Origin of the sequence: Modestobacter marinus (assembly GCF_019799945.1) — a bacterium.
Classification (GTDB): domain Bacteria; phylum Actinomycetota; class Actinomycetes; order Mycobacteriales; family Geodermatophilaceae; genus Modestobacter; species Modestobacter marinus_B.
Genome location: NZ_JABGCH010000016.1, coordinates 55,555 through 111,332, shown reverse-complemented (window position 1 = coordinate 111,332; position 55,778 = coordinate 55,555). Strand labels below are relative to the sequence as shown.

55 protein-coding genes, 1 tRNA gene and 1 other RNA gene (2 of these 57 only partly in view) are annotated in these 55,778 nt (G+C 74.1%); 33 read left to right on the top strand and 24 right to left on the bottom strand.

The features are described 5' to 3' along the window. The 5 genes from HK417_RS14490 to HK417_RS14470 form a co-directional block, all read right to left on the bottom strand. Positions 1-851: the 5' portion of a beta-ketoacyl-[acyl-carrier-protein] synthase family protein gene (locus HK417_RS14490; protein WP_222267634.1), read on the bottom strand. Its footprint begins 391 nt before the window's first position; 851 of the gene's 1,242 nt are visible here — the first part of the coding sequence; its start codon is at positions 849-851; its stop codon lies beyond the left edge, outside the window. A 58-nt stretch (positions 852-909) separates the two neighbouring features. Further along, complete coding sequence (locus HK417_RS14485; protein WP_222267633.1) at positions 910-1,155, bottom strand: acyl carrier protein; 246 nt, start codon at positions 1,153-1,155, stop codon at positions 910-912. 87 nt (positions 1,156-1,242) lie between these two features. Next, positions 1,243-2,211, bottom strand: coding sequence for a beta-ketoacyl-ACP synthase III (locus tag HK417_RS14480; protein WP_222267631.1), 969 nt, complete (start codon positions 2,209-2,211; stop codon positions 1,243-1,245). Beyond that, a complete protein-coding gene (locus tag HK417_RS14475; protein WP_308123584.1) occupies positions 2,208-3,458 on the bottom strand; it encodes an acyltransferase domain-containing protein in 1,251 nt (416 codons plus the stop codon). Before HK417_RS14475 ends, HK417_RS14480 begins: the two co-directional genes overlap by 4 nt. 96 nt (positions 3,459-3,554) lie before the next feature. After that, positions 3,555-4,727 (bottom strand): PucR family transcriptional regulator, encoded by a 1,173-nt coding sequence (locus tag HK417_RS14470; protein ID WP_308123583.1) that lies wholly within the window; start codon positions 4,725-4,727, stop codon positions 3,555-3,557. Positions 4,728-4,771: 44 nt separating this feature from the next. Here HK417_RS14470 and HK417_RS14465 point away from each other — a divergent pair, with 44 nt between their 5' ends. The 3 genes from HK417_RS14465 to HK417_RS14455 are packed head-to-tail and all read left to right on the top strand — an operon-like array spanning position 4,772 to position 7,245. Continuing rightward, on the top strand, positions 4,772-5,464 hold the full coding sequence (locus HK417_RS14465; RefSeq protein WP_222267629.1) for a phosphatase PAP2 family protein: 693 nt from the start codon (positions 4,772-4,774) through the stop codon (positions 5,462-5,464). Next, positions 5,461-5,991 (top strand): pirin family protein, encoded by a 531-nt coding sequence (locus HK417_RS14460; RefSeq protein ID WP_222267627.1) that lies wholly within the window; start codon positions 5,461-5,463, stop codon positions 5,989-5,991. Before HK417_RS14465 ends, HK417_RS14460 begins: the two co-directional genes overlap by 4 nt. A gap of 39 nt (positions 5,992-6,030) precedes the next feature. Then, complete coding sequence (locus HK417_RS14455; protein WP_222267625.1) at positions 6,031-7,245, top strand: M20 metallopeptidase family protein; 1,215 nt, start codon at positions 6,031-6,033, stop codon at positions 7,243-7,245. Between the two features lie 51 nt (positions 7,246-7,296). Here HK417_RS14455 and aceE read toward each other — a convergent pair whose 3' ends face one another. After that, complete coding sequence (gene aceE, locus HK417_RS14450; RefSeq protein ID WP_222267623.1) at positions 7,297-10,104, bottom strand: pyruvate dehydrogenase (acetyl-transferring), homodimeric type; 2,808 nt, start codon at positions 10,102-10,104, stop codon at positions 7,297-7,299. A 277-nt stretch (positions 10,105-10,381) separates the two neighbouring features. Here aceE and HK417_RS14445 point away from each other — a divergent pair, with 277 nt between their 5' ends. From HK417_RS14445 to HK417_RS14435, 3 genes are all read left to right on the top strand, one after another. Beyond that, positions 10,382-10,804, top strand: a complete 423-nt coding sequence (locus HK417_RS14445; RefSeq protein WP_222267621.1) for a DUF3052 domain-containing protein — start codon at positions 10,382-10,384, stop codon at positions 10,802-10,804. A gap of 15 nt (positions 10,805-10,819) precedes the next feature. Next, positions 10,820-11,284: a peroxiredoxin gene (locus HK417_RS14440; protein WP_222267619.1), complete on the top strand. Its 465-nt coding sequence runs from the start codon at positions 10,820-10,822 to the stop codon at positions 11,282-11,284. 43 nt (positions 11,285-11,327) lie between these two features. Beyond that, positions 11,328-11,399 (top strand) — tRNA-Val (locus HK417_RS14435). 111 nt (positions 11,400-11,510) lie between these two features. On the opposite strand, the gene HK417_RS14430 is transcribed toward HK417_RS14435, so the two are convergent. Further along, positions 11,511-12,773 carry a hypothetical protein gene (locus HK417_RS14430; protein WP_222267617.1) on the bottom strand — a complete coding sequence of 421 codons (1,263 nt, stop codon included), beginning with the start codon at positions 12,771-12,773 and terminating at the stop codon, positions 11,511-11,513. 279 nt (positions 12,774-13,052) lie between these two features. Continuing rightward, positions 13,053-15,008, bottom strand: coding sequence for an FUSC family protein (locus tag HK417_RS14425; RefSeq protein WP_222267615.1), 1,956 nt, complete (start codon positions 15,006-15,008; stop codon positions 13,053-13,055). 83 nt (positions 15,009-15,091) lie between these two features. On the opposite strand from HK417_RS14425, the gene HK417_RS14420 reads away from it, so the two are divergent. Beyond that, the gene (locus tag HK417_RS14420; RefSeq protein WP_222267613.1) at positions 15,092-18,838 is read left to right on the top strand and encodes an ABC transporter ATP-binding protein; all 3,747 of its coding nucleotides are present in this window, start codon (positions 15,092-15,094) and stop codon (positions 18,836-18,838) included. An 18-nt stretch (positions 18,839-18,856) separates the two neighbouring features. Here HK417_RS14420 and HK417_RS14415 read toward each other — a convergent pair whose 3' ends face one another. Further along, the gene (locus HK417_RS14415; RefSeq protein WP_222267611.1) at positions 18,857-19,138 is read right to left on the bottom strand and encodes a hypothetical protein; all 282 of its coding nucleotides are present in this window, start codon (positions 19,136-19,138) and stop codon (positions 18,857-18,859) included. Positions 19,139-19,293: 155 nt separating this feature from the next. On the opposite strand from HK417_RS14415, the gene HK417_RS14410 reads away from it, so the two are divergent. After that, entirely contained in the window at positions 19,294-19,818 is a 525-nt protein-coding gene (locus HK417_RS14410; protein WP_222267609.1) for a GNAT family N-acetyltransferase, read from the top strand. Between the two features lie 3 nt (positions 19,819-19,821). Here HK417_RS14410 and HK417_RS27290 read toward each other — a convergent pair whose 3' ends face one another. Further along, positions 19,822-20,232 (bottom strand): WhiB family transcriptional regulator, encoded by a 411-nt coding sequence (locus HK417_RS27290; protein WP_439957924.1) that lies wholly within the window; start codon positions 20,230-20,232, stop codon positions 19,822-19,824. Between the two features lie 417 nt (positions 20,233-20,649). Here HK417_RS27290 and HK417_RS14400 point away from each other — a divergent pair, with 417 nt between their 5' ends. From HK417_RS14400 to HK417_RS14390, 3 genes are read left to right on the top strand one after another with little or no spacing between them, the layout of a single operon-like run. Further along, positions 20,650-21,549, top strand: coding sequence for a Nif3-like dinuclear metal center hexameric protein (locus HK417_RS14400; RefSeq protein ID WP_308123582.1), 900 nt, complete (start codon positions 20,650-20,652; stop codon positions 21,547-21,549). Positions 21,550-21,593: 44 nt separating this feature from the next. Further along, positions 21,594-22,334: a zinc ribbon domain-containing protein gene (locus HK417_RS14395; protein ID WP_222267607.1), complete on the top strand. Its 741-nt coding sequence runs from the start codon at positions 21,594-21,596 to the stop codon at positions 22,332-22,334. After that, positions 22,331-23,428 carry a bifunctional RNase H/acid phosphatase gene (locus HK417_RS14390; protein WP_222267605.1) on the top strand — a complete coding sequence of 366 codons (1,098 nt, stop codon included), beginning with the start codon at positions 22,331-22,333 and terminating at the stop codon, positions 23,426-23,428. Before HK417_RS14395 ends, HK417_RS14390 begins: the two co-directional genes overlap by 4 nt. A 10-nt stretch (positions 23,429-23,438) precedes the next feature. Here the strand turns inward: HK417_RS14390 and HK417_RS14385 are convergent, their stop codons facing one another. From HK417_RS14385 to HK417_RS14370, 4 genes are all read right to left on the bottom strand, one after another. After that, the gene (locus HK417_RS14385) at positions 23,439-24,170 is read right to left on the bottom strand and encodes an amino acid ABC transporter ATP-binding protein (RefSeq protein ID WP_222267603.1); all 732 of its coding nucleotides are present in this window, start codon (positions 24,168-24,170) and stop codon (positions 23,439-23,441) included. Positions 24,171-24,274: 104 nt separating this feature from the next. After that, positions 24,275-25,180, bottom strand: a complete 906-nt coding sequence (locus tag HK417_RS14380) for an amino acid ABC transporter permease (protein ID WP_222267601.1) — start codon at positions 25,178-25,180, stop codon at positions 24,275-24,277. After that, on the bottom strand, positions 25,141-26,010 hold the full coding sequence (locus tag HK417_RS14375) for an ABC transporter substrate-binding protein (protein WP_222267599.1): 870 nt from the start codon (positions 26,008-26,010) through the stop codon (positions 25,141-25,143). The genes HK417_RS14380 and HK417_RS14375 overlap by 40 nt, the downstream gene beginning before the upstream one ends. A 114-nt stretch (positions 26,011-26,124) precedes the next feature. Beyond that, positions 26,125-26,880, bottom strand: coding sequence for a sulfite exporter TauE/SafE family protein (locus HK417_RS14370; RefSeq protein WP_222267597.1), 756 nt, complete (start codon positions 26,878-26,880; stop codon positions 26,125-26,127). 87 nt (positions 26,881-26,967) lie between these two features. On the opposite strand from HK417_RS14370, the gene HK417_RS14365 reads away from it, so the two are divergent. Together HK417_RS14365 and HK417_RS14360 are read left to right on the top strand one after the other, a co-directional pair. Then, positions 26,968-28,488, top strand: coding sequence for an MFS transporter (locus HK417_RS14365; protein ID WP_222267595.1), 1,521 nt, complete (start codon positions 26,968-26,970; stop codon positions 28,486-28,488). 20 nt (positions 28,489-28,508) lie between these two features. Continuing rightward, positions 28,509-29,228, top strand: coding sequence for a PIG-L deacetylase family protein (locus tag HK417_RS14360; RefSeq protein ID WP_222267593.1), 720 nt, complete (start codon positions 28,509-28,511; stop codon positions 29,226-29,228). Positions 29,229-29,240: 12 nt separating this feature from the next. Here the strand turns inward: HK417_RS14360 and HK417_RS14355 are convergent, their stop codons facing one another. Further along, a complete protein-coding gene (locus HK417_RS14355; protein ID WP_222267591.1) occupies positions 29,241-30,014 on the bottom strand; it encodes a maleylpyruvate isomerase family mycothiol-dependent enzyme in 774 nt (257 codons plus the stop codon). A 229-nt stretch (positions 30,015-30,243) separates the two neighbouring features. On the opposite strand from HK417_RS14355, the gene rnpB reads away from it, so the two are divergent. Continuing rightward, positions 30,244-30,645, top strand: an RNA gene (gene rnpB, locus HK417_RS14350) — RNase P RNA component class A. Between the two features lie 58 nt (positions 30,646-30,703). Here rnpB and rraA read toward each other — a convergent pair. From rraA to HK417_RS14335, 3 genes are read right to left on the bottom strand one after another with little or no spacing between them, the layout of a single operon-like run. Continuing rightward, entirely contained in the window at positions 30,704-31,195 is a 492-nt protein-coding gene (gene rraA, locus HK417_RS14345; protein ID WP_222267589.1) for a ribonuclease E activity regulator RraA, read from the bottom strand. 38 nt (positions 31,196-31,233) lie between these two features. After that, positions 31,234-32,436 (bottom strand): MFS transporter, encoded by a 1,203-nt coding sequence (locus HK417_RS14340; RefSeq protein WP_222267587.1) that lies wholly within the window; start codon positions 32,434-32,436, stop codon positions 31,234-31,236. Beyond that, on the bottom strand, positions 32,433-33,122 hold the full coding sequence (locus HK417_RS14335) for a GntR family transcriptional regulator (RefSeq protein ID WP_222267585.1): 690 nt from the start codon (positions 33,120-33,122) through the stop codon (positions 32,433-32,435). Before HK417_RS14335 ends, HK417_RS14340 begins: the two co-directional genes overlap by 4 nt. 287 nt (positions 33,123-33,409) lie before the next feature. Here HK417_RS14335 and HK417_RS14330 point away from each other — a divergent pair, with 287 nt between their 5' ends. Continuing rightward, the gene (locus HK417_RS14330) at positions 33,410-36,235 is read left to right on the top strand and encodes an aconitate hydratase (RefSeq protein ID WP_222267583.1); all 2,826 of its coding nucleotides are present in this window, start codon (positions 33,410-33,412) and stop codon (positions 36,233-36,235) included. 191 nt (positions 36,236-36,426) lie between these two features. Continuing rightward, positions 36,427-37,782, top strand: coding sequence for a dicarboxylate/amino acid:cation symporter (locus HK417_RS14325; RefSeq protein WP_222267581.1), 1,356 nt, complete (start codon positions 36,427-36,429; stop codon positions 37,780-37,782). A 70-nt stretch (positions 37,783-37,852) separates the two neighbouring features. Here HK417_RS14325 and HK417_RS26490 read toward each other — a convergent pair whose 3' ends face one another. After that, the gene (locus HK417_RS26490) at positions 37,853-40,105 is read right to left on the bottom strand and encodes a putative bifunctional diguanylate cyclase/phosphodiesterase (protein WP_222267579.1); all 2,253 of its coding nucleotides are present in this window, start codon (positions 40,103-40,105) and stop codon (positions 37,853-37,855) included. Between the two features lie 78 nt (positions 40,106-40,183). After that, entirely contained in the window at positions 40,184-40,669 is a 486-nt protein-coding gene (locus tag HK417_RS14315; protein ID WP_222267577.1) for a DUF1707 SHOCT-like domain-containing protein, read from the bottom strand. Between the two features lie 105 nt (positions 40,670-40,774). On the opposite strand from HK417_RS14315, the gene HK417_RS14310 reads away from it, so the two are divergent. The 10 genes from HK417_RS14310 to HK417_RS14265 all read left to right on the top strand — a co-directional run bounded on the left by HK417_RS14310 (position 40,775) and on the right by HK417_RS14265 (position 48,895). Next, on the top strand, positions 40,775-41,179 hold the full coding sequence (locus tag HK417_RS14310; protein ID WP_308123581.1) for a YkvA family protein: 405 nt from the start codon (positions 40,775-40,777) through the stop codon (positions 41,177-41,179). A gap of 52 nt (positions 41,180-41,231) precedes the next feature. Further along, positions 41,232-41,897 (top strand): prepilin peptidase, encoded by a 666-nt coding sequence (locus HK417_RS14305; RefSeq protein ID WP_308123580.1) that lies wholly within the window; start codon positions 41,232-41,234, stop codon positions 41,895-41,897. 184 nt (positions 41,898-42,081) lie between these two features. Further along, a complete protein-coding gene (locus HK417_RS14300) occupies positions 42,082-42,303 on the top strand; it encodes a Flp family type IVb pilin (RefSeq protein WP_308123579.1) in 222 nt (73 codons plus the stop codon). 91 nt (positions 42,304-42,394) lie between these two features. Continuing rightward, entirely contained in the window at positions 42,395-42,784 is a 390-nt protein-coding gene (locus tag HK417_RS14295; RefSeq protein WP_222267572.1) for a TadE/TadG family type IV pilus assembly protein, read from the top strand. Further along, the gene (locus HK417_RS14290) at positions 42,772-43,713 is read left to right on the top strand and encodes a pilus assembly protein TadG-related protein (RefSeq protein WP_222267570.1); all 942 of its coding nucleotides are present in this window, start codon (positions 42,772-42,774) and stop codon (positions 43,711-43,713) included. The genes HK417_RS14295 and HK417_RS14290 overlap by 13 nt, the downstream gene beginning before the upstream one ends. An 11-nt stretch (positions 43,714-43,724) precedes the next feature. Beyond that, the gene (gene cpaB / locus HK417_RS14285; protein ID WP_222267568.1) at positions 43,725-44,471 is read left to right on the top strand and encodes a Flp pilus assembly protein CpaB; all 747 of its coding nucleotides are present in this window, start codon (positions 43,725-43,727) and stop codon (positions 44,469-44,471) included. Beyond that, the gene (locus tag HK417_RS14280) at positions 44,468-45,658 is read left to right on the top strand and encodes an AAA family ATPase (RefSeq protein WP_222267566.1); all 1,191 of its coding nucleotides are present in this window, start codon (positions 44,468-44,470) and stop codon (positions 45,656-45,658) included. The genes cpaB and HK417_RS14280 overlap by 4 nt, the downstream gene beginning before the upstream one ends. Then, entirely contained in the window at positions 45,658-47,064 is a 1,407-nt protein-coding gene (locus HK417_RS14275) for a CpaF family protein (RefSeq protein WP_222267564.1), read from the top strand. The genes HK417_RS14280 and HK417_RS14275 overlap by 1 nt, the downstream gene beginning before the upstream one ends. Beyond that, positions 47,064-48,005, top strand: coding sequence for a type II secretion system F family protein (locus tag HK417_RS14270; RefSeq protein ID WP_222267562.1), 942 nt, complete (start codon positions 47,064-47,066; stop codon positions 48,003-48,005). The genes HK417_RS14275 and HK417_RS14270 overlap by 1 nt, the downstream gene beginning before the upstream one ends. Beyond that, complete coding sequence (locus HK417_RS14265; RefSeq protein WP_222267560.1) at positions 48,005-48,895, top strand: type II secretion system F family protein; 891 nt, start codon at positions 48,005-48,007, stop codon at positions 48,893-48,895. Before HK417_RS14270 ends, HK417_RS14265 begins: the two co-directional genes overlap by 1 nt. Before the next feature lie 42 nt (positions 48,896-48,937). On the opposite strand, the gene HK417_RS14260 is transcribed toward HK417_RS14265, so the two are convergent. Continuing rightward, on the bottom strand, positions 48,938-49,282 hold the full coding sequence (locus tag HK417_RS14260; protein WP_222267559.1) for a hypothetical protein: 345 nt from the start codon (positions 49,280-49,282) through the stop codon (positions 48,938-48,940). A gap of 167 nt (positions 49,283-49,449) precedes the next feature. Between HK417_RS14260 and HK417_RS14255 the strand changes: the two genes are divergently transcribed. The 4 genes from HK417_RS14255 (at position 49,450) to HK417_RS14240 (ending at position 51,633) form a co-directional block, all read left to right on the top strand. Continuing rightward, entirely contained in the window at positions 49,450-50,577 is a 1,128-nt protein-coding gene (locus HK417_RS14255; RefSeq protein WP_222267557.1) for a baeRF2 domain-containing protein, read from the top strand. Positions 50,578-50,608: 31 nt separating this feature from the next. After that, on the top strand, positions 50,609-50,866 hold the full coding sequence (locus HK417_RS14250) for a DUF2795 domain-containing protein (protein ID WP_222267555.1): 258 nt from the start codon (positions 50,609-50,611) through the stop codon (positions 50,864-50,866). 97 nt (positions 50,867-50,963) lie between these two features. Further along, complete coding sequence (locus HK417_RS14245; protein WP_261326704.1) at positions 50,964-51,185, top strand: hypothetical protein; 222 nt, start codon at positions 50,964-50,966, stop codon at positions 51,183-51,185. Between the two features lie 13 nt (positions 51,186-51,198). After that, entirely contained in the window at positions 51,199-51,633 is a 435-nt protein-coding gene (locus HK417_RS14240; RefSeq protein ID WP_222267551.1) for a ChaB family protein, read from the top strand. Between the two features lie 5 nt (positions 51,634-51,638). Here the strand turns inward: HK417_RS14240 and HK417_RS14235 are convergent, their stop codons facing one another. Then, positions 51,639-52,046, bottom strand: a complete 408-nt coding sequence (locus tag HK417_RS14235) for an ester cyclase (RefSeq protein WP_222267548.1) — start codon at positions 52,044-52,046, stop codon at positions 51,639-51,641. A gap of 150 nt (positions 52,047-52,196) precedes the next feature. Between HK417_RS14235 and HK417_RS14230 the strand changes: the two genes are divergently transcribed. Beyond that, entirely contained in the window at positions 52,197-52,511 is a 315-nt protein-coding gene (locus HK417_RS14230; RefSeq protein WP_222267547.1) for a hypothetical protein, read from the top strand. On the opposite strand, the gene HK417_RS14225 is transcribed toward HK417_RS14230, so the two are convergent. Further along, complete coding sequence (locus HK417_RS14225) at positions 52,495-53,832, bottom strand: M24 family metallopeptidase (RefSeq protein WP_222267546.1); 1,338 nt, start codon at positions 53,830-53,832, stop codon at positions 52,495-52,497. The genes HK417_RS14230 and HK417_RS14225 overlap by 17 nt on opposite strands. A gap of 49 nt (positions 53,833-53,881) precedes the next feature. Continuing rightward, positions 53,882-55,051 (bottom strand): GGDEF domain-containing protein, encoded by a 1,170-nt coding sequence (locus tag HK417_RS14220; protein ID WP_222267544.1) that lies wholly within the window; start codon positions 55,049-55,051, stop codon positions 53,882-53,884. A 165-nt stretch (positions 55,052-55,216) separates the two neighbouring features. On the opposite strand from HK417_RS14220, the gene HK417_RS14215 reads away from it, so the two are divergent. Further along, the gene (locus tag HK417_RS14215) at positions 55,217-55,405 is read left to right on the top strand and encodes a hypothetical protein (protein WP_222267542.1); all 189 of its coding nucleotides are present in this window, start codon (positions 55,217-55,219) and stop codon (positions 55,403-55,405) included. A 91-nt stretch (positions 55,406-55,496) separates the two neighbouring features. Then, a protein-coding gene (gene npdG / locus HK417_RS14210) for an NADPH-dependent F420 reductase (RefSeq protein ID WP_222267540.1) crosses the window boundary here: on the top strand, positions 55,497-55,778 show its beginning. The gene runs 414 nt beyond the window's last position; only the first 282 of its 696 coding nucleotides appear in the window; its start codon is at positions 55,497-55,499; the stop codon falls past the right edge of the window.

Here is a 55,778-nt window from a genome sequence, read left to right as displayed (position 1 = left end):
GCCCGGCCCGCGCCCTCACCCTCGGGGTGCGGGGCGACCAGGTCGTAGCCGTCGGCGGTCGCGCCGGCACCGGCCAGCCGGGCGTACACCGTCGCGCCGCGGGCGGCGGCGGCGTCGGCGCGCTCCAGCACCAGGGCGGCGGCGCCCTCAGCGAGCACGAACCCGTCCCGGCCCTTGTCGAAGGGGCGGGAGGCGCGCTCGGGCTCGTCGTTGCGGGTGCTCATGGCGCGCATCGCGGCGAACCCGGCCATCGGCAGCGGGTGGACGCACGCCTCGGCGCCGCCGACCACCACCATGTCCGCGCGGTCGAAGCGGAGCAGGTCCAGCCCCCACCGGATCGCCTCGGCGCCGGACGCGCAGGCGCTGACCGGGGCGTGCACGCCGGCCTTGGCGCCGACGGCCAGGCCGACCGCGGCCGCCGGGCCGTTGGGCATGAGCATCGGGATGGTGAAGGGGGAGACCCGCTTGGGCCCCTTCTGCTCCAGGATGTCGTCCTGGTCGAGCAGGGTCACCGCGCCGCCGATGCCGGTGCCGAAGACCACGGCGATCCGCAGCGGGTCGACTCCGGAGTCCGCGCCCTTGGCGTCCCGCCAGGCCTCCTCGGCGGCGATCACGGCGACCTGCTGGCTGCGGTCCAGCCGGCGGGCGCGGACCCGGTCCAGCTGCTGCACCGGGTCGTTGGCCAGCCGGGCGACCAGCTGGGCGGGGAACTCCTTTGCCCAGTCGTCGGTGAGCCGGCTGACCCCCGACCGGCCGGCCAGCAGTGCCTCCCAGGTGGAGGCGACGTCACCACCGAGAGGCGTGGTGGCGCCGAGCCCGGTGACGACGACGTCGGCGGTGGGCGTGCTCATGACTTCCTCCTGGGACTGACTGGCCGGACGGCCGGGGGCTGTTGCGGGTCGGGCTGGGTCAGCCCTGGTTCTTCTCGATGTAGGAGATCGCGTCCCCGACGGTCTTGATGTTGCCCAGCTCGTCGTCGGGGATGGCCACGCCGAACTTGTCCTCGACGGCGGTGGCGATCTCGACCATCGACAGGGAGTCGACGTCCAGGTCATCGGTGAACGACTTCTCCGGGGTGGCGTCGGCGGGGGTGACGCCGGCGACCTCCTCCAGGATCTCGGCGACGCCTGCCTGGATCTCCTGGGTGCTGCTCACGCGTGGGGTCCTCTCTCTCGGATGGTGGCGCGGCCGGGGACCGCACCGTCGTCCGGGACGGGTGTCCCGGCTCGGTTCAGAGGTCTATCAGGGGAGGCGGATGACCTGCCCGGCGAAGGTCAGTCCGGCGCCGTACCCGAGCACCAGGGCCAGGTCGCCGGACTTGGCCTCACCGGACTCCAGCAGCGCGGTCAGCGCCAGCGGGATCGAGGCGGCGGAGGTGTTGCCGGACTGCACGATGTCCTTGGCGACGACGACGTCGTCGCGGAACCCGAGCTTCCTGGCCATCGACTCGATGATCCGCAGGTTGGCCTGGTGCGGCGCGAACACGTCGATGTCCCTCGGGCCGACGCCGGCCTTTTCCATCGCCTCGACCAGCGTCTCGGTGAGCCGGGTGGTGGCCCAGCGGTAGACCGCCTGGCCGGCCATGCTCATCGTGGAGCGGCCGGCGGCGATCTCGATGGCGCTGTACTGGTCGCCGTCGCTGCCCCAGGCGACCGGGCCGATGCCCGGCTCGTCGGAGGCGCCGAGCACGACCGCTCCCGCGCCGTCCGCGAAGATCACCGCGGTGGACCGGTCGGTCATGTCGGTGACGTCGGTGAGCCGCTCGACCCCGACGACCAGTGCGTTCCGCGCGCTGCCGGTGCGGATGGCGTCGTTGGCGACCCCGAGGGCGTAGCAGAACCCGGCGCAGCCGGCGTTGAGGTCGAACGCGCCCGGGCGGGGGATGCCCAGGCGGTGGGCCACCTGCGGGCCGATGCCCGGGATCGGCACCCGGAGGCTGGCGCTGGCCAGCACGACCATGTCCACCTGGTCGGCGGCCAGGCCGCTGGCGGCCATCGCCTTGCCGCCGGCCGCGACGGACATCTCCACCAGCGACTCGTCCTCCGACGCCCAGCGGCGTTCGGCGATGCCGACGCGGGTGCGGATCCACTCGTCGTTGGTGTCCATCACGGTCTCGAGCTCGGCGTTGGTGACCCGCCGCCGGGGGCGGTAGCCGCCGATGCCGAGGATCTGCGCGCCGGGTGCGCCCTGGCGCAGCTGGATCGATGTCACTCCGAGACCTCCGGGTAGAGACGGGCAAGGGGATCGCCGGCGTCGACGCGGTCGCCCTCCGCGACCAGCCACTCGGCGAGGACGCCGTCGTAGCCGGCCGAGACGCGGACCTCCTCGCGGCGGCTGTGCACCGTGCCGAGCGGGGTGCCGGCCGGGAGACGGGTGCCCTCGGCGATGTCCGCCGGGCTGACGGTGCCGCGGGCGGGGGAGACGACGACCCTCCAGTCGGGCTGGTGCTCGGCCTCGGCACGGCCGCGCTCGGCGGCGATGAGCTCGCGGGCCCGGTCGAGGTCGGCAGGGCCGGCGAGGGCGAGCACCTCGATGTCGGCGCCCTTCCACTCACGCTTGGCCAGGCCGGACAGCGCGCCGGCCGGGGGCAGCTCGACGGCGGCGGTGACGCCGAGGTCGCGCAGCGTGGACAGGCAGGCGTCGAAGCGGACCGGGCTGGTGACCTGGGTGACCAGCCGGGACAGCGTCTCGGCGCCGCTGGGGACGGCGGCCCCGTCGGCGTTGGACAGCAGCAGCCGGCTCGGGTCGGCCGGGGTGATGCCGCCGACGAGGGCCTCCAGCTCCGCCCGGGCCGGGGCCATGTACGCGGTGTGGAAGGCGCCGGCCACCGACAGCGGCATGATCCGCGCCTTGGTCGGCGGCTTGGCCTTGAGCGCGGCCAGCGCGTCGAGGGAGCCGGCGGCGACGACCTGCCCGCCGCCGTTCATGTTCGCCGGGGTCAGGCCGAACCGCTCGATCGCGGCCAGCACCTCGTCGGGCTCGCCGCCGAGGACGGCGGACATCCCGGTGGGGGTGAGGGCGCAGGCGCGGGCCATCGCCCGGCCGCGGACGGCGGTCAGCGCGATCGCCGCCTCGATCGACAGCACCCCGGCCAGCGCGGCGGCGGTCAGCTCGCCGACGCTGTGCCCGGTGATGACGACGTCCCGCCCGGACTGCGGCGTGTGCGGGACGGGGCCGGGCAGGCCGCCGAGCTCCCGGGCGACGAACAGGCTCATCGCGACGACCAGCGGCTGGGTGACCGCGGTGTCCTTGATGGCCTCGGCGTCGCCGGTCGTGCCGAGCTCGAGGAGGTCGGCGTCGGCGATCGCGCCGGCCCAGCGGAAGAAGGACTCGGCGCCGGGGAGCTCCAACCAAGGGGTGAGCATCCCGGGCTTCTGGGCACCCTGTCCGGGGGCGAGGACGGCCAGCACGTGTTCACCGTGCCAGTCCGACCGCTCCGGCGCGGTGGTGGTGGCCACGAAGAACACCGACGGACTTTTGGAGGGTTCCTACAAGTTAGGGGTCTTCAGGCCCAGTTCAACCCGTGTGTCGGTGTGCAAAGCCACAAGGCGGACTCAGTGCCACAGCGAGCGGTCGCCGTCCAGCCCGGTCAGCGCGAGAGCCAGTTGCAGCGTCCAGGCCCCCCGCGGATCGGTCGCGGAGCAGCCGGTGAGCTCGGTGGCGCGCTTGAGCCGGTAGCGCACGGTGTTGGTGTGCACGAACAGCGCCCGGGCGCTGGCCTCCAGGTTGCCGCCGTTGCCCAGGACCGTGCGCACCGTCTCGACCAGCCCGCCGCCGGCGTTGTGCAGGGGCAACGCGACCTGCTCGGCGAGCGCCGCGCGGGCGACCGGGTCGCCGTCCAGTGCGCGCTCGGGGAGCAGGTCCTCGGAGTCGACCGGCCGAGGCGCGTCCGGCCAGGCGGGGGCCGCGTGCAGCCCGGCCAGCGCGGCGGTGGCCGACTCCCCGGCGTGGGCGAGCGAGTCGACCTGCGGGCCGACGACGACGGGACCCGGGCCGAACTCCCGGGACACCCGACCGGCGACCGCGCGGAGCGCGTCGACCCCGCCGAGGACGACGACGAGCTTGTCGGCGTGCACCCCCACGAGCACCTCGCTGCGCATCGAGCGGGCGGCCCGGCGGACCGCGGCGCGGGAGTCCTGCTCGCCCGGCGGTGCCGATCCCACCAGCACGATCACCGGGCCGGTCGTGGCCCAGCCCAGGGCGGCCATCCGCCCGGGGAGCTCCTCGGAGCGGTCCCCGCGCACCAGGGCGTCGACGACCAGCGCCTCCAGCCGGGCGTCCCAGGCGCCGCGGTCCTCGGCGAAGCTCGCGTACACGTGCGCGGTGGCGAAGGCGACCTCGCGGCTGAACTGCAGGACGGTCAGGCGGAGGGTGTCGGCGTCCCCCGGCTCGGCGACCTGCTCGACCCGGTCCTCCACGACCTCGACGGTCACCTTGATCAGGTCGACGGTCTGCTTGAGCGGAACGGCCCGGACCAGCTCGCGCGGGGCGGCGCCGAAGACGTCCCCGGTCAGCCTGGGCAGCCGGCCGGGGTGGCGGCACCAGTCGACCAGCGAGGCGATGCCGGCCTGGGCCACGAGGGTCACCCAGGAGCGCTGGTCGGCGGGCATCAGCCGGAACCAGGGCAGCTCGTCGTCCATCCGGGCGACGGCCTGGGTGGCCAGCGCCCCGGAGGCGCGCTCCAGCCGGCGCAGCGTCGCCTCCGACGGGCCCGTGCCGACCTCCACCTGCTCAGCGTGTCACGGGGCCGGGCGTCGGGGATGGTGGACGGGTGCGCACCACCCGAACGGGCCGCCCGGCCGCGGTCCGCCCGCTGCTCGTCGCGGCGCTGGCGGCCCTGGCGCTGGTGGCACTGCTGGGTGCGGCGGTGACCGCGGGGGTGGCCCCGGTGCTGAGCGCCGACCGGTCGCTCAGCGCCGCGCTCTACGCCGGCGACGACCGGTCCCGGCTCGTCGCGACGGTGCTGCAGGTGCTCACCGCGCCGGGAATGTCGGCGTTCCGCGCTGCAGTCCTCGTCCCGGTGCTGGTCTGGCTCGCGCTGCGCCGGGCGTGGGGGACGGCGGCCTGGGTCCTCGTCGCCGGGGCGCTGGTCGCCCCGATCACCGTGGCGCTCAAGGAGCTGACCGGCCGGCTGCGCCCGCAGTTCGCCGAGGGCGGGGCGCGGTACGAGACGCTGAGCTTCCCCAGCGGGCACTCCTCGGGGGTGGCCGCCCTGGTCACCATCGTCCTGGTGCTGGCCTGGCCGCGGCTCACCGGCGCGGCCCGGCGAGCCTGCGTCGCCGCGGGCGGGACGCTGGTGCTCGTCGTCGGGCTGACCCGGGTGCTGCTGGGGGTGCACTACCCGTCGGACGTCGTGGGCGGCTGGGCCCTGGGTCTGGGGTGGTCGCTGCTGGTCGTGCTGGCCCTCGGCGGGCTACCCGGTGGCCGCGCGGCCCTGCCGGCCCGTGAGGAGGTGGCTCCGTGAGCGGGTTGGACTCGCGGGTGCTGCTCGCGCCTGATGACGGGTCGCTCGGGCCGCTGCTGCGGCTGGCCGACGACCGGCTGGGGCCCGGCGCGGGGTACGGGCGGCACGCGCACGCCGACGTCGACGTGGTCGCGGTGCTGCTGGCCGGGTCGCTGCGGCACGCCTGGGGAGCCGAGCCGGTGCTGGCGCCCGGCGACGTGGCGGTGCTGCGGGCGGGACGCGGACTGGAGCACGACGAGGTCGCCGGGGCCGGGGGCGCGCACGTCGTCCAGGCGTACCTGCGGGCGTCCCGGCCGGGGGAGGAGCCGGCGCACGACGTCGTCGTCCGGCCCGCCGGCTGGGTCGACCTCGGCCGTCCCGACGCCCGGCTGTGGGTCGGGACGGCCGGACCGGACGTCCCGGCCGGGCTCCGGGTCGTCGCGCGGAACGGGCAGGTCACCGCGGAGCTGGGGGACGGCCCCGTCGCCGGCCCGGCGACCGTGTGCGTGTGGGAGCTGGACACCGCCCGCCCCGACTGGGCCTGGTGAGTGACCGGCGGTCCTGAGTCCTGCTACAGACTGGGCGGCATGTCCGCCGACGCATCCCTTGACACCACCCTCCTCGCCGCTGCCCGGGCCGACGCCGACCGCACCGTGGCGCTGCGCCGCCGGCTGCACCGCCGTCCGGAGATCGGCCTGCAGCTGCCCCAGACCCAGGCCGCCGTGCTGGAGGCGCTCGCCGACCTCCCGCTCGAGGTGACCACCGGTAGCAGCACCACCTCCGTGGTCGCCGTGCTGCGCGGGGCGCGGCCGGGCCCGACCTACCTGCTGCGTGCCGACATGGACGCGCTGCCGCTGCAGGAGGACACCGGCCTGCCGTTCGCCTCCGAGGTGCCCGGTGCGATGCACGCCTGCGGGCACGACACCCACGTGGCGATGCTGGTGGGGGCGGCCCGGCTGCTGGCCGAGCGTCGTGACCAGCTCGCCGGCCAGGTCGTCCTCATGGTGCAGCCGGGGGAGGAGGGCCACCACGGCGCCCGGTTCATGCTCGAGGAGGGCCTGCTCGACGTCGTCCCGGGCGCTCCGGTGAGCGGCGCTTTCGCTTTGCACATCACCACGATGTTCCCGACCGGCACGATCAACCTGCGCCCCGGCCCGATGATGGCCGCGGGCGACATCTTCAAGGTCACGCTGCGCGGCCGGGGCGGGCACGCCTCCACCCCGCACCTGGCCGCCGACCCGGTACCGGTTGCCGCCGAGGTCGTGCTCGCGCTGCAGTCGATGGTGACCCGCCGGGTCGGCGTCTTCGACCCGGCGGTGGTGACCGTCGGGCAGATCACCGCGGGGACGACGAACAACATCATCCCCGAGACCGCCTACCTGGAGGGCACCATCCGGACCCTGTCGGCGCGGCAGCGGGCCGACACCATGGACTCCGTCGAGCGGGTCGCCACCCACGTCGCCGCCGCGCACGAGCTCACCGTCGAGTTCTCCCGGGTGCCGGGCTACCCGGTGACGGTCAACGACGCCGCGGTCGCGGCGCAGGTCCGGGCCACCGCCGCGGCGCTGCTCGGCGAGCAGGCCAGCGCGCACATGGCCGAGCCCCTGATGGGCGCCGAGGACTTCTCCTACGTGCTCGAGGAGGTGCCCGGGGCGATGGCCTTCCTGGGCGCCTGCCCGCCGCAGCTCGAGCCGGGCACCGCGCCGGGCAACCACTCCAACCACGTGGTGTTCGACGAGGACGCGCTCCCGGTCGGCGTGGCGATGTACGCGCAGATGGCGCTGAACGCCCTCGCCCGCTGAACGGCCCGCCTTCCCGTGGGGGGAGACGGGCCGTTCTGCTGTCGTTCCCGGTCAGGTGGCCGGGTGGTCGTCCGTCCGCTCCTCCTTCGGCGCCTTCTGCTCGTCGCCGATCTGGTACTTCTCGACCGCCTGCCGGACGACGTCGCGCTGCACCTCGCCACGCTGGGCCAGGGCGCCCAGCGTGCGGACGACGACCGACTCGGCGTCGACCTGGAAGTGCCGGCGCAGCGCCGGGCGGGTGTCGGAGAGCCCGAACCCGTCGGTGCCGAGCGTGGCGAGCCCACCCGGCACGAACGGCGCGATGAGGTCGGGGACGGCCTTCATCCAGTCCGACACCGCGACGATCGGGCCCGGCGTGTCGGCCAGCTGCTGGGTCACGTACGGCACCTTCGGCTCCTCGGCCGGGTGGAGGAGGTTCCACTCCTCCGCCTCGACCGCCTCGCGTCGCAGCTCCGTCCAGGAGGTCACCGACCACACGTCGGCCGAGACGCCCCAGTCGTTGGCCAGCAGCTCCTGCGCCCGCAGCGCCCACGGCACCGCGACACCGGACGCCAGGATCTGCGCCTTGGTGCCGTCGGCGACCTGCGGGCCCTCCGCGAACCGGTACATGCCGGCCAGCAGGCCGCGCACGTCCAGTCCCTCGGGCTCTGCCGGCTGCACGTAGGGCTCGTTGTAGACGGTCAGGTAGTAGAAGACGTCGGAGCTCCGGTGCCCGCCGAGTGGCGCACCCGGGTCCTCGCCGTACATCCGCCGCAGGGCGTCCTGGGTGATGTGCGCGACCTCGTAGGAGAACGCGGGGTCGTAGGTCACCACGCCGGGGTTGGTGTAGGCCAGCAGCAGGGAGTGGCCGTCCTCGTGCTGCAGGCCCTCGCCGTTCAGCGTCGTCCGGCCGGCCGTGGCCCCGAGCAGGAAGCCCCGGGTCATCTGGTCGGCGGCCGCCCAGAACGAGTCGCCGGTCCGCTGGAACCCGAACATCGAGTAGAAGATGTAGATCGGGATCATCGGCTCGCCGTGCGTGGCGTACGAGGTGCCCGCCGCGATGAACGACGCCGAGGAGCCGGCCTCGTTGATCCCCTCGTGCAGGATCTGCCCCTGCGCGGACTCCTTGTAGGCCAGCATCAGCTCGCGGTCGACCGACGTGTAGTTCTGGCCGTGCGGGTTGTAGATCTTCTGGCTCGGGAAGAGCGAGTCCATCCCGAAGGTGCGGGCCTCGTCAGGGATGACCGGCACGAAGCGCGGGCCGAGCTCCTTGTCCTTGGACAGCTCCTTGTAGAGGCGGACGAACGCCATCGTCGTCGCCACCTCCTGCTTGCCGGAGCCGCGCTTGAGGACGTCGAAGGCCTTGTCGTCGGGGGCCTTGAGCGGCTTGGCCGTCACCCGGCGCTGCGGTACCGAGCCGCCGAGCTGACGGCGCCGGTCGAGCATGTACTGCATCTCGTCGGAGTCGTCGGCCGGCTTGTAGTATGGCGGCAGCGTCTTGTCCAGCTGCTCGTCGGGGATCGGGATCTGCAGCCGGTCGCGGAAGCCCACCAGGTCCTCGGCGGTCAGCTTCTTCATCTGGTGCGTGGAGTTGCGCCCCTCGAAGTGGCTGCCCAGCGTGTAGCCCTTGATGGTCTTCGCGAGGATGACCGTGGGCTGGCCCCTGTGCTCCACCGCTGCCTTGTAGGCGGCGTACACCTTGCGGTAGTCGTGCCCGCCGCGGGCGAGCTCCCAGACCTCCTTGTCGCTCATCCCCTCGACGAGCTTGCGGGTGCGCGGGTCGCGGCCGAAGAAGTGCTCGCGGACGAACGCGCCGTCCTCGGCCTTGTAGGTCTGGTAGTCACCGTCCGGCGTCTGGTTCATCAGGTTGACCAGGGCGCCGTCCCGGTCGGCGGCCAGCAGCTTGTCCCAGCCACGGCCCCAGATCACCTTGATGACGTTCCAGCCGGCGCCGCGGAAGAACGACTCCAGCTCCTGGATGATCTTCCCGTTGCCGCGCACCGGGCCGTCGAGCCGCTGCAGGTTGCAGTTGATGACGAAGGTGAGGTTGTCCAGCTCCTCCCGCGCGGCCAGGCCGATCGGGCCGAGCGACTCGGGCTCGTCGGTCTCGCCGTCACCGAGGAACGCCCACACGTGCTGGTCGGAGGTGTCGGCGATGCCGCGGTGCTGCAGGTAGCGGTTGAACCGCGCCTGGTAGATCGCGTTCATCGGGCCCAGGCCCATGGAGACGGTGGGGAACTCCCAGAACTCCGGCATCAGCCGCGGGTGCGGGTAGGACGACAGCCCGCCCCCGGGGTGGCTGACCTCCTGGCGGAACCCGTCGAGCTGGTGCTCGTCGAGCCGGCCCTCGAGGTAGGCGCGGGCGTAGATGCCGGGTGAGGCGTGGCCCTGGAAGTAGAGCTGGTCGCCGCCGCCGGGATGGTCCTTGCCGCGGAAGAAGTGGTTGAAGCCGACCTCGTACAGCGTCGCGGAGGACGCGTAGGAGGAGATGTGGCCGCCGACGCCGATCCCCGGGCGCTGCGCCCGGTGGACCATGATCGCGGCGTTCCACCGGGTGTAGGCGCGGATCCGTCGCTCGACGTCCTCGTCACCGGGGAACCACGGCTCCCGCTCCGGCGGGATCGTGTTGATGTAGTCCGTGCTCCGCAACGCCGGCACGCCGACCTGCTGCTCGCGGCTGCGCTCGAGCATCCGGAGCATCAGGTACCGCGCGCGGCCTCGACCGGCGTGGCCGACGACCGCGTCGAGCGAGTCCAGCCACTCCTGGGTCTCGTCGGGGTCGGTGTCAGGGAGTTGGCTGGGCAACCCGTCGGTGATGACCGCTCGAGGGTTGCCGGTCGTGCGGGCGGGGTCGCCGTCCGCGTGCTGCGGTGCGCTCATGACTCCATGTTCTCCTGTCCGGCATCTCCCCGTCACCCGGCGGGCGTATCTCTACCCTCTCAACCCTGCACAGACGTGGGTGTCGCCCGTTCCGAGGAGCTTGCGCCAGGTGCTCCATGGCCTACGCTCCGCTGGAACGGTGGCCCCGTCCCGGCCGGTCCGAGCAGGCACTGCGGCTGCGGACGGGGCGCGATCCGTACAGATGTGCTGTTCCCGGGGGCGTCCCGGGGGCGGACCGCACCACCCGGGCATTCGAGCACACGGAGGAACAGCAGGGATGAGCGTCGACTCGGGCACCAGCATGGCTGCCCGGCTGGGGATCAAGCCGGGCATGGTCGTGCAGGAGCTCGGCTGGGACGAGGACGCCGACGAGGACCTGCGCGACTCGATCGTCGAGCTGTCCGGCGGTGAGATGGTCGACGAGGAGTCCGACGAGGTCGCCGACGTCGTCCTGCTGTGGTGGCGGGAGGACGACGGAGACCTCTTCGACGCCCTGACCGATGCCATCGCCTCACTCGCCGAGGAAGGCGTCGTGTGGCTGCTGGTGCCCAAGTCCGGCCGTCCCGGGCACGTCTCGCCCGGTGACGTCACCGAGGTGGCCCCCACCGCGGGGCTGTCGCAGACCTCGAGCATCTCCGCGGCCAAGGACTGGTCGGGCATCCGGCTGGTCACCCCGAGGGCCGCCCGCTCCCGTCGCTGAGGCACGATCGGACGCATGAGCCTCTCCGTCGGCGACGTCGCGCCCGAGTTCAGCCTCCCCGACCAGGACAAGCAGGTCGTCTCCCTCGCGGAACTGCGGGGGGCGCCCGTGCTGGTGGTCTTCTACCCGTTCGCCTTCTCCGGCAAGTGCACCGGTGAGCTGTGCCAGCTGCGCGACGAGCTGAGCACGTACACCGACGCCGGCGTGCAGGTCGTGGCGATCTCCACCGACCCGGCGTTCAGCCTCAAGGCCTTCCGGGAGCAGGAGGGGCTGACCTTCCCGCTGCTGTCGGACTTCTGGCCGCACGGGGCGACCGCGCAGGCGTACGGCGTCTTCAACGAGAAGGCGGGCATGGCGCTGCGCGGCACGTTCCTGGTCGACGCCGATGGCCGGATCGCGTTCGCCGAGGTCAACCAGGCCGGCGACGCCCGCGAGCAGTCGGGCTGGAAGGACGCGGTCGGGCAGCTGGCTGCCGCCTGACCTCACCGCGCGGCTGGGGGCGACCCCTTACCCTCGGCCGCACGGGCGCGTAGCTCAGCGGGAGAGCTCTCGCCTTACAAGCGAGCGGTCGCAGGTTCGATCCCTGCCGCGCCCACCGTTCCGCCCCGACCCGAGGACCGGCCTCGGAAGGAGTCGTCGAGCATCGGCTGACCCGGACCACATGTCGGGCTCGCAGACGCGAGTCGGCCAGGGCGAGAAACCGGCTCTAGCCCCCGTCGTAGTGGTCGATCACGCTCTCGTAGTGCGAGAGGAGCCCTCCGGAGTAGAGGTCGTCCTCATGAGCCCAGTACATCGCCGCATAGCCGCACGAATGTGCGATACGAGCCGCCGCCTCCATCATGCCCGTGCCGTATCCGTAGCCGTTGGACTGGGCAGGGCCGGGGTTCTCTCCGGCGGCGAGCAGGCCGAACTTCTGGGCGATGAAGCCGATCCAGCGGCCTGCGCCGAATCCGTCGACCACCGGATCGCGTTCGGACAAGGACGCATCTCCCGGTTGACACGAGTCCTGTGCGCCGCCTGCTTCGGCCAGCGAACTGGTGTACACCCCGACGTTGGCCTTCTCCTTGAGTGCTCGCACCATGTACCAGCGAGCCGACCCCTGCCCGATGAACTGGTTGGCGTCCCCGAGATGGCCATCCAGATACCGTTCCACCTCGTTCACATGACAGCATGAGCCGGGCATGATGAGCCAGAACGGTCCGGTGAAGCCCCGGCGTCTGTACTCGGCGATCTGGAAGTCCTGCGCGTCGGCAAGGGCCGCCATGTACCAGTTGAACCATTCGCGGACTTGCGCCGGGGTCGTACTGACGTCTCCCGGCACCCAGTCGGGGTGGGGGCGGGGCGGGATCGTCCTCGGCAGATCTGGGCCTCCGGATGCATTGTCGTCGTACGCCCAGAAGCGATTGCCGTCCGCCGGCGGATAGCCGATCTCGCCCTGCATGGCGCCGTTCTGCACGCGGACGGCCCAGAAGTTCTCCGCGCCGAAGTCCGTCGCGACGTGCTCGATGGCACGTTTGATCCTCGCTCGAACCGTCTCGCTGAACACCATGTTCGGCGGTTGGCAGGTCGTCGTGCCGAACTGGTCCCGGAACGTGGCGCCGGGGAGCCCGCACACCCACTCCGGGGTGTAGTGCAGGGACAGGCTCAGTGTCGGTCGCATGCCGGCGTCGAGCCATGTCCGCAGTTCTCGTTGTTTGCTCGCGATGTAGTCCTGACTGAACACCCCGTCCTGCGGCTCGTACCGACTCCAGTTGATCACGAACTCGATCGTCCGTATGCCCGTGGTGAAGCTGCTCTGCGCCCGAGCACTGTGGGAGTTCAACGTCCCGAAGTAGGGAGGGGCGTCTGCATGACCCACCGACGTCTGTCGCTGGGCGCCGGGGTGCACGAGCATCGACACGGTCAGCAGGACCAGCACGAAGGCGCGTGCCGACCCGCGATGGTCCTCGTCGACATGTCTCTTGCGCATCTCAGGGCGGCTGCCTCCTCATGACTTCGCGCATCCGTTCGGCCACTGCTGCCGCTGGGTCCTACGGCGCGCGACTGGAGTGTGCGACCTCGCCGGTTCGGAGGACCGTCCGGGCATCCCGCGATTGCCCGGAGCAGTCGGCGCACAGGCGCTGTCATCACGCTACGAGCGGTCGCCCTGTGGGCGCTACGGGCTGCTGCGCGGACTCACCGGCCCCACCACTCTCAGCACCCGCCCAGCACCCGCCCGCAGCCTGACCGCTCGACTTCCGCCCCGCCGCTAGTCCTCGCCTCGGACGCCGTTCTGCCGGCCGGGCGTGGTCTCCCGCACCAGCCGGCGGGCGGCGTCCACCTCCCGGGCGACGGGCGCCAGCACCCCGTCGGCGTGGATCTCCGCGTCGTCCGGCACCCGGTGCTCCCGCAGGTCCTCCTCCAGCTCCCGCAGGCCCCTGCGCAGCACCGTGACTTGGGCCGGCTCCGGGGCGGGCGCCCCGGAACGCATCTCGATCACCGCCTCGGTGACGGCGTCCGACGCCCGCTCCAGCTGCACGATCACCGGCCACCACGCCGCCGCCCGGGTGCTGATCGGCGGCGGCTCGGCCAGCCGCCGCTGCAGCTGGGTCTGCACCTCGGTCAGCGCCCGGTAGTTCGCCCGGCGGGCCCGCCGCCGCTCGACCGGACTGCCGGTGAAGGCGGCGTCGACGAACCGGTCCAGCGCGAGTGCGGCGTCACGCAGCGCGTCGTCCAGGGGTGCGCGCCACGTCTGCGGCCACAGCAGGTAGCCGAAGACCAGGACGATGCCGCAGCCGATGAGCGTGTCGACCAGCCGCGCGCCGACGAGCTCGGCGCCGCTGGGGGTGGCCAGGTCCAGCAGCAGGATGATCAGCGGCGTCTGGAAGACCGAGAACAGCCCGAAGTTGGCGCTGCGCGCCCACGGCAGCGCGCCGGCGGCCAGCGCGAGCGGCAGCAGCACCCACGCGTCGCGGCTGAGCACGGTGAGCAGCACCGACCCGATGAGCACCCCGAGCAGCGTGCCCAGCCCGCGCTGCACCGCACGGGTGAACACCGAGCCGAAGTCCGGCTTGAGCACGATCGCGACGGTCAGCAGCACCCAGTAGGGCCGTTCGATGGGCAGCAGCTGCCGGGCGATCTCGGCGATCACCATGCACGACGTCAACCGGACCACGAACGCCCGGGAGTCCGCGTTGCCGATCGTGCGGTCCAGCAGGTCCCGGGCGCCCAGCCGCCAGTCGACATCCGGCTTGCTGGCCGCGGCCTGGGCGCGTTCCTCCGGGTCGCCGACCACGTTCCAGACCAGCCGGATGCCGTGCCGCACCGCGCGGCGCTGGCTGGGGCCCTCCTCGACCGGCGGCGGCCGCTCACCGAGCACCGGCTGCCGCGAGGTGACCGCGGTGGCCAGCGCGTGGGTCGCGCCGATGTCGCGGGAGTCGGCGGTCACGCCGGCGCGGGCGCTGGCGACGGCGGCCTCCACCAGCGGCGCCGCCGAGTTGAGCACGCCGGCCAGCTCGGCCAGCTCCTTGCTGCGCCCGGACGAGCGGCTGCGCGCGTGGATCACCCGGTCGTAGGAGTCGTTGAGCGCCTGGGTCAGCGCCCGGCGCGCCTCCTCGCTGTCGTCGGTCCCGATCGCCTCCATCAGCTCGGCGATGCGGGTGAACACCGCCGCGACCGAGGACCGGTCGGGGTCCAGCGGCTCGGTGCGCGCCTGCACCAGGACGGCGAGGGCCGCCCAGGCCGCGCCGGCGAGGAACCAGCCGACCTCCGCGGTGGCCGGCAGCGGCGTCTGCAGGCCGGAGGAGACGACCGTGTAGACGAGCAGCTGCAGGCCGCCGAGCGAGAACGCCGCGCTGATCGAGCTGATCAGCGCCGAGACGGCGGAGACCGCGGCCAGCAGAAGCACCGGCACCCACCCGCCGCCGGTCATCGCCTGCCCGATCACCAGCCCGAGCCCGCCGAGCAAGGAGGCGGCCGCGACCCGGCGCAGCCGCACCCGCAGCGGCCCGGACTGCGGCGCGAGCGTGGCGGCCAACGACCCCATCGTGCCGAAGACCCCGGCCCCGAGCGCCCCGCCGTCCAGGCCGCCGACCGCGAGGGACACCGCCAGCGGAGCGGGAACGACGACGGCGAACCGGATGACGTCGCGCCACGGCACCGGCGGCCGGCTGGTCCGCACCAGCTCCTCGAGCCAGGCCGGCGCGCGCAGGCCCCTGTCCACCACCCCGGCAGCCTGTCACCCCGATCGCGGCGCGTCGCGACGGCTCGTCGCACACTGGACGTCGTGCCGCGTCCCCCCATCGCCTCGTGACGGCCCTCGCCGACCGGGTCGCGACCGAGCAGGAGGGGACCGCGCGAGGCGGCTGGTTGCGCCGCCTGACGGGCTACTGCCTGCGCCACCGCGGGGACCTGGTCGGGGCCTTCGCCGCCGCGCTGGTCGGCTCCGTGATTGCCGCCGGGGTGCCGCTGCTGGTCCGTGCGGTCGTGGACCGGGTGGTCGCCGGGGTGCAGGACGGCGGCCCGGTCGACGTCACGCCGTTCCTGGTGGCGCTGGTGGCGGCGGGGGCGCTGCGGTTCGCGGCGGGCTTCGTGCGGCGCTTCCTGGCCGGGCGGCTGTCGCTGGACGTGCAGATGGACCTGCGCAACGACGTCCACGCGGCGCTCGGGCGGCTCGACGGGCCGGGGCAGGACCGGCTGCACACCGGGCAGACGGTCAGTCGCGCGATCAGCGACGTCACCCTCGTCCAGGGGCTGCTCGCCTTCCTGCCCAACCTGACCGGCAACGCGCTGCTGTTCCTCGTCTCCCTCGGCGTCATGGCCTGGCTCTCGCCGCTGCTCACCCTGGTCGCGATCGCGGTCGGCCCGGCGCTGTGGTGGCTGGGGCTCCGCTCCCGGCGCGACCTGTTCCCGGCGAACTGGGCGGCGCAGCAGCAGGCCGGCGTCGTCGCCGGGGACGTGGAGGCCGCCGTCACGGGCGTACGCGTGGTCAAGGGCTTCGGGCAGGAAGAGCGCGAGCTCGACCGCGTGGACGCCGGGGCGCGGCGGCTGTTCGGCGCCCGGATGCGGGTCGTCGCCTTCACCTCGCGCTACAACCCGCTGCTGCAGGCGGTCCCGGCGCTCGGCCAGGTCGGGGTGCTCGCCCTGGGCGGGTGGCTGGCGCTGCGCGGCTCGATCTCGCTCGGCACGTTCCTCGCCTTCTCCGCCTACCTCGCCGCGCTCGTCTCGCCGGTGCGCCAGCTGGCCGCCGTGCTGACCATCGGGCAGCAGGCCCGCGCGGGTGTGGAGCGCGTGCTGGAGGTGATCGACGCCCGGCCGGACCTGGTTCCGGGCACCCGCCGGCTGCCCGCCGGGCCGCTGACGGTCGAACTGGACGACGTCACCTTCGGCCACCGCACCGACCGGCCGGTGCTGACGGGGGTGTCGCTGCGGGTCCGGCCGGGGGAGACCCTCGCGCTGGTGGGCACCTCGGGCTCGGGCAAGTCGAGCGTGGTCGCGCTGCTGCCCCGGTTCTACGACCCGTCCGCGGGCGCCGTGCGCATCGGGGGCTGCGACGTCCGTGAGCTGGAGACCGGTTCGCTGCGGCGCGCGCTCGGCGTCGTGTTCGAGGACAGCTTCCTGTTCTCCGACACCGTTCGGACCAACATCGCCCTCGGCCGCCCCGACGCCACCGACGCCGAGGTGCGCGCCGCGGCCCGGGCGGCCCAGGCGGACGGGTTCATCGCCGAGCTGCCCGAGGGCTACGACACGGTCGTGGGCGAGCAGGGGCTCACCCTCTCCGGCGGGCAGCGGCAGCGGGTCGCGCTGGCCCGGGCGCTGCTGACCGGCCCGCGGGTGCTGGTCCTCGACGACGCCACCTCGGCGGTGGACGCCGCCGTCGAGGCGAGGATCCACGCCGCGCTGCGCGAGGAGGTGCGCGGCCGGACGACGCTGCTGGTGGCGCACCGCCGCTCCACGCTGGCGCTCGCCGACCGGGTGGCCGTGCTCGATGCGGGCCGGGTGGTCGACGTCGGCACGGTGGGGGAGCTCGAGGCCCGGTCGCCGCTGTTCCGTGCGCTGTTGTCAGGCGCGGTGGACGACCTCGGCGTGCCGTCGCCCGCGCCGTCCGCAGGTGTGACGCCGTCGGCCTGGCCGGACCTCGAACCGCAGCCGGAGGACGACGGGGCGCTGCGCACCGCGACCGCCTCCATCGGCGGCCGCGGCGCGACGCTGGCTGCCGCCGCCCCGACGGAGTCGCTGCGGGCGCTCGTCGACCGGCTGCCGCCCACCGTGGACGAGCCGGACGTCCCCGCCACCCGGTCCCGCGCCGCCGATCCGCACTTCTCGCTGCGCGGGCTGCTCCGCCCCTTCCGGTGGACGCTCGCGGGGGCGCTCGTCCTCGTCGCGCTGGACACGGCCGCACAGCTGGCGATCCCCGCGCTGGTTCGGAAGGGCGTGGACGACGGCATCGCCTCGGCGTCCCTGCCACTGCTGCTCGGCGTCTCCGGGATCGCGCTGGCCGTGGTGCTCGCCGACTGGTCGGTCGCCCGGGCCGCCGCGTGGCTGACCGGGCGGACCGGGGAGCGGCTGCTCTACACGCTGCGGGTGAAGACGTTCGCCCAGCTCCAGCGGCTCGGTCTGGACTACTACGAGCGCGAGCTCGGCGGCCGGATCATGACCCGGATGACCACCGACGTCGACGCGCTGTCGGCGTTCCTGCAGACCGGGCTGACCACCGCGGTGGTCAGCCTGCTCACCCTGGTCGGGGTGCTGGTGGCGCTGTTCCTGTTCGACGTCGAGCTCGCGCTCGTCCTCGTCGCCACCCTGCCGGTGCTCGTCATCGCGACGGTGTGGTTTCGGGCCCGGTCGGTGCCGGCCTACACCGAGGCCCGTGAGCGGGTGAGCGCGGTGAACGCCCGGCTGCAGGAGGACGTCGCCGGCGTCCGGGTCGTCCAGGCGTTCGACCGCACGGAGCGCGCGGACGCCGTCTTCCAGGGGCACGCGCAGCGCTACCGGGACGTGCGGCTGCGGGCTCAGCGGTACATCGCGACGTACTTCCCGTTCGTCGAGTTCCTCTCCGAGGTCGCCGCCGCCGCGGTGCTCGCCGTCGGGGCCGCGCGGCTGACCTCGGGGAGCATCACCGCCGGCGTCCTCATCGCCTTCGTCCTCTACGTGGACACGTTCTTCTCCCCGGTGCAGCAGCTGTCGCAGGTGTTCGACAGCTACCAGCAGGCGTCGGTGGGGCTGCGCCGGCTGCGCGACCTGCTGCGCACCCCGACGTCCACCCCGCCGGCCGCCGACCCCCGCCCGGTCGGCCGGCTCCGCGGCGAGGTGCGGCTGGCCGACGTGACGTTCGCCTACACCGGCGCGCGGACCCCGGCCCTGCGGGACGTGTCGCTGACGGTCACGCCCGGCGAGACGGTGGCGCTGGTGGGGGAGACGGGCGCCGGCAAGTCGACGGTGGTGAAGCTGGTCGCCCGCTTCTACGACCCGACGTCCGGGGCGGTGTGCGTGGACGGCGAAGACCTCCGGTCGCTGGACCTCGCGCAGTACCGGTCGCGGCTGGGTGTCGTGCCGCAGGAGGCGTACCTGTTCGAGGGCACGGTCCGCGACGCGATCGCCTACGGCCGGCCGGCGGCCTCGGATGCGGAGGTGGAGGCGGCCGCGCGGGCGGTGGGCGCGCACGACATGGTCGCGGCGCTGCCGCAGGGCTACCGCACCCGCGTGGGGGAGCGGGGCCGGTCGCTATCGGCGGGGCAGCGGCAGCTGCTGGCGCTGGCCCGCGCGGAGCTCGTGGACCCCGACGTCCTGCTGTTCGACGAGGCGACCGCCTCGCTGGACCTGGCCACCGAGGCCGCGGTGACCCGCGCGGCCGACGCGGTGGCCCGGCGGCGGACGACGCTGGTCGTCGCCCATCGGCTGACCACCGCTGCCCGCGCCGACCGGGTGGTCGTGCTCGACCACGGGCGGGTCGTGGAGGTGGGGCCGCACGAGGTGCTGTTGGCCGCGGGCGGGGCCTACGCGGCGCTGTGGGCAGCGTTCACCGCGGACGAGGAGTCCGACCCCGTCGTGGGGTGACCGGGCTCAGTCCAGCAGTCAGGTGGTCAGCGCCCGGCCCAGCGGGGACAGGAAGTGCAGCACGGTGGCGACGCTGCCCAGAGCCACGAGACCGAGGCTCGCGGCGACGCCGGCCGGCAGCCGGTGCCGGTCGCGCGGGAAGGCGGCGAGGAGCTGCAGGACCGAGCCACCGAGTGCCAGCACGGCGCCGAGCGCGGCCAGGACGAGGGGGGCGAGGCCGGTCAGCTGGCCGGCGTCGCTGCGCAGCCAACGCGAGATCGGCGCGGAGGTGCGGGATGAGGGGAGTCGCCGAGTCTGCATGGCGTCGAGTCGGTGAGGCGACACGTCGACATGGGCCCGGGTCGACATGGGCCCGGGTCGGCAAGGTGACGAGTCGGCAAGGTGACGAGTCGACATGGGTCTCGGCGACCCGATGCAACGCGACGGGCAATGCCGGCCAAGGGAGTGAAACGTCGATGGGCGACCAGGAGATGCCGGTCGTGCGGATCGCAGAACCCGACGACTTCGCGCAGCTGCCCGCGGTCGAGGCGGCGGCCGACGAGCTCTTCCGGCCGCTGGGGATCACCGACCTGCCTCCGCCGGCGAGTGCGGCGGAGCGGTCGCGGGCCTGGCGGGTGCTGGTGGCCGGGCGGCCGGTGCGGGGCTTCGCCGTCCTGCAGCTCGTGGCCGGCGCGGTTCATCTCGAGCAGCTGTCCGTGCACCCCGCGGCCGGTCGGCGGGGGATCGGGGGAGCGCTGCTCGCCGCCGTCGTCACGGCGGCCCGGGAGGCGGGCGCGGACAGGGTCACCCTGCTGACCTACGCCGACGTCCCGTGGAACGCCCCGTTCTACGCCCGGCACGGCTGGCGCGTCACCACCCGGCTGACGCCGGGGCTGCGAGCGCTGCGGGTCCGCGAGGTGGAACTGGGGCTCGACCGGCACGGCGAGCGCGTCGCCATGGTGCGACCGGTCGCACCCGGGGACGGGCCGCCCCCGGGGTAGTCGTCAGGCGGCGCGACGGCGCAGCCGGCGACGCTCCCGCTCGGAGAGCCCGCCCCAGATGCCGAAGCGCTCGTCGTTGGCCAGCGCGTACTCCAGGCACTCGGCCCGGACCTCGCACCCGGTGCAGACCTTCTTCGCCTCGCGGGTGGAGCCACCCTTCTCCGGGAAGAACGCCTCGGGGTCGGTCTCGGCGCACAGCGCCCGCTCGCGCCACGTCTGCTCGCCGGCCTCCGGGTCGCCGTAGCCGGCACCGGCGAACCCGGAGAAGCTGGTGGCGCCGTACCCGGCGTCAGCGAAGCCGGCGTCGAACGCGACCCCGGCGGAGCGCACTCCGAGCACGTCCTGCTCGTACGCCGCGGGCGTGGCCGCCACGGCAGCGGCGCGGTACTCATCGAGCCACGAGATCTCAGCCATCACGAATCGTCCCCCTGCGTCTTCGAGCCGGCCGCCGCTCGAACGGTTGCCGTGCCGTCACCCGCCGTGACGACGAGGGAATTACACGGGTGCGGTTCGGACGGGGTCAAATGTCCGGGACGTTGCGCGGAGTCCCAGAGGTCACAGCCGTCCCGCAAGCTCCTGGCGTACCCGGACACGCCGCCCTGGGTGGCAGCTTCTGCCGTCGATCGGGGAACTGCTTCGTCCAGATCGACTTCGGCTGCAGAGGCCTCTTGGCGGCTCCTGACGACACCCAGCGGGCTGTCCAGAGATCATCGGCGGGCTCTGGTGCCGTGCGGACGTGACCCACGTCTCCATCGCGGGCTCTCCGGCCGGGTGCACGGCCCACCCTCGGACCGCGGACGACGGTCCGGCAGCTCACTTACAGTCCGGACCGTGGCACCCCCGACGCACCTGGACCTGACGACGAGCTCGCACCCGCCGGAACCCGGCGTTCCGCTCGCGGAGGTGGTCGCCGCCCTGGAGGCGCGCTACGACCCCGCGCTCGCCGAGGGCTGGGACGCCGTCGGCCTGGTGTGCGGCGACCCCGCCGAGACCGTGCGCTCGGTGCTCGTCGCCGTCGACCCCACGGCGGCCGTCGTCGACGAGGCCGTCGCCGCAGGGGTCGACCTCCTGGTCACCCACCACCCCCTGCTGCTCACCCCCGTGCACGGTGTCCCGGCCACCGACCCCAAGGGCCGCCTGGTCCACCGCCTCATCCGCGCGGGCATCGGCCTGTTCGTCGCGCACACCAACGCCGACCGAGCGGCCGGCCACGGGGTCAGCGACGCGCTCGCCGGAGCACTCGGTCTGGTCGACACCGCGCCACTCGAGCCGGTCGCGCCGGGCGTCGGCCTGGGGCGGATCGGGACGCTGCCGGAGGCCATCAGCCTGCGCGAGTTCAGTGAGCGGGTGGCCACCGCGCTCCCCGGCACCCCGGGGGGCGTGCGGGTCGCCGGAGATCCCGGCCGGCTCATCCGGACCGTCGCGGTCTGCGGTGGGAGTGGCGGCTCCCTGCTCCCGGCGGCGGCGTCGGCGGGCGCCGACGTCTTCCTGACCAGCGACCTCAAGCACCACCTGGTCTCCGAGGCGCTCGAGGAGCCCGGTCCCGCGCTGTGCGACGTGGCGCACTACGCGAGCGAACGGCCCTGGGTGCCGGTGGCCGCGGACCTGCTCCGCCGCGATCTCGGTGACCGGGTCGCCGTCACGGTCTCCGCCGAGCGCACCGACCCCTGGGCATGGCAGGTCCCCAGCCGCGCCGCGAGCGGGCCCGACGTCCCGCCTCCGGCCGGCTGAGCCGGGCCGGCGTGGCCGGCTGCCCGTCCCGGTAGGTTGAGCCGGTGCAGGCCGACCACTTCGAGCAGCAGAAGCTGCTGGCCCTCGCCGCCGAGGACGTCGCTCTCGCGCAGCTGGCCCACCGCAAGCGCACGCTCCCCGAGCTGGCCGCCGTCCAGGCGGCCCAGGAGGCGCAGCGCACTCTCGCCGACGACGTCGTACGCGCCGAGACCGAGGTCCGCGACCTCGACCGCGAGCAGAAGCGGCTTGAGGCAGACGTCGACACCGTCACCCAGCGCGCCGGCCGGGACCAGACGCGGATCGACTCCGGGTCCGCGACGGCCAAGGAGATCACCGGGCTGCAGCACGAGCTGGAGTCGCTCAAGCGGCGCCAGTCGGACCTGGAGGACCAGGTGCTCGAGCTGATGGAGCGCCGGGAGGCCGCCGACGCCGCGCTCGCCGCCGCGCAGGCGGGGCTCGCCGCGGCGACGGCCGAGGAGGAGCGGGCCACTCAGCGCCGCGACGAGGCGCTGGCCCAGATCGCCGACCAGACAAAGATGCACCAGGCCAAGCGGGACGAGATCGCCGCCTCGGTGACGCCGCCGCTGCTGGCGCTGTACGACCGGATCGCCAAGCAGACGGGTGGCACCGGCGCTGCGCACCTGCACGCCCGACGGTGCGAGGGCTGCCGGATCGAGCTGTACGGCACCGAGTTGTCCGCCGCGCGCAACACCGACCCGCACACCGTGATCCGCTGCGAGAACTGCGGGCGGATCCTCGTGCGCACGGCGGACTCCGGCCTGTGAGCCGCCGCCTGATCGTGGAGGCGGACGGCGGGTCGCGGGGCAACCCCGGCCCCGCGGGCTACGGCGCCCTCGTCCGCGACGCCGAGACCGGGCGGCTGCTCGCCGAGCGGGCCGAGTCCGTGGGACGGGCCACCAACAACGTCGCCGAGTACGGCGGGCTGGTCGCCGGGCTGCAGGCCGCTCTGGACCTCGACCCCACCGCCGCCGTCGAGGTGCGGATGGACTCCAAGCTCGTCGTCGAGCAGATGTCGGGTCGCTGGAAGATCAAGCACCCGGACATGCAGAAGCTCGCCGTCCAGGCCCGGGACATCGCCCGGCAGCTGGGCACGGTGCGCTACACCTGGGTGCCCCGCGCGCAGAACGGTGCCGCCGACGCGCTGGCCAACAGCGCGATGGACGGCAAGCCGGTGCGCCGGGACGTCGCCGCCGAGCCGGTGGTGGTCGAGGACGACGTCCAGCCCGCCGCCGAGCCGGCCCCCGTGGTGACGACGGTCACCCACCTGTTGCGTCACGGGCGGACCGAGCACACGCCGGAGCGTCGGTTCAGTGGCAGTAGCGACCTGCCGTTGTCGCAGGTCGGACGAGCGGACGCCGAGGCCGCAGCCCTGCACCTGGCCGGCCGGGGGATCGACGTCATCGTCGCCTCCCCGATGCAGCGCACCCGGCAGACGGCCGAGGCCGCGGCGGCGGTGCTCGGCGTCCCGGTCGAGGTCGACGCCGACCTGCGCGAGCTCGACTTCGGTGCCTGGGAGGGGCTCACCGCCGACGAGGCGCGGCAGATGAGCCCGCTGGCCTTCCGGCGGTGGTCCGGCACGACCGACGTCCGCCCGCCCGGCGGCGAGTCGGTCGCCGACGTCTCCACCCGGGTCGCCCGGGCCCGCACCCGGGTCCTCGAGCGGCACGCGGGCAAGACCATCCTGCTGGTCAGCCACGTCACGCCGATCAAGCTGCTGCTCGCGGCCGGGCTCGGCGTGGGCGACGACATCGTGCACCGGGTGTTCCTGGAGGCGGCGTCGCTGTCGACGGTCACCTGGTCCTCCGACGGGCGCACCTCGGTCCGGCTGGTCAACGACACCAGCCACCTCGGGGCCTGACCCCCGCCGGTCACAACCGGCCGGCGTCGATCACCCGGGACAGGAACTGGCGGGTGCGGGGGTGCCGGGGGTCGCCGAGCAGCTGCGCGGGCGGGCCGGACTCCAGCAGCACGCCGCCGTCGAGGAAGGCGACCGTGTCGGCCACCTGGCGGGCGAAGCCCATCTCGTGGGTGGCCATCAGGATCGTCATCCCCCCGGCGGCGACCTCGCGGACCACGGCCAGCACCTCGCCGACCAGTTCGGGGTCCAGCGCGCTGGTGATCTCGTCGAGCAGCAGCACCCGCGGGCGGACGGCGAGCGCGCGGACGATCGCCACCCGTTGCTGCTGGCCGCCGGAGAGCCGGTCGGGGTACTCGCCGGCCTTGGCGGCCAGCCCGATCCGGGACAGCAGCGCGTGCGCCTCCTCCCGCGCCTCGGCCCGCGACCGGCCGTGGACGACGGTGGGCGCCAGGGTGACGTTGTCCAGCACGGAGAGGTGCGGGAACAGGTTGTAGGCCTGGAAGACCACCCCCAACCGGCGGCGGACCCGGTCGGCGTCCACCCGGGGGTCGGTGACGTCCTCGCCGTCGAGCAGCACCTGCCCGTCGTCGACGGTCTCCAGCAGACTCGCGCAGCGCAGCAGGGTCGACTTGCCCGAGCCAGAGGCGCCGATCAGCGCAACCACGCGGTGCTCGTCCACCGCGAGGTCGATCCCGTGCAGCACCCGGTGCGGGCCGAACGCCTTCACCACGTTCCGCAGCACGAGTACAGGTTGATCCCCTGCGTCGTGTCCAGCGGAGCGGTTCCCGCGGCCCCCTTCAGGGGCCCACCCCGAGCCTGCGGGGGGTGGGGGGAAGGGGGTGTTCTTCACAGCAGGGACCCGCTCTGCTGGCGGCGGCGCGCGCGGGCGGTCACCGCGTCGGCCAGCCGGGCGGAGGGGACGGCGAGCACCACGAAGAGCAGGCCGGCGACCACGTAGGGGGTGAAGTTGAACGTCTGCCCGACCACGATCTGGGCCGAGCGGACCGCGTCGACGGCACCCAGCACCGAGATCAGCCCGACGTCCTTCTGCAGCGCCACGAAGTCGTTCAGCAGCGCCGGGGTGACCGTGCGCAGCGCCTGGGGCAGCACGACGATCCGCATGGTCTGCCGGTGGGTGAGCCCCAGCGAGCGCGCCGCGGCCCGCTGGCTGGGGTGCACCGATTCGATGCCCGCCCGGAACACCTCGGCGACGTAGGCGGAGTAGACCAGCACGATCGCCGTCGTCCCCAGCACGAACGCCGACGTCGGGACCCCCTGCAGGCCCAGCGCCGGGAACCCGAACCCGACCAGGTACAGCACGATGATCAGCGGCATGCCGCGGAACAGGTCGACGTAGACCGTGGCCAGGATCCGCAGCGGCGCCAGCGCCGGCCCGCGCAGCGTGCGCACCGAGGCCACCAGCAGGCCGGTGACCAGCACGAGCGCGCCGCCGACCACCAGCACCTGCAGGTTCAGCCACAGGCCGCGCAGGATGTCGGGAAAGGCGTCGACCGCCACCGACCAGGAGAAGAAGGTCGTCCGCACCCGCGGCCACCCCGGCGCGCGGGTCACCGCCAGGTACGCGGCGACCGCGAACAGCAGGGTGGACAGCAGGGCGACCAGCGTCGACCGCCGGGCCCGCCCACGGCGCCACGCCCGGCGGGACAGCTCCAGCTCGCTGGGCGCCCACCCGGCGCCCGCGGTCCCGGCGGTCAGCTGAGCACGGGTGCGTCGGCGACGTCGGACAGCCACTGCTGCTCGAGCGCGCCGAGCGTGCCGTCCTCGCGCAGCGCGTCGACGGCCTCGCTGACGCAGTCGGTCAGCGGGCTGTCCTTCTCCAGCAGCAGCCCGAACTGGTCGCCGGAGGCGCCCGAGTCCTCGAGCTGGCCGACGATCACGCCGTTGTCCAGCTCGGCGGCGGTGATGTAGAAGGCCGTGGGCAGGTCGACGACGATGGCGTCCACCTGGCCGTTCTGCAGGGCGAGCTTGGCGTCGTCGTTGGTGTTGAACACGACCGGGTCGCTGTCCGGGGCGATGACGCCGGTCAGCACGTCGAGGCTGGTGGTCGCCACCTGGGCGCCCAGTCGCAGGCCCCGCAGGTCGGCGAGGCCGGTCGCGCCGTCGGCGGCCGAGCCCGCCGTGGTGATCACCGCCTGGGCGACCCCGTAGTACGGCGAGGAGAAGTCGACCGCCTGCTGCCGCTCCGGGGTGATGGAGAACTGGTTGATGTCGAAGTCGAAGGGCCGCTCGCCGGGCTGGATGGCGGCGTTGAACGGGACCCGGGTCCAGGTCACGTCGTCCTTGCCGTAGCCCAGCTGGTCGGCGACGGCGTAGGCGACCGCCGACTCGAAGCCCTGCCCGTTCTCCGGGGTGTCGTCGACCATCCACGGTTCGTAGGCGGGCTGGTCGGTGGCGATCGTGAGGGTGCCCGGTTCCAGGGTCGGCAGGTCCTCCGGCGTGCACGCGCCGGACGCCGCCGTGCCGGAGGGAGAGCTCTCGCCCGTCGCGTCGTCCGCAGGGGCACACGCGCTCGCGGCCAGCGCGGCGGCGGCGAGCACGGTCAGCGGGGCCAGTCGGCGCATCGGGGGAGACCCTTCGGGGCGTGGACGATGGGCGACGGCCGGATCCTAGGGCCCGCCGACGGCTCGTCTCCCCGTCAGCCGCGTGTCTTTCCGCGAGGTCCAGCCCACCCCGCCTCAGCGGCGGAGGAACAGGTAGATCGCGACCGCGACCCCGAACACGACGATGAGCACCCGCAGCGGCGTGGTCGGGATGCGGGTGGCCACCTTCGCGCCGAGGAAGCCGCCGACCAGGCTGGCCGGGGCGCAGACCGCGACGTACTCCCACGCCACCGGGCCGAAGATCCCGAAGATCAGCACCGTGACCGTGGCGGTGGTCACCGAGATCGCGCTCTTCATGGCGTTGGCCAGCTTCAGCCGGTGCAGCCCCACGCCCAGCACCCCGACCAGGATCACCCCGAGCGCGCCGCCGAAGTAGCCGCCGTAGACGGTGGCGAGGAACAGCGCGACGTACAGCCACGCGGGGTCGCCGGTGAGCGGGTCGTCCTCGTGCCCCTTGAGCCGCCGGGTGATCATCGGCTGGAAGGCCAGCAGGATGCTGGCCAGGAAGACCAGGACCGGGACGACGGTGTCGAACGCCTCGCTCGGCGTGGTCAGCAGCAGCACCGACCCCGTGGCCCCGCCCAGCACCGCGACCACCGAGAACCGGATCAGCCGGGACCGCTGGCCGGCGTACTCGCGGCGGAAGCCGAGCACCCCGCCGATGTAACCGGGCCACTGCGCGATCGAGTTGGTGACGTTCGCGGGCACCGTGCCCAGACCGAGGCCGACCAGGGTCGGGAAGAGGATGAGCGACCCCCCGCCGGCGATGGAGTTGATCCCGCCGGCGAGGAGGGCGACCCCGGCGGCGATGAGGAGGTCGACGGCGGACACGAACGGCGAGCCTACGGTGACGCTCCTCGCACCGCCGATCGGCGGCCGAACTGGTTGCGCACTGCACATCGCGGGCATGGGACGCCGGTGCACAAGTGGCTCCCGCTGGTCGCGATCTGCACCGGCACCTTCATGCTCCTGGTCGACGTCACGATCGTGAACGTCGCGCTGCCCGACATCGCGGCCGACCTCGCGACCACCTCCAGCCAGCTGCAGTGGGTGGTGGACGTGTACGCGCTGGCGCTGGCCGCCCTGGTGCTGGGCGCCGGGTCGCTCGCCGACCTCTACGGCCGCCGGCGGCTGTACCTCGCCGGCCTGGTGCTCTTCGCCGTCGCCTCGCTCGCCTGCGGGCTGGCGCCGACCGCGCCGCTGCTCATCGTCGCCCGCGCGGTGCAGGGGATCGGCGGGGCGGCGATGTTCGCGACCACGACCGCCCTGATCAACAGCACGTACGAGGGGCGGGACCGGGGGACGGCGTTCGGCGTGTGGGGCGCCGTCGTCGGTGCCGCCGCCGCGATCGGGCCGATCCTGGGCGGGGCGCTGACCGAGGTCGCCTGGCGGTGGATCTTCTTCGTCAACCTGCCGGTCTGCGTCCTCGCCGTGTGGCTGACCATCGCGGTGGTGCGGGAGGCGCGCCAGCCGGGTGCCCCGCACCCCGACGTCCCGGGCATCGCGCTGTTCACCCTGGGCGCGGGCGGGGTCGTGTTGGGCCTGGTGCGCGCCGCGGCCGACGGCTGGGGCCGGCCGACCGCCTGGGCGCCGATCGCCGGCGGGCTCGTCGTCCTCGCCGCGTGGGTGCTCGTCGAGCGGCGCCGCGCGGCCCCGATGCTCGACGTCGGGCTGTTCCGCTCCCGCTCGTTCAGCGGGATCATGCTCGGCGGCCTGCTGCTCAACGCCGCCGCCTTCTCCTCCAACCTCTACGTCTCGCTGTGGCTGCAGTCGGTGCTGGGGCTGTCCCCGCTGCAGGGTGGGCTGGTGTTCATCCCGCTGTCGCTGCTCAGCTTCTTGGTGGCGGCCCTCGCCGGGCGCGCGCTGCAGACCCGGCCGCCGCGCTTCGTGCTCGGCGCGGGCCTCGTGCTCATCGGCGTCGGCAGCCTGCTCATGGCTCGCCTGGACGGCGGGTCGAGCTGGCCGGTGCTGGTGCCGGGTCTCGCCGTCCTCGGCGTCGGGGTGGGTGCCGCCAACCCCACGCTGGCCTCCGCGGCGCTGGCCGCCGTCCCCCGGGAGCACAGCGGGATGGCCTCGGGAGCGGTCAACACCGCCCGGCAACTGGGGTTCGCGCTCGGCGTCGCGGTCCTCGGCAGCGTCTTCACTGCCCGCGCCGGCGCGGTGCTCAGCGGAGCCGCCGTCCAGGACCCGTCGGGCACGGCCTCCGCGCTGAGCGCCGGCCAGGCCGGCGCGGTGATCGGCGGGGCGCCGCCTGAGCAGCGGGCCGCCGTGGCCGACCTGGTGGCCGCCACGTACGCCGACGGGCTGCGCGACGTCTTCCTCCTCTGCGGCGCCGCGGGGATCGTCGGCGGGCTGCTGGTGGTCTGGCTGGTTCGGGCCGCCGCCCCGGCGCTGGCGCGCCGCCCCGCTGAGCAGCGGGAGCCTGCCGCCGCGCGGTGATCGGGAGCAGACTGCCGGCCATGCCCTCAGCGCCCTTCCCCGACGACTGGCAGCGCGCGCTCGTCGTCGCCGCCCACCCGGACGACATCGAGTACGGCATCGCCGCGGCGGTCGCGGCCTGGACGGCGGCCGGCAAGGAGGTGCACTACCTGCTGGCCACCCGTGGCGAGGCCGGGATGGAGGGAGTGGCCCCGGAGACCGCCGGGCCGCTGCGGGAGGACGAGGAACGGCGGTCGGCCGCGGTCGTGGGCGTCTCCGAGGTCGAGTTCCTCGGCCACCGGGACGGCGTCCTCGTCGCCGGGCCCGACCTGCGGCGGGACCTGGCCGCGGCGATCCGGCGGCACCGCCCGGAACTGGTCGTCACCGGGTACTTCGGGGCCACGTGGACCCCGCCCGGGGTGTCACCGGCGTACGTGAACTCCGCCGACCACCGGGCGCTCGGCCAGAGCGTGATCGACGCCGTCGCCGACGCGGCGAACGAGTGGATCTTCCCCGACCTGGCCGAGCCGCGGTGGAAGGGCGTGCAGTACATCGCGGTGCAGGACATGTCCGACCCGCCCCACGAGGTGGACGTCGCGTCGCACGTCGACGCCGCCGTCCGTTCCCTGAGCGAGCACCGCCGTTACCTCGCGCTGCTGTCGGACGTCCCCGTCGAGGAGCAGGCGCGGCAGGTCATCGACATGGGGACCCTCACCGAGGACGACCGGCGGCGGGTCGGGTTCCGGCTCTACTGGGGCTGAGGGAGGTGCCACTCAGAAGGGCACCTGCTGGGCCAGCGGGCCCGTCGCGGCCTCCCGACCCGACAGCGTCCGGCAGAACTCCAGGGCGTCCATGGTGAGCAGCTCGCCGTCGGGATCACCCCAGCGGCCACCGGCGGGGCCGGACAGCTCCACGCGGACCCGCCGGCCGTGGCGGGTGGTCCACTCGCGCACCACGTCGTCGACGAGCACGCCCTCGTGGTCGGCGGTCGCGTCCAGCGGGACACCGGTGGCCCGGCTGATGTCGATCCGGTGCATGAAGGGGTCACGCGTGAGGACCACGTCGAAGAGGTAGCCGAAGGTCCACCATTCCTGCTGGTCGCCGACGGTCTGCAGCTCGGGCAGCGTGCGGCGGCCGAGCACACCCGACATGCGTCGCCGGCCGCGGACCGCGCGGGGGCCGACGACGCGCATCTGCTGTGTCAGTTCCGTGGTGCTCAGCCGGGCGTTCTGCTCCACCTGCAGGCGGGTGAGGCAGTCGATCGACGGGGTGCCGGTCCGCTTCGCGGCCCGGCCCGCCGACATCTGCTGGCGGACCATCGCGGGCACGGTGGCGACCATCTGGGCCATGCCGAGCATGTGCCCGGCCATCGCGCGGACGTCCCAGCCGGGGCACTCGGTGGGCAGCCGCCACTGCAGCGGGGTGAGGCTCTCGAAGAGCATGGCGACACGCTCGTACTCGGTGGCCGCGAGCGACGTGGCCGTGCCGCGGTCGAGCGTGGACGCCCGCGCGGCGGTGGTGCGGCGGGCCGGTCGGTCGGTCCCCATCGTTGTCTCCCAGGGGTGGTGGTGTCCTCAGGCTGACCGCGAACGAGGAGGTCCGTGCGGAAGGCGCATGCCGATCCGGTGTGCCACCTCCCGGAGCGACGCTCGGCAGGCCCCTCGCGCGTGGTCCGCCCTGGCACTATCAGGCATCGTGGCTCCGTGGCGCAGGGCCGTCAACGCGCTCGCCGCCGTCCGCGGATTCCGCGGCCGGTAGGCTGGTCGGCACGACGGACGAGTCGGCTGGGCGGTCGCGTCGGCGGGGGAGACCCCGTCGCCGAGGAACGTCCGGGCTCCACAGGGCAGGGTGGTCGTTAACAGCGACCCGGGGTGACCCGCGGGACAGTGCCACAGAGAACAGACCGCCAGCGGTTCGCCGCTGGTAAGGGTGAAACGGCGGTGTAAGAGACCACCGCGCACCGGGTGACCGGTGCGGCTCGGTAAACCCCACCCGGAGCAAGGTCGAGAGGGACGGCGGGCGACCGCCGTCCTGCGCAGGCGTTCGAGGGCTGCCCGCCCGAGCCTGCGGGTGGACCGCTCGAGCCTGCCGGCAACGGCAGGCCTAGATGGATGACCGCCCAACGGGGTGCCGCGAGGCCCCCGGGGACAGAACCCGGCGTACAGGCCGACTCGTCCGTCGCCCCCCGCTCGCGGGGCCGCCCGTCCCGCGGCGGTGGGCCGCTCCCCGAGGGGGCTCAGGAAGTGGCGCGCTGCGCGGACGCCGGCAGCACGACGACGCCGTCGTCGTCGGACCACAGCTGGTCGCCCGGCTCGAAGGTGGTGCCGCCGAAGGTCACCGGGACGTCCCGGTCGCCGGCCCCGGTCTTGGTGCTCTTGCGCGGGTTCGAGCCGAGGGCCTTGATGCCGAGCGGGATGCCCGACAGCAGCGCGACGTCCCGGACGGCGCCGTGGATGACGACCCCGGCCCAGCCGTTGTCCGCTGCGATCTGGGCGATGTTGTCGCCCATCAGCGCCCGGTGCAGGGATCCGCCGCCCTGGACCACCAGCACCTGGCCGTCCCCGGGCTGCTCGACGACGGACTTGAGCAGCGCGTTGTCCTCGAAGCAGCGGACGGTGGTGACCCGGCCGGTGAAGACCCGGTGCGCACCGAACTGGCGGAACTGGAGGTCACAGGAGGCCAGGTCGTCGCCGTGCTCGTCGTACAGGTCGGCGGTGGCGAAGGTCATGAGGAGCTCCGTGTCGGTCGTCGGTGTGGTGGGGACGTTCAGGGGACGGGGGGACGGTTGTCGCCGCCGAAGCGGCGGGACAGTGCGGCGACGACGCCGAGGGCGCCGGCGGTGGCCAAGAGCACGCCGGCTGCGCCGACGCCGGCGGCGACGGCGCCCACGGCACTGGGGATGACGACCTGGCCCAGGCGGTTGCCCGTCAGCCGCAGCGACATCGCGCGGCCGCGCAGGCCCGGTGGGGCCGAGGTGGCCAGCCACGCCATGGTCAGCGGCTGACCGACCCCGAGGCCCAGGCCGAGCAGGACGACGACGGCGGCCAGTGCGGCGGGCGGCATGGGCAGTCCGGCGACGGCCATGGCGATCGCGGAGAGCGTGACCGCCCCGACCATGAGGTGCCGCCGCCCGAGCAGGTCGACGAGCCGTCCCAGGAACAACCGGGAGCCCATCGACGCCACCGCCCTGAGCGTGAGCAGCAGCCCGACGAACCCGGCCGCCAGTCCACGGTCGGCGCCCAGCGCCGGCAGGTACACGAGCGTGATGTCGACGGCCGCCAGGACGACGCAGCTGACCAGGAGCGCACGCAGCAGGCCTGGCAGTCGCACCAGCGTCCGCATCGAACCGCGCTCGCCGGCGGCCCCCGCCGAGGCCCGAGCGGGGAACCGCATGCCGGCCGAGCAGAGGAACAGCAGCACCCCCATGCCCAGCGCCGCCGCGAAGAGGGGCGCGGTGTCGGGGATCGTCTGCTGCCCGCCGACCAGGATGATCAGGCCGGGGCCGATCGCCTGGCCGAGCGACGCGGCGAACGTGTAGTAGCCGAACGCCGCGTCGTAGCGGCCCTCGGGTGCGGAGTTCGCGACCGCCGCCTGCTGGCCGATCACGCAGAACAGGTGACCGGTGCCCAGCACCGCGGTGCCCAGGACCAGGCCGGCGGGAGTGCTCCCGGCGAGCAGGAGCAGGGCACCCGAGCCGGCCAGCAGCAGCGACCCGGCCAGCATGACCCGGCGTTCCCCGAACCGGTCGGTCGCCTGTCCGGAGGGGACGGCGAGCACCAGGGGCACGACCGCGAAGGACGCGGCGAGCGCGCCGAGCCAGGCGCCGGGGACGTCGAGCTCGAGCGCGCGGTAGGTCGCCGCGGGCCGGACGACGAAGGTGATGACCTGGGTCAGGACGGAGTGGACCAGCAGCAGTGCCAGCAGGCGCCGGTCCGGCCGGCCGGCCCCGCGGACGCGGCGGGTGTTCAAGACTCGTCGGCGGAAGCGCCCGGCTTCGCCAGCCGCCAGGCGGACTTGGCGCCCAGGCTGGTCTGGATGTGGGCGCGCATCACGTCGGCGGCGGTCTCGGTGTCACCTTCCACGATGGCCTGGAAGAGCAGCTGGTGCTCGTTGGCCTTCATGGCCCGTTCCTCCGGACTGCGTTCGACCTGGAGGCCGTGCCGCCGGTAGCGGTCGCCTTGGTCCCACAGGCCGTCGAGCATCTCGATGAGCAGCGCGTTGTGCGAGGCGCGGTAGACCGCCGTGTGGAAGCGCCGGTGCGCGAGGAGCTGGGTCATCGTGGGGTTGCTCGGCAGGGCGTCCAGCCCGTCGAGACTGGCCCGCATCTCGACGAGGTCCTGCCTGGTCCGTCGCTCGGCGGCCAGGGACGCGGCCATCGGATCGAGGGAGCGGCGCACCTCGAGCAGATCCCGTGCCTCCTCGGCGTTCAGCTGCGTCACCCGCGCGTCGCGGTGCGCGTCGAGCTCGACGAGGCCCTGCTGCATCAGCCGCCGCAGCGCCTCCCGCAGCGGCGTGGTGCTGATGCCGATCTCCCTTGCCAGGACGGCCTGGTTGATGACCGAGCCGGGTTCGAGCTCCCCGGAGAGGATCAGCTCTCGCACGCGTGTGTACGCGAAGTCGCTCTTGGTCGCGTACAGCTCCGCCGGTTGGGTCATGAGGCCTCCTGTCTCGACACCGTTATAGCCAACCTGGCCTGTTACGGCTAGGCGACACGACCTTCCGGGGTGTTCTGGCCACCGCGAGTGGCCAGCGGCGGGGCCGCGACCAGCCATGAAGCCGGATCGGCCTGCGGGGACAAGTCCGGCGCCACACGGGGACTTGACGCTCATAGCTTATAACGCTCATGGTGGGACGGGAGTCACGGCATCACCTACTGCCTGCCGCTGTTCCCCGACGACATCCCGGAGGGCCGGCCGGCCGACCGGACCGAGGAAGGACGATCGTGAGCACGCGCGGCGCCAACAGCTTCGACACCGCGGGGACCCTGACGGTGGGGGATCAGCAGCATGCGATCCACCGCCTCGCGGGGACCGCCCCGCCGGAGCTGCCGATCAGCCTGCGGATCGTCCTGGAGAGCCTGCTCCGCCACGAGGACGGCGTCCGGGTGACCGGGGAGCAGGTGGAGGCACTGCTGGCGTGGGGTACGGCGGGCCCGTCCGGCGCTGCCGTGGACCTCACCCCGTCCCGCATCTTCCTGCACGACACGAACGGTGTGCCGACGCTGGCCGACCTCGCCGCCATGCGGGACGCCGCGGACGAGCTGCGCGGCCGGGCGGACCTGGTCAACCCGGCCATCCCGGCGGAACTGGTGGTCGACCACTCGGTCATCGCCGACGTGTTCGGCACCGCGGACGCGTTCGAGCGCAACGTCGAGATCGAGTACTCGCGCAACGCCGAGCGCTACCGGTTCCTCCGGTGGGGCCAGTCGACGCTGCAGAACTTCGTGGTGGTCCCGCCGGGGACCGGGATCATGCACCAGGTCAACGTCGAGTTCCTCGCGCGCGTGGTCATGGAGCAGGACGGCTGGGCGTTCCCGGACGTCTGCCTCGGAACGGACTCGCACACCACGATGGTCAACGGCCTCGGCGTCCTCGGGTGGGGGATCGGTGGGATCGAGGCCGAGGCGGCCATGCTCGGCCAGTCGCTGTCGATGCTGATCCCGCCGGTCGTCGGCATCCGCCTGCACGGCTCGCTGCCCGAGGGGTCCACCGCCACCGACCTGGTGCTGACCATCACCGAGACGCTCCGCGGGCACGGTGTGGTCGGGAAGTTCGTGGAGTTCTACGGACCCGGCGTCTCCGGGACCACGCTCGCCGACCGCGTGACCATCTCCAACATGAGCCCGGAGTTCGGCTCCACCTGCGCGTTCTGGCCGATCGACGACGAGACCCTGCGGTACCTGCGCTTCACCGGCCGAGACGACCGGAAGGTCGCCCTGGTCGAGGCCTACGCCAAGGAGCAGGGGCTCTGGCACGACCCGACGGCGGTACCGCGCTACACCGAGTTCCTGGAGCTCGACCTGGCGACCGTCGTCCCGTCGCTGGCCGGTCCCAGCCGGCCGCAGCAGCGGGTCCGGCTGGACCGGGCCAAGGAGGGGTTCCGCTCCGCTCTCGGAGCCGCCCTCGCCCTCGACGTCCCGGCGTCGCCGGCTGCCGTGACGTCCTGGGTCGACGAGGCGTCGGAGGAGTCGTTCCCCGCCAGCGACCCGCCGGCGATCGACACGGAGGCGCCGGTCGCCGAGCTCCCGCCCCTGCCCACCACGAACGAGCCGGTCTCGCCGCGGACGTCCGGGACGGTGGCCGTCACCCTCGGCGGCCGACCCGCGCAGCTCTCGCACGGGAGCGTCGCCATCGCGTCGATCACCTCGTGCACCAACACGTCCAACCCGACGGTCATGGTGGCCGCCGGGCTGCTGGCGAAGAAGGCCGTCGAGCGGGGCCTGCGCGCGCAGCCCTGGGTGAAGACCAGCCTCTCGCCGGGCTCGCGGACCGTCACCGACTACTTCGACGAGGCCGGCCTCACCCCGTACCTCAAGGCCCTGGGCTTCCACCTCGCCGGCTACGGCTGCATGACCTGCATCGGGGCGTCCGGGCCGCTCATCGACGAGGTGTCCCGCGCGGTCGCCGACCACGACCTCACCGTGGTGTCGGTGCTGTCCGGCAACCGCAACTTCGACGGGCGGAGCAACCCGGACGTCCGGATGAACTACCTGGCGTCGCCGCCGCTGGTAGTGGCCTACGCCATCGCCGGGACCATGGACATCGATCCGGTGCGGGAACCGCTGGGCACCGGGTCGGACGGCCGGCCGGTGTACCTGCGCGACATCTGGCCCACCTCCCGCGAGGTGCAGGAGGTCATCGAGGCCACCCTCGACGCCGGCATGTTCACCCGGGCCTACGCCGACGTCTTCAGTGGCGACCATCGCTGGCGGGGACTGGACGTGCCGGTGGGGGAGACCTTCGCCTGGGAGCAGGGGTCGACGTACCTGCGCCGTCCCCCCTACCTCGACGGGATGCCCGCCGAGCCCGACGCCGTCCAGGACGTCACCGGTGCCCGCGTGCTCGTGCAGCTCGGCGACTCGGTGACCACCGACCACGTCTCGCCGGCGGGCGCGATCCCGCCGCACACGCCGGCCGGCCGGTACCTGACGGACCTCGGCGTGCCCCGGTTCGAGCTCAACACCTACGCCTCACGCCGCGGCAACCACGAGGTGATGATGCGGGGCTGCTTCGCCAACGTCCGGCTGCGCAACCAGCTCACCCCGGGCACGGTCGGGGGCTGGACGAACAACTTCCTCACCGGCGAGGTGGAGTCGATCTACGACGCCGCGCTCGCCTACCGGGCGGCCGGCGTCCCGCTGCTCGTGGTGGCGGGCAAGGAGTACGGCAGCGGGTCGTCGCGCGACTGGGCCGCCAAGGGCCCCGCGCTGCTCGGGGTCCGTGCGGTGCTCGCGGAGTCCTTCGAGCGCATCCACCGGTCGAACCTGGTCGGCATGGGGGTGCTCCCGCTCCAGTTCCTGGACGGGGAGAACGCCGAGAGCCTCGGGCTCACGGGGACCGAGGTCTTCGACATCCGCGGACTCGCCCAGGCCGTGACGCCGGGAGGTGGCACCACGGTCACCGTCCTCACGGACGGCCGGGCCTTCCAGGCCCGGGTCCGGCTGGACACCGCGCGGGAGGCGGAGCACTACCGGCACGGCGGGATCATGCGGTTCGTCCTCCGCGACCTGCTGGCCACGGCCGGCTCCGGCGGGACGACGCAGGACTGATGCGCGCGCCGTGAGGTGCGGCACAGGCGGGATGCAACGACCCGGGTGTGGCATTGAGCCCTGCGTGCACAACCTCTGGGGCCTCACGCGACGGCGCGAGCTCGACTTCGGCCGGGTGACGACCGCCGGCTGTTGACGCCGTGCGCGCCGCCGTCCCCTCCTCCCGAAGCTCCTCCCCGAAAGGCACCTCTGTGCTCGCACGTCTCCGTCGCGTCCCCTTCGCGGCGCAGGTCCTCCTCGCCCTCGTGCTCGGCGTCGTCCTGGGCCTCGTGGCCCGGGAGATCGGTCCCGTCGCCGACGGCTCGCCGAACTGGCTCACCAGCACGCTGCAGACGGTCGGCAACACCTTCGTCACGCTGCTGAAGGTCCTCGTCCCGCCGCTGATCGTCACCGCGGTGATCGTCAGCATCGCGAACCTCAAGCAGGTCTCCAACGCCGCCCGGCTCGCCGGGCAGACCCTGCTCTGGTTCGGCATCACCGCGCTGATCGCCGTATCCATCGGCATCGGCCTGGGCCTGCTCACCGAGCCCGGCAGGAACAGCTCCGTCGACGCCGCAGCCCAGGCCCCGCCGCCGTCCACCGGCTCCTGGTTCGACTTCCTGACCGGTCTCGTGCCGGGCAACGTCCTCGGCCTGCAGGCCGCCGCGCACGACGACGGGTCGGTCGGGCTGTCGTTCAACGTGCTGCAGCTCATCGTGCTCGCCGTCGCGATCGGCGTGGCCGCGCTGAAGGTCGGCGAGCCGGCGGAGCCCTTCCTCGCCGTCGTGCGCGCCGCGCTCGCGATCGTGCAGAAGGTCCTCTGGTGGGTCATCCTGCTGGCCCCGATCGGCACGCTCGGCCTCATCGGCAACGCGGTGGCCACCTACGGCTGGGAGTCCCTCGGCTCGCTGGGCGTCTTCGCCGGCGCCGTCTACGCCGGGCTGGCCCTGGTGCTCTTCGTCGTCTACCCGGTGCTGCTCCGTGCGCACGGCCTGTCGCCGGTGCGCTGGTTCGCCGGTGCCTGGCCGGCCATCCAGCTGGCGTTCGTGTCCCGCTCCTCGATCGGCACCCTGCCCGTCACCGAGCGGGTCACCGAGCAGGAGCTGGGCGTGCCGCGGAGCTACGCCTCGTTCGCCGTCCCGCTGGGCGCGACCACGAAGATGGACGGCTGCGCGGCGATCTACCCCGCGCTCGCCGCGATCTTCGTCGCGCAGTTCTTCGACGTGGACCTGTCGATCACGGACTACCTGCTGATCGCGCTGGTCTCCGTCGTCGGCTCCGCCGCGACCGCGGGCGTCACCGGCGCCGTGGTCATGCTGACCCTCACGCTGTCCACGCTGGGCCTGCCCCTGGCCGGGGTCGGTCTGCTGCTGGCGATCGACCCGATCCTCGACATGGGCCGCACCGCGGTCAACGTGGCCGGCCAGGCGCTGGTCCCGACGATCGTCGCCAAGCGCGAGGGCATCCTGGACCTGGAGCGGTTCCACTCCGGTCGTCCGGTCGAGCCGCTGGCCCCGGTCGCCGAGACCGGTGGCGTGGACGCCGACCTGCGGCCCGCGAACGCCTGATCCACCGCACCACCGACGGGCCCGGTCCTCCGCTGCGGAGGGCCGGGCCCGTCGGCGTCCGGGTCGCGGGTCAGGCCCGCAGCAGCTGCTCCCGCACCGTCAGCCAGCTGACCAGGTCGGCGGCCGGCAGCGGCCGGGAGTGCAGGAAGCCCTGGCTCTCGTCGCAGGACAGCGCCTTCAGGTGCGCCAGCGTCGCCGGGTCCTCGACGCCCTCGGCGACCACCCGCAACCCGAGCTGGTGCGCCAGGTCGATGGTGCTGCTGACGATCGCCGCCGTCCGCAGGTCGGTGAGCAGGTCCGCGGTGAACGACCGGTCGAGCTTCAGCTCCGCGACCGGCAGCTGCCGCAGGTAGGTCAGCGAGGCGTAGCCGGTGCCGAAGTCGTCGATGCTCACGGTCGTGCCCAGTTCGGTCAGTGCGCGGACCACGGCGAGGCTGCGCTCCGGGTCGCTCATCAGCACCGTCTCGGTCACCTCGAGCACCAGCGCCGACGGCGGGACCCCGTGCGCCCGCAGCAGTCCGTGCACCCGCTCCGGGAGCGCGGTGTCCAGCAGGTTGCTGGCCGACAGGTTGACCGAGAGCCGCAGGTCCAGCCCGTCCCGGCGCCATTGGGCCGCCTGGGCGACCGCCTGCGACAGCACCACGTCGGTGACCGCGCCCATCAGCCCGTGCACCTCCGCCAGCGGCACGAACTCCGCCGGGCCCAGCAGCCCGCGGGTGGGGTGCTGCCACCGGACGAGGGCCTCCACGCCGACGGTGCGGCCGGTCCCGACGTCCACCTGCGGCTGGTGGTGCAGCACCAGCTGACCGGTCGCGATCGCGGTGCGCAGCTCCTCGACCAGCGCGAGGCGGCCGCTGTTGTCCGCATGCCGCGTGGCGTCGTGGACGACGGCGCCGCTGCCGGAGCGCTTCGCGTCGTACAGCGCGGTGTCCGCGTGGCGGAGCAGCTCCGTCGAGCACGACTCGGCGGCATGCCCGGCGCCGTCGTGCCGGGCGACGCCGACGCTGATCCGCACGTGCAGGGTCAGCCCGCCGACGTCGAACGGCTCGGCCATCCACTGGCACAGGTCGGCGCCCAGCCGAGCGGCGAGGGTGTAGGGCTGACCGGGGGACGCCGCCGGGACGACGATGGCGAACTCGTCGCCGCCCAGCCGGCCCACCACGGCATCGGGCCCGAGCATCGACTCTAGCCGGCGTCCGACCAGCTGCAGCAGGTCGTCGCCGGCTGCGTGCCCGAGGCCGTCGTTGACCTCCTTGAACTTGTCGAGGTCGAGCAGCGCGAACACGAACGGCTGGCGCCGGCCGCACAGCCGCCGGACCCGGCGCAGCACCGCCCGCCGGTTGGCCAGTCCGGTCAGGTCGTCGGTGAGCGCCTCCCGCCGGCTGACCGCGAGCTCGCTCAGGTCCTGGACGTTGAACAGCAGCCGCAGGCTCGCCGCGGCGGCCGCGATCCCGGCGCACCACGTGCCCGCGGCCGCGCTGGGCGCGCCGAGCGCGCCGAGGGTCAGCACCGCGGTGCACGCCATGACGACGACGAACGCGCCCACCGTGGTCGCCGTGGGATCCGTCGGCTGGGGCGTCACCTGGGCCGGGCGGAGGACGGCGGCCAGGCACGTGCACAGCACCGTGACCGCCGAGGCCGTCCAGCCCACGTGGGCGCCCGCGGTGCCCGCGGTCAGCGCCGCCGCGACGAGGTCACCGGCGAAGCAGCCCAGCAGCAGCCAGCTGCGGGGATCGCGGCGCAGCCCGACGATCGTGGTCACGGTCGCGGCCGTGCCCAGCACGACGAATGCCGTGCCCAGCTGGAGCAGCCGCGGCAGGTCCAGCCACACCGGGCCGGCCCCGGCGGCGCCGCCGGTGTACGCCAGCACGGTGTCGGTCACCGCGGCGACCGCGAGCACGGCGGCCAGGCCGTTGCCCGAGTCGTTCGGGTCGGCGATCTGGGTCCTGGTCCGGTTCCACAGGACCAGCGGTCCGTACACGGCGGGGAAGATCGCGATCGAGGCCCACACCAGGGGCGCCAGGACGAGGTCGCGGGCGGCTCCCGTGATGTGCAGCACCAGCCCGGTGACGGCGGCCCCGGCGTGCAGGGCGGCGGCCAGCTCCAGCCCGCGCCAGAGTCGACGCTCGGCGTCGACCCGCTGCGCGCGCCAGTGCACGACCCGCCACAGCGCGGCGAACAGCCCGAGGGTGAGCAGCAGGTGCCCGGCGTCCGACCCGGTGGTGACGCCCACGGCGGGCGTGGCAACGACGAGCACGGCGACGGCCGCCAGCGTGCGGCGGGGTGCACCGGGCAGCACCCGGGTGTCCGGACCAGTCGTCACGTCCGGGTCATCGGCGGCTACCGCGCCGCGGTGGAGCCCGACCTCCCGGGTTCACCCGATGGAGGGCGGTCGGGCCGGTCAGCGGCCGATGCCGCCGTGGTGGCCGGGGCCGCCGCCGGCGAACCCGTCGAAGGCGTCCGGTCCGCCGAGCCCGGCGAGCGTCAGACCGAGTGTGACGAGGAAGCCGATGAGCAGCACCGCGACGAGCGCGGCCACCAGCGCCTGCCGCGACCACAGCCCACCCGCCCGGACGGCCGACGCCGCCTGGCGCACCTGCGCCGCCAGCATCGAGCCCAGCTGCGGCCAGCCGGGCGGCGCCGCCCGCGGGAGAGCGGCGGCCGGTGGCAGGTCGGCGGTCAACCCCGGCAGCTCGTCCCGGAAGCGGGCGGCGAGGGCGGCCCCCATGCGCCCGCCGCCCTCGTCGGGCGTGAGCAGGCCACGGGCCACCGCGTCCTGCAGTGCCTCGACGCATGCGGCGCGCTCGGCGTCCGAGGAGCGGGCTCGTGGTGCGGCCGTCCCGGGTCCTGTCGCGTTCGCGGTGCCGGCATCGGGCTCCGTCGCCATCGAGTACCTCCTCCGTGCGGTGCTGCGCTGCCGGGAAGTGTGGCCCCTGGAGCTGTGCGGAGGCTGTCGGTTCGGCCCGCCGCACCGCCGGGGCAGGATGGGCCGGTGCGCACGTGGGCGATGGCCGTGGCGGTGGGGGCGGGCGTCGTCCTCCTGAGCTGGGCGCTGCTCGTGGTGCTGGCCCGGCGGCTGCCCCCCGGGCTGCCGCGGGAGCTGGCCCGCTTCCTACCCGCCTGCCTCACCACGGTGCGCCGGCTGCGGCGGCACCCCGCCGTCCCGCGCCGGGCCAAGGCGGCGCTGGCCGTCGCCGGGCTCTGGGTGCTCTCCCCGGTCGACCTGATCCCGGAGTTCCTGCCGGTGATCGGGCCCCTGGACGACGTCGTGGTGGTGGCGCTGGCACTGCGCTACGCCGCCCGCCGGGTGCCCCGGGACGTCCTCCTGGACGCCTGGCCGGGGGACCGTCGCCTCATCGAGCGGCTGCTCGGCCCCGCGCCCGCCTCGGCGGGGTGAGTCGCCGGCGCGGGAAGCGGACCGGCGGCCGCCCTCGTGGCAGGGTGCCGGGGTGCCCCTGCTCCTCCTGCCGGTCGCGGCAGCTCTCGGCCTGGGTGCCGGCGTGCTGGTCAACCGGGTCGCGGGGCGGTTCCCCTGGCCTGTCCCGGTGATGCCGCGCGAGCTCGTGGGGCCCGGCGCCGCCGCAGTGCGACCACCCGTGGTGGAGCTCGCGACGGCCGCCGCCTTCCTGCTGGTGGCCCTGCGCTTCGGTGCGTCCGCGGAGGTGCCGGCGTTCCTGGTGCTCGCCACGGCAGCCGTCCTGCTCGCCGTTGTCGACGCCCGTCATCGGCTGCTGCCCGACCGGGTGGTGCTGCCCACCCTGGCGGCCGGGACGGTCCTCCTCGCCTGCGCCGCCGCGGCGACCGGGGACTGGCCGGCACTCCTCCGCGCGCTGCTGGGCGCCGCCGCGATGTTCGCCGGCTTCCTGGTGCTCGCGGTGCTCTCGCCGAGCGGGCTGGGCATGGGCGACGTCAAGCTGGCGGCGGTCCTGGGCCTGTACCTGGGGTGGCTCGGCTGGACCCCCCTGCTCACCGGTGCGCTGGCCGCCTTCGCCGTGCAGGCGGTTGCCGTGCTGGTCCTCCTGGCGGCCGGGCGCGTGCGCCGGGACGGCGACCTGCCGTTCGGTCCGGCGATGCTGGCCGGCGCCGCCCTGGGGATGGCGCTGCCCCTCTCCTGAGCGCACGGATCTCGTCACAGAGCGTGGTGCTTTTGATGCAGTCAGTACCCGGATGGGGTAACCACGCGGCACGTACGGGTGGAGTCGCTCAGGTCGGCCGCTGGTCCGCCCGATGGTCCCGGTGCAGCCGCACGACCGGGTCACCCGACCCGAGTCAGACGGCGAACACCCTCGGGAGTCAGACGTGATCCAGCTCTACACCAGCCTGTACACCCTCGCCGCCTTCACCGCCGACCGCGTCAAGCGGGAGCAGAAGGGCGCGACCGCGGTCGAGTACGGCCTGATGGTCGGCCTGATCGCCGTCGCCATCATCGTCACCGTCGGCCTGCTCGGCGGACGCCTCGACACCCTGTTCCGCAATGTCCTGAACGCGCTGCCCGGCGGCGCTGCCCCCGCGGCCGGCTGACCGGCGCACCTGAAGTCCAGTCGCGGCTGCCCGGCGCGGCGGTCCCCCCGCGGGACCGCCGCGCCGCTGCACGAGGGGAAGGGGAGGGCAGATGGCACCACAGCTGGGCGGCGAGCGCGGAGCGAGCGCGGTCGAGTTCGCGTTGATCGTGCCGCTGCTCGTCGTGCTCGTGCTCGGCATCGCCGAGTTCGGCCACGCCTTCCAGGTGCAGGGCACCCTGTCGGCCGCCGCCCGCGAGGGCGTGCGCGTCATGGCCCTGCAGAACGACCCGGCCGCCGCGCGCGCCGCGGTGCAGAACGCCACGTCGACGCTCCGGCCGGCCGTCACGAACGCCCAGGTCCTCATCCCGGTGACCTGCCCGGCCACCGGTGGCCCCACCGACGTCCGGGTGACCATCAGCTACCGGATGCCCTACCTGACCGGCTTCTTCGGCTCAGGTGTCCAACTCAGCGGAACGGGGGTCATGCGGTGCAACGGCTGATCCGTCGGGTCCGCGGCGAGCGCGGCGCGGCCGCGGTCGTGCTGTCCCTGCTCATGGTGCCGATGCTCGGTTTCGCCGCCGTCGCCGTCGACGTCGGCGCGCTGTACGCCGAGCGGGCGCGGCTGCAGGTCGCCGCCGACGCCGCGGCCCTGGCCGTGGCGCAGGACTGCGCACGCGGGGCATGCGGGGACATGGTCGCCACCGCCTCGGCGATGGTCGCGGCCAACGCCGGGGACGCCAGCGCCGCCCCGCCGGTGCTCCAGACCGGCCCGCTGAGGGTCACGGTGGACGGCAGCACGCCGGTGCAGCACTTCTTCGCCCCAGTCCTCGGGTACGACTCCACCGCGGTGTCGGCCTCGGCGACGGTGGCCTGGGGCGCTCCCGGCGCCGGCACGGCGGTCCTCCCGCTGACCTTCTCCTACTGCTCCTTCTCCCAGCAGGTCGGCGGGCTGTCCGGCACCACGCCGAGCACGGTGCTGTTCACCAAGACGGACGGCACCGGCTGCACCGGCCCTTCCGGCAACGCCGTCCCCGGCGGCTTCGCCTACCTCGACACCGACCCGGGCAGGTGCCAGGCGACCAGCGCGCGCAACCAGCGCTCGCCGTCGTCAACGGGCAACTCCGTCCCCTCGCCGTGCTCCGGGGCCGACTTCTCGGCCTGGCTCGGGAAGGTCGTGCTGCTGCCGCTGTACGACGACGCCGGCCAGACCGGGAACAACGCCTGGTACCACGTCTACGGGTACGCGGCGTTCAAGCTCACCGGCTACTACCTCGGCAGCAGCCAGTACCGCACCAGCCCCCAGCCGTGCACGGGCAACGCCCGCTGCGTCGCCGGCCACTTCGTGCGCTACGTCGACCTCTCCGACAGGTTCACCTACACCTCCGACGGCCCCGACACCGGGGCCTCGATCCTCCGACTGATCCGATAGGGGCTGCGACCGTGAGACGTCGACTCCTCGCCGCCGTGGCGGCGCTGGTCCTGGCCCTGGTGGGTGGGGTGGTCCTGGTGGCCTACGCCCGCGGGGCCGACGCGCGGGCCATGGCCGGCATGGACACCGTGCAGGTGCTCGTGGTCGACCAGCCCGTGGCCGCGGGCACCCGGGCGGAGGACCTGGCCCCCCTGGTGCGCACCGAGCAGCTGCCGGCCAGGGCCGCCGTGGCCGGCCGGGTCACCGACCTCGCCGCGGTCGCGGGGGAGGTGGTGACGGTCGACCTGAAGCCCGGTGAGCAGCTGCTGGACAGCCGCTTCGCCGCCCCGCAGAGCCTGCAGACGCCCGGCACGGTCGCCGTCCCCGCGGGGGCCGAGGAGGTCAGCGTGCTGCTGGAACCGCAGCGGGCGGTCGGCGGGCGGCTCGTCGCCGGCGACCGGGTCGGCGTGTTCGTCTCCCTCGAGGAGGCAGCGACGACCCACGCCGTGCTGCACCAGGTGCTCGTCACCCAGGTGCAGGGCGCACCGGTGCCGGCCGACAGCGCGTCGGAGACCGGTACCGACACCGCCTCGGCCGGCACGGCCGCGCCCAGCGCCAGCCTCCTGGTCACCCTCGCGCTCACCGCCGAGCAGGCCGAGGGCGTCGTGTTCGGCGCCGAGCACGGCACGGTCTGGCTCTCGCTGGAGCCGGAGACGGCCGACCTCGACGGCACCGAGGTCATCACCCCGGACAACGTGTACGGAAAGGACTTCTCATGAGTCGCGTGGTCCTGGCTGCTGCGGACGACGACCTCCGCCAGCGGGTGCACACCGCCGCCGACGGCGACGTGCACGTGCTGCCCGCCGGCCGGCTGCCCGGTGACCCGGCGCGCCTGTTCGAGCAGCTCCTGGACGGCGAGCTGCCCGAGGTCCTGGTGATCGGGCCCGACGCCCCGGCAGAGCAGGTGCTGACCCTGGCCGCCCGGCTGGACGTCCAGTGCCCCGGCATCAGCGTCCTGCTGGTCGCCCGGCCCGAGCCCCAGCTCCTGCACGCGGCCATGCGCGCGGGCATCCGGGACCTCCTGGACCCCGCCTCGGACGCGGTCGAGATCCGGGCCGCCCTCGACCGCGCCGCCTCGGCCGCCGCGGGCCGCCGGCGGGTCCTGCGCCCGGTGGAGGACACCGCCCGCTACACCGGCCGGGTCATCACCGTGGCCTCGCCCAAGGGCGGGGTCGGCAAGACCACGGTCGCCACCAACCTGGCCATCGGGCTGACGTCCTCGGCACCGCAGTCCACCGTGCTCGTCGACCTCGACGTGCAGTTCGGCGACGTCGCGTCCGCGCTCGGCCTGGTGCCGGAGTACACGCTGCCCGACGCCGTCCGCGGGCCGGCCAGCCAGGACACCATGGTGCTGAAGACGTTCCTGACCCAGCACCCCAGCGGCCTGTACGCCGTCTGCGGCTCGGAGTCGCCGGCCGCCGGCGACACCGTGACGGGCGAGGACGTCAGCCGGCTGCTCGCCCTGCTGGCGCGCGAGTTCCGCTACGTCGTCGTCGACACCGCGCCCGGGCTCTCCGAGCAGACCCTCGCCGCCCTCGACCGGGCCAGCGACGTCGTGATGCTCAGCAGCATGGACGTCCCCGGCGTCCGCGGGCTGCGCAAGGAGCTGGACGTGCTGCGCGAGCTGTGCATGATCCCCGCGGGCCGGCACGTGGTCATGAACTTCGCCGACCCCAAGGGCGGCCTGTCGGTGCGCGACGTCGAGACGACGATCGGCACGGGTGTGGACGTCGTCCTGCCCCGCTCGACGGCAGTCCCGGCGTCGACCAACCAGGGTGTCCCGCTGCTGGAGAGCGGCCGCCGGGACCCGATGACCAAGGAGCTGCGCCGGCTGGTCGCCCGCTTCGCCGCCACGCCGCTGGTCAGCCCCAAGCGCCAGCGCGCCAGGCACCGGGCGGCCTCCTGATGAACCTCGCGCACCGACTCGAGGTGGCCCGCGGGCTGCCGCCGGTACCGCCGGTGAGCGTCCCGGTGCCGGTGGCACCCGGGCCTCCCACTCCCGTCGGCCCACCGCCGCCCGATGCGCTGGCCAAGCTCAAGGACCGCGTCGGCAAGGCGCTGTTCGAGCGCATGGGCAGCCGGATGAACGACCCCAGCCTCAGCGAGGAGGCGCTGCGGGCGATCGTCCTCGGCGAGCTCGACGAGGTCGTCGAGGCCGAGAAGGTCCCGCTGAGCTCCGAGGAGCGGCAGCGGCTGACCGCCGAGCTGGCCGACGACGTCCTCGGTTTCGGTCCGCTGCAGCGGCTGCTGGACGACCCGACGGTCACCGAGATCATGGCCAACGGACCGGACGCCATCTACGTGGAGCAGCTCGGCAAGCTGACCCGCACCGCCTCCCGGTTCACCTCCGAGGAGCACCTGCGCCGGGTCATCGACCGGATCGTCTCCCGGGTCGGCCGCCGCATCGACGAGTCCTCCCCGCTGGTCGACGCACGACTGGCCGACGGCTCCCGGGTCAACGCGATCATCCCGCCGCTGGCCTTCAGCGGCTCCACGCTCACGATCCGCAAGTTCGCCAAGGACCCGTTCGGCGTCGAGGACCTGATCGGGTTCGGCACGCTGTCGCCGGAGATGGCCGAGCTGCTGCACGCCTGCGTCGAGGCCCGGCTCAACGTCATCGTGTCCGGCGGCACCGGCACCGGGAAGACCACGCTGCTCAACGTGCTGTCCTCCTTCATCCCCGAGGGCGAGCGGATCGTCACCATCGAGGACGCCGTCGAGCTCCAGCTCCAGCAGGAGCACGTGGTCCGGCTGGAGTCCCGGCCGCCCAACATCGAAGGCAAGGGCGCGGTCACCATCCGCGACCTGGTGCGCAACTCGCTGCGCATGCGGCCGGACCGGATCGTGGTCGGCGAGTGCCGCGGCGGCGAGAGCCTCGACATGCTGCAGGCGATGAACACCGGTCACGACGGGTCGCTGTCCACCGTGCACGCGAACTCGCCGCGGGATGCGATCGCCCGGCTGGAGACGCTGGTCCTGATGGCCGGCATGGACCTGCCGCTGCGCGCCATCCGCGAGCAGATCGCCTCCGCCGTGGACGTGATCGTCCAGCTGACCCGGCTGCGCGACGGCACCCGGCGGGTCACCCACGTCACCGAGGTGCAGGGCATGGAGGGGGAGACGGTGACCTTGCAGGACGCCTTCCTCTTCGACTACTCCGCCGGCGTGGACGCCTCCGGCCGTTTCCTGGGCAAGCCGGTGCCCACCGGCGTCCGGCCCCGGTTCACCGACCGGTTCGCCGAGCTGGGCATCGCCCTCTCGCCGCGGGTGTTCGGCGCCGCGGAGCCGCCCCGGGCGCGGAGCTGGTCCTGATGTCCCCGGTCCTGCTCGTCCTGGGCCTGGCCGCCGCGACGGCTGCGCTGCTGCTCCTCGCGCTCGCCGTGCTGCCGGCCGGTCCGTCCCGAGTGCCGATGAGCCGGCTGGACCCCTCGGTCGCGCCGCCGGCGTCCGCGCTGGCCGGGGCGGGCGCGACGGCCGGGGCGGCGGTCGAGCGGCTGCTGGTCAAGCGGGGCAGGGTCGCGGCGGGAACCGCGGCGCTGGACCGTGCCGGGATCTCCACGAGCCTCTCGGACTTCGTGCTGCTCACCGGCCTGGCCACGCTGGGACTGGCCGCGCTCGGCGTCCTGCTGGGCGGCCTGCTCCTGGCCCTGCTGCTCGGCCTCGTCGCGCCGATCGGCGCCCGGCTCCTGATCCGGGTCCGGAGCGCGCGGCGCCAGGCCGCCTTCGCCGACCAGCTCGACGACTCCCTGCAGCTGATGGCCAGCAGCCTGCGGGCCGGTCACAGCCTGCTGCGCGCGCTGGACTCGGTGTCCCAGGAGGCGGCGTCCCCCACGGCCGAGGAGTTCACCCGGATCGTCAACGAGACCCGGGTCGGCCGTGACCTCGCCGACGCGCTGGACGAGGTGGCCGCCCGGATGGGCAGCGACGACTTCACCTGGGTGGCCCAGGCCATCGCCATCCACCGCGAGGTCGGCGGCAACCTCGCCGAGGTCCTCGACACGGTCGGCCACACGATCCGGGAGCGCAACGCCATCCGCCGCCAGGTCAAGGCCCTGTCGGCGGAGGGGAAGCTGTCGGCGGTGGTGCTGATGTCGCTGCCGTTCGGGGTGCTCGGTTTCCTCTCGGTGGCCAACCCCGCCTACCTCGGGAAGTTCACCCAGAGCCCGGCCGGCTGGGCGATGCTGGCGGCCGTCGCGGTGATGCTCACCGTCGGCGGGCTGTGGCTGAAGAAGACCGTGGCGATCCGGTTCTGATGAGCCTTCCGCCGCTCGTGCTCGCGGCCGCCGCCGCCGTCGCCCTCGCCGTCCCCCTGCTGGGCTGGGCGGTGCTCGCCCGACCCGACCCCGTCGCCCGGCAGAGCCGGGACAACCTCGTCCGCGGGATCCACCTCGCCGCCGCCGGCGGGGAGCGGCGGACCCGGCCCGGCGCAGCGGCCCGCCTGGTGCGGGCGCTCACCCCGCGCGGCACCGTCGCGCGACTGAACCGGCTGGCGGGCACCGCCGGCCGGCCGGCCGCCTGGCCGGTGCCGAGGCTGGTCGCCGCGAAGCTGGTGCTGGCCGCGGTCGCCGGCGGGCTCACCCTGCTGGTGTTCCTGGCCGATCCCCGCCCGGGCATGGCGCTGCTCGGGGTCGTCGTCACCACCGTGGCCTACGTCGTCCCCGAGCTGCTGCTCTACAGCCGCGGCCAGGAGCGCCGGCAGGCCATCGGTCTCGAGCTCGCCGACACGCTGGACCAGATGACCATCGCCGTCGAGGCCGGCCTCGGCTTCGAGTCCGCCATGGCCCGCGCCGCGGCCAACGGCAAGGGACCACTGGCCGAGGAGCTGACCCGGACCCTGCAGGACATCGCGGTCGGGCAGCCGCGCCGCGACGCCTACCTCGCCCTCGCCGAGCGCACCGCCGTCCCGGACCTGGCGCGGTTCATCCGGGCCGTGGTCCAGGCCGACGCCTACGGGGTGTCGATCGCCGACGTGCTGCGCACGCAGGCCCAGGAGATGCGGCTCAAGCGCCGTCAGCGGGCGGAGGAGAAGGCGATGCAGATCCCGGTGAAGGTGATCTTCCCGCTCATCCTGTGCATCCTCCCCACCCTGTTCATCGTGCTGCTCGGGCCCGCCGCCCTCGACATGGCGAAGGCCTTCGGCTGACGCCTGGGGCAGAAGTGGCCACTTCTGCCCCAGGGTGTTGGGTCAGCCGGTGGAGCGCGGCTGGGCCGGGTTGGTCGGGTCGCCGTGTGACGGCGGGTTCACCGGCGGCCCGGAGGTCGCTTCCGAGACCTGCGAACCGCCGGACGCGGACGCGGCGTGCTCGGGCTGCGCGGCGGCCGGGTCGCCGCCGGACGGCTGGGCACCCGACTGCAGCGAACCCAGCCGGTGGTTCATCGCCTGGACCACCTGCACCCGGTTGGCGTGCGCCTGCTCGTAGCCGAGCACCTGCTGGAGCTGCTCGGCGTCGAGGGTGCGGATGCGGGTGAGCAGGCTGCCGACGGGCAGGTGGTCGTAGTCGGGCAACGGGAGGTCGGTGCGTTCGGTCATCCCGGCTCCTTCGTGCGTCGCGGGAACGGGGTCGGCAGACCGCCTACCCGGCGTCGGTGAGCTGACACACCGGGTGTGAGGTGGGAGGCGATGGGTAGGCCGCTGCGCACAGCGAGCGGGCCCTGGCCGACGGTCCGCCCACCACACGCAGAGGAGCTGCCCGTCCCATGGACGTGACCTTCCTGGCCTCGGTGACCGACTCCGCCGGCCCGTGCGCCACGGTGTGTGCCGACGTCACGCACACCACCGAGAGCGCCGCCACCGAGCTCGACCTCCGCGTCCGGGCCCTCGCCGACCGGCTCACCGAGCAGGGCGCGCCCGAGGCCGTGGTCGAGGCGGTCCGCGGTCGGCTGCTGGAGGGGAACGACGGCGGCGAGGCCGGCACCTACCGGGGTCGCGCCGTCGTCGCCGGCCCGGACGGCACCGTGCTCTTCGACGCCCCGCTGGCCGACGCGCCGCGGACCGAGACGGCGGAGTGGGCGCCGCTGCCGGACCTCGTCGCGGTGCTCCGCGCGCTGCCCGGCCGGATCCCGCACATCGTGGTCGTCGCCGACCGGGTGGGCGCGGACATCACCGTCGCCACCGCCCCCGGGCTGCCCAGCATCGAGAAGACGATCGAGGGCGAGACCCACCTGATCCGGAAGGTCCAGGTCGGCGGCTGGGCGCACCACCGGTACCAGCACACCGCGGAGAACGTCTGGATCTCCAACGTCCAGCAGGTCATCGACGAGATCGACACCCTCGTCGAGCAGTCCGGTGCCCGGTTCGTCCTGCTCGCCGGCGACGTCCGGGCCCGGCAGATCTTCACCGACCGCGCCACCCCGAAGATCCGGGCCGTGCTGGTCGAGACCGAGGAGGGCGGTCGCGCGGAGGGCGCCGACCGGTCGGGCATCGACCGCCGCGTCGAGGAACTCGTCGCCGAGAACGAGGCCGCCGAGGTCGCCACGGTGCTCGAGCAGGTCGAGGCCGCCTCCGCGCACGGGCTCGCGCTGACCGGGACGGCGCCGGTCGTCGAGGCGCTGCGCAAGGCCCAGGTGGAGACCCTCGTGCTCGCCGAGGAGCCGGCGGACGGGCAGCTGTACATCGGCTCCGGCCCGCTGGAGATCGGCGCGAGCCAGGAGGACATGGCCGCGCTCGGTGTCACCGACGCCGCGCAGGTGCCGGCCGAGCGGGCGCTGCTGCGCGCCGCCGTCGGCAGCAACGCAGGGGTCGTCGTCGTCCCGCGGTCGGCCCTGCCGGACGGGACCCCGGTGGCCGCCGTCCTCCGCTACACCGACGACTCCACCCCCGGCTGACTCCGACCGTTCGATGAGAGGACCGCACCCCATGACCGATCCGCACCAGCCCGCCACCCCGTCCGGCACCGACCCGGCCGACGTCGAGCGCCGTTCCGCGATCGCTGCGGCGCTGGGCAAGGAGGTCTGGCCGGCCGACCGGGACACCCTGGTCGGCAAGGCGCAGGAGTCGAACGCCCCGGACGGCGTCCTGTCGGCGCTGCGCCGGCTCCCCGCCGACCGGCAGTTCACCAACGTCCAGGAGGTCGCCGAGGCACTGGGCCTCGGCACCGAGCAGCAGCGCTTCTGAGAAAGGACCCCTCTGCCCCCCACCGCTCGCGAGCTCGCGGCGGGCCCCTGCAGAGGGGCCGTCAACACCAGTGCGAAAGGACCTGACCGTGCCTGACATGAAGGAGCCGTCCGCCGAGGCGCACGCGAACGTGACCGAGCACAACGTCGAGACCCGGGCGCAGCTGCTGCCCGAGGAGCGTGCGGTCGGGGAGAGCGCCGACCCGCAGAAGCAGGCGGAGCTGATCCTCGCCGAGTCCGAGGAACGGACCATCCACCCCGACCCCGACGACGCCCAGGGTGGGCACCGGCAGTCCGCGGACACCGCGGACCTGCCCTGACGAGGAGGGACCGATGCCGAAGACGACCAGGAGCGGGGACGCGCGGCAGGACGAGATCCCCAGCACCCTGCAGCGGTCCGACGAGAAGGCGCAGCGCACCTTCGCCAAGGCGCACGACGCCGCCGCCGAGCAGTACGGCGACGAGCAGCGGGCCAACCAGGTCGCCTGGGCGGCGGTCAAGCACACCCACGAGAAGGTGGGCGACCACTGGCAGCCGAAGGAGGGTGGCAGGAAGGGCCCCAGCGACCCGCAGGCCGAGGGCGGCCGGGACACGGACCGGGAGACCAAGGGCGGCGTCGACGCCAACGCCACCAAGGAGCACCTGATGGAGGTCGCCCGGGAGCTCGACGTCCCCGGTCGCTCCGGCATGACCAAGGACGAGCTGGTCGACGCCATCCAGAAGGCGAACGACAAGGCGACCGCGAGGGCGCGCGGCGACCGGTCCTGACCCGGTCAGCTGAGCTGTTGCTGCACCTGCAGGTCGTTGCCGTACCCCCAGCGCTCGACCACGCGGCCGCCCTCGATCCGGACGATGTCGATGCCGGCGAACCGGATCTCCCGGTGGGTGGCCGGGATGCCGAGCTGGTCGCCCTCGTGTGTGCCCGTCGCGTGCCAGCGCAGTACGGCCCGGTCCGCGCAGACCAGCACGTCGTCGTCCGTCAGCCGCAGGTCGGGGAACACGGCGTGGTACAGCTCCAGCACCTGCCGGAGACCCTCCCGGCCCGGCTGCTGGCCGGGCTGCGGGTCGTGGTCCACGACCTCGGGAGCGAGGACCCGGTCGACCAGGTCCCGGGGGGCGTCGGCGTCCCACAGGCGGCCGTAGTCGCGCACGAGCTGGGTCACGTCGTCGATGGTGGTCACGATGCCTCCCGTGTCGGATCGCGGCGATCGTGCGAGCCGAGTGTCCTCCCGGCGTGCCCGGCGACAACGCCCTCGTGCGCTCCTGCTGCGGCTGGTGCTCGCCCGGCGCCGCTGGCGGTTCGTCCGGGACAACCGGATCGACGCCTCGCGGTGCTGCTGCGCCCGCTGCGGATCGTGTCCCTGATCCGGGTCGCCCGGGTGCTCGACCGGTGGCTCACCCGGTCCCTGCACGGCCGGGTCGCCACCTACGTGACCTTCACCGCGCTGCTGGTCGTGTTCATGGCATCCCTCGCCGTCTACGACGCCGAGCGCGGCGCCCCGGACGCGTCGATCGTCGACTACGACGACGACGACGCCGCCGCCGAGGCCGAGCTGGGGGAGGAGGTCCGCGCGCTGGCCGCGGAGGTCCGTGCCCTGCGGCAGGAGCTCGGCGCGGCCCGCGGCAGGGTCACCCCGGCGGGATGAGGATCAGCTCGGTCTGCCGCCGGTCGAGGTACTCCACGCCCGCGGCGGTCAGCGCGATGCCCTGCTCCAGCGCCATCCGCACCAGTTGCCCGCCCCACTCGGGCACCGGCACCCGCACGCAGAGCTCCAGCGCCCACACGGTGTCCAGGTGCACCTCGGCGGCGCCGGCACCGGGGACGCCGTCCTGCTGGTCCCACAGCCCGATCGCCGGCCCGGCGCCGTGGCCGTGCACGCCCACGGGGTGGGAGTAGACGTCGCCGTCGATGCCCTCGGCCGCGGCGGCGGCCCGCGCGGCGGCGAGCACCTCGTCACCGGTGCGCCCGGGCAGGAGGGCCGCCGTGGTGAGGTCCTGCATGCGGTTGCCGACCGCGAGGGCGGCCGTGAGCCCCGGCGGTGGCCCGGTCTCGCCGGGGCGGAGCACGTAGCCGTTGCGCTGGGTGTCGGTGGTCAGGCCGAGGGTGGACAGGCCGACGTCGCAGTGCACCAGGTCGCCGGGCTCGATCACCGCGTCGTAGGGCACGCCGGGCAGCACGGTGCCGCGCTCGTCGGTCAGCGGTACGCCGGCCCGCTGCAGGCCGACGGTGGGCTGGAACCAGCCGTCCACCCCGAGGTCGGCGAAGCGCTGCCGGATCCACCAGGCGACGTCCAGGGCCGTCGTGCGCCCGGCGGTGATGACGGCGGGGGCGTACGCCTCGTCGATCACCTGGTGCGCGAGCCGGTTCATCGCGTGCAGGACGGCGATCTCCACCGGCAGGCGGGTCTCCAGCCAGCCGACCACGAGGTCCTGGGCCGGCACCACCCGCTCCGCGTGCGGGCCCAGCGCCTCCAGCAGCAGCCGGTGCTCGGTGACCGACAGCCCGTCGGCGTGCGCGAACACCGCGGACACGTCGATGCCGATCGTCCGTGGGGCGGCCTGGTCGACGAACCGGCGGACGGCGGCCCACTGCGACTGTGCGGTGCTCAGCCCGGGCTGCTCGTCGGCCTCCCACGCCGGCAGGAACTGCCCCACGGGATAGCGGGACACGGCCGCCGCCGTGACCCCGTCGTCGCTGCGGTGGAACAGCAGGATGGTGCGCCGGCGAGCGGAAAGCCAGGTCGCCGGCAGCAGCGTCGGGAGGACCGGGTCCTCGTTGTACTCCCGCGCCACGACCACCCAGAGGTCGATGTCCGCCCGGTCCATCAGCCCCGGCAGCAGGTCCAGCAGGCGCTGGGAGAGCCACCGGTCCCGGACGTCGGCCTGCTCGCGCAGCGGCAGCGGCATCGTCCGGGAGGGGTCCGGGTCGTCGCGGAGGCCGAGGCGGCGGAGTGCGGACGCGGTCATGAGGGCAGGAAAGCAGACCCGCCGGGTCGCTGCCCGGAGAACCGGGAGGTCAGGCCGCGCCCCCGGCCGGTCCGGCGCTGCGGGTGGGGCGGGAGGCCTGGCGCGGTGCCGGGACGACGACGCCCGGAGCCGCGAGGCGGACCCGGTTCCGGCCGTCCTGCTTCGCCGCGTACATGGCCACGTCGGCCCGGTCTACCAGCCGCCACAGCTCGTCGGCCGGCTGGTCGCCGTCCGCGGGGCGGGTGAGGGCCGCGCCGATGGAGACGGTCACCCGGTGCTCGCGCCCGGTGCTGCTGCCGGACACCGCCAGCCGGAGGCGCTCGGCGAGGTGCCGGGCCTCGGCCGGGTCGGCGACCAGCCCGAGGACGACGAGCTCCTCGCCACCGGTGCGGGCCAGGACGTCGGCGGGGCGGACCGTGGCGGACAGGGAGTCGGCCACCGCGCGCAGCACGGCGTCGCCCACCGCGTGCCCGTGCGCGTCGTTGAGCTGCTTGAAGTGGTCGAGGTCGAGGACCAGCGCCGCGACCCGCTGCCCGTCGCGGCGGGCCTGCTTCCAGATGCGCGGTGCCTGCTCGACGAGGGAGCGGCGGTTGGCCAGGCCGGTCAGCGGGTCGGTGGAGGAGAGGGTGAGGGTTGCGGCGAGCAGCGCCTCCACCCGCCGGCGCAGCAGGAAGATGCCGACCATGGCGCCGTCCAGCGTGCCGGCGTTGACCGCGACCTGGACGGCCAGCTGGCCGGCGACGTCGTAGTTGTCGGCCAGCACCAGCCAGCAGGCGCCGACCACCGCAACCATCTGCACGGCCAGGACCCGCGGCCCCAGGAACCATGCGGCGACGAAGCAGGTGAACAGCAGGCCGATCGGGGACGCGTAGCGGAGCGGGTCGGTGGTCGACCAGCCGATCACGACGTAGAGCACGTCGCCGAGGGCGACCAGGCCGGCGGTCGCGGCCGGGCTGACCCGCTGCCGCCAGACCAGGTACCCGGCGGTGAGGACGGCGGCGCCGAGGGCGGCCACGTAGACCGGGCGGCTGGCCCCCTCGCGCAGCACGCCCTCGACGAACAGGTTGGTGAGGCCGACGGCGGCCCCGGCCGCCAGCAGCCCGGCCAGGCACCAGGCCACCAGCCGGCTGTCGCTCCGGCTCGGCTGGTCGTGCCCCGGTACGACGCCGACCGGGACCCGCGACTGGTGCCTGCTGCCCGGTGCGTGAGCCCCCGCCATGGCGTGAGGATGCCGTAGCGCGGCCTCCGGCAGAACCCCCTGACGGTGCGTCGCTTCCCGGAACGGACACCGGACCAGGGAACCGTCCACGCGTGACGCGGGTCCGGGTGGGGCATGCGATCACGAGGCGGGCGCGGACCCGCCTCTCGACGGAGGGAGACGACGGTGGAGCAGGGACCGTGGTTCTACTGCTTGAAGCACCACGCGGTCGAGACCAGGGACGGGTGCGCGGAACGGCACCGCCTGGGCCCGTACGCCACGCGCCACGAGGCCGAGCACGCCCTGCAGAAGGTTGCTGAGCGCAACGAGCAGGCCGACGCCGCGGACGAGGCCTGGGAGGAGGGCCGGAGCTGACCCGGGCCGGGCGGTCCCCGGCCGGGACGCCGTGGATGATCGTCGCGAGCGGCACGCCCGGCCGGGCGTGCCAGCGTGAGCAGGAGGGGTCGTGACGGACGGACGTGGGGTGGAGGACCTCGTGGTCGGCGTGCTCGGGGGCACGGGGCCGCAGGGCCGGGGGCTCGGCGTGCGGCTGGCCGCCGCGGGGCAGCGGATCCTGCTCGGCTCCCGGGACGCCGAGCGCGCCGCGCAGGTCGCCGCCGAGGTCGCCGTCCGGGCCGGCGCCGCGGCCGGTGGGGTCGAGGTGTCGGTGCGCGGCGGGTCGAACGTCGACGTCGCCGGGGCCGCGGACCTGGTCGTCGTCGCCGTCCCCTACGCCGGGCACGCCGCG

What these genes read in the sequence shown, in the direction of transcription:
- HK417_RS14455 (WP_222267625.1), top strand. Translation starts at nt 6,031, where the DNA reads ATGTCCGCCGACGCATCCCTTGACACCACCCTCCTCGCCGCTGCCCGG.
- aceE (WP_222267623.1), bottom strand. Translation starts at nt 10,104, where the DNA reads ATGAGCGCACCGCAGCACGCGGACGGCGACCCCGCCCGCACGACCGGC.
- HK417_RS14445 (WP_222267621.1), top strand. Translation starts at nt 10,382, where the DNA reads ATGAGCGTCGACTCGGGCACCAGCATGGCTGCCCGGCTGGGGATCAAG.
- HK417_RS14440 (WP_222267619.1), top strand. Translation starts at nt 10,820, where the DNA reads ATGAGCCTCTCCGTCGGCGACGTCGCGCCCGAGTTCAGCCTCCCCGAC.
- HK417_RS14430 (WP_222267617.1), bottom strand. Translation starts at nt 12,773, where the DNA reads ATGCGCAAGAGACATGTCGACGAGGACCATCGCGGGTCGGCACGCGCC.
- HK417_RS14415 (WP_222267611.1), bottom strand. Translation starts at nt 19,138, where the DNA reads ATGCAGACTCGGCGACTCCCCTCATCCCGCACCTCCGCGCCGATCTCG.
- HK417_RS14410 (WP_222267609.1), top strand. Translation starts at nt 19,294, where the DNA reads ATGGGCGACCAGGAGATGCCGGTCGTGCGGATCGCAGAACCCGACGAC.
- HK417_RS27290 (WP_439957924.1), bottom strand. Translation starts at nt 20,232, where the DNA reads ATGGCTGAGATCTCGTGGCTCGATGAGTACCGCGCCGCTGCCGTGGCG.
- HK417_RS14375 (WP_222267599.1), bottom strand. Translation starts at nt 26,010, where the DNA reads ATGCGCCGACTGGCCCCGCTGACCGTGCTCGCCGCCGCCGCGCTGGCC.
- HK417_RS14360 (WP_222267593.1), top strand. Translation starts at nt 28,509, where the DNA reads ATGCCCTCAGCGCCCTTCCCCGACGACTGGCAGCGCGCGCTCGTCGTC.
- HK417_RS14355 (WP_222267591.1), bottom strand. Translation starts at nt 30,014, where the DNA reads ATGGGGACCGACCGACCGGCCCGCCGCACCACCGCCGCGCGGGCGTCC.
- rraA (WP_222267589.1), bottom strand. Translation starts at nt 31,195, where the DNA reads ATGACCTTCGCCACCGCCGACCTGTACGACGAGCACGGCGACGACCTG.
- HK417_RS14335 (WP_222267585.1), bottom strand. Translation starts at nt 33,122, where the DNA reads ATGACCCAACCGGCGGAGCTGTACGCGACCAAGAGCGACTTCGCGTAC.
- HK417_RS14315 (WP_222267577.1), bottom strand. Translation starts at nt 40,669, where the DNA reads ATGGCGACGGAGCCCGATGCCGGCACCGCGAACGCGACAGGACCCGGG.
- HK417_RS14295 (WP_222267572.1), top strand. Translation starts at nt 42,395, where the DNA reads ATGGCACCACAGCTGGGCGGCGAGCGCGGAGCGAGCGCGGTCGAGTTC.
- HK417_RS14280 (WP_222267566.1), top strand. Translation starts at nt 44,468, where the DNA reads ATGAGTCGCGTGGTCCTGGCTGCTGCGGACGACGACCTCCGCCAGCGG.
- HK417_RS14275 (WP_222267564.1), top strand. Translation starts at nt 45,658, where the DNA reads ATGAACCTCGCGCACCGACTCGAGGTGGCCCGCGGGCTGCCGCCGGTA.
- HK417_RS14270 (WP_222267562.1), top strand. Translation starts at nt 47,064, where the DNA reads ATGTCCCCGGTCCTGCTCGTCCTGGGCCTGGCCGCCGCGACGGCTGCG.
- HK417_RS14265 (WP_222267560.1), top strand. Translation starts at nt 48,005, where the DNA reads ATGAGCCTTCCGCCGCTCGTGCTCGCGGCCGCCGCCGCCGTCGCCCTC.
- HK417_RS14260 (WP_222267559.1), bottom strand. Translation starts at nt 49,282, where the DNA reads ATGACCGAACGCACCGACCTCCCGTTGCCCGACTACGACCACCTGCCC.
- HK417_RS14255 (WP_222267557.1), top strand. Translation starts at nt 49,450, where the DNA reads ATGGACGTGACCTTCCTGGCCTCGGTGACCGACTCCGCCGGCCCGTGC.
- HK417_RS14250 (WP_222267555.1), top strand. Translation starts at nt 50,609, where the DNA reads ATGACCGATCCGCACCAGCCCGCCACCCCGTCCGGCACCGACCCGGCC.
- HK417_RS14245 (WP_261326704.1), top strand. Translation starts at nt 50,964, where the DNA reads ATGAAGGAGCCGTCCGCCGAGGCGCACGCGAACGTGACCGAGCACAAC.
- HK417_RS14240 (WP_222267551.1), top strand. Translation starts at nt 51,199, where the DNA reads ATGCCGAAGACGACCAGGAGCGGGGACGCGCGGCAGGACGAGATCCCC.
- HK417_RS14225 (WP_222267546.1), bottom strand. Translation starts at nt 53,832, where the DNA reads ATGACCGCGTCCGCACTCCGCCGCCTCGGCCTCCGCGACGACCCGGAC.
- HK417_RS14220 (WP_222267544.1), bottom strand. Translation starts at nt 55,051, where the DNA reads ATGGCGGGGGCTCACGCACCGGGCAGCAGGCACCAGTCGCGGGTCCCG.